This window comes from Spirosoma horti (genome assembly GCF_054776595.1).
In genome coordinates this window covers 1-57671 of sequence record NZ_BAAHBQ010000010.1, presented here as the reverse complement: position 1 = coordinate 57671, position 57671 = coordinate 1, and the positions used below count along the sequence as shown (strand labels likewise).

At 46.9% G+C, this 57671-nt stretch carries 52 protein-coding genes and 2 pseudogenes (1 of these 54 running past the window's edge); 23 read left to right on the top strand and 31 right to left on the bottom strand.

The annotated features are described in order from the left end of the window. Nucleotides 1–192, bottom strand: partial view of a DUF305 domain-containing protein gene (locus ACYVAM_RS27200; protein WP_100991980.1) — the 5' portion only. 438 nt of this gene lie to the left of the window's left edge; the window shows 192 of its 630 coding nt (coding positions 1–192); the start codon lies at nucleotides 190–192; the stop codon falls past the left edge of the window. Between the two features lie 163 nt (nucleotides 193–355). Here ACYVAM_RS27200 and ACYVAM_RS27195 point away from each other — a divergent pair. After that, a pseudogene (locus ACYVAM_RS27195) lies at nucleotides 356–1606 on the top strand (hypothetical protein). A gap of 249 nt (nucleotides 1607–1855) precedes the next feature. Next, nucleotides 1856–2341: a DUF305 domain-containing protein gene (locus ACYVAM_RS27190; RefSeq protein ID WP_240625505.1), complete on the top strand. Its 486-nt coding sequence runs from the start codon at nucleotides 1856–1858 to the stop codon at nucleotides 2339–2341. A 399-nt stretch (nucleotides 2342–2740) separates the two neighbouring features. Here ACYVAM_RS27190 and ACYVAM_RS27185 read toward each other — a convergent pair whose 3' ends face one another. The 14 genes from ACYVAM_RS27185 to ACYVAM_RS27120 form a co-directional block, all read right to left on the bottom strand. Further along, nucleotides 2741–3262, bottom strand: a complete 522-nt coding sequence (locus ACYVAM_RS27185) for a hypothetical protein (protein WP_240625504.1) — start codon at nucleotides 3260–3262, stop codon at nucleotides 2741–2743. Between the two features lie 29 nt (nucleotides 3263–3291). Next, a complete protein-coding gene (locus ACYVAM_RS27180; protein WP_100991979.1) occupies nucleotides 3292–4527 on the bottom strand; it encodes a sulfite oxidase in 1236 nt (411 codons plus the stop codon). A 45-nt stretch (nucleotides 4528–4572) separates the two neighbouring features. Further along, a complete protein-coding gene (locus ACYVAM_RS27175; protein ID WP_100991978.1) occupies nucleotides 4573–5556 on the bottom strand; it encodes a YeiH family protein in 984 nt (327 codons plus the stop codon). A 75-nt stretch (nucleotides 5557–5631) separates the two neighbouring features. Then, complete coding sequence (locus ACYVAM_RS27170) at nucleotides 5632–6528, bottom strand: LysR family transcriptional regulator (RefSeq protein WP_100991977.1); 897 nt, start codon at nucleotides 6526–6528, stop codon at nucleotides 5632–5634. Nucleotides 6529–6621: 93 nt separating this feature from the next. Next, on the bottom strand, nucleotides 6622–8076 hold the full coding sequence (locus ACYVAM_RS27165; protein ID WP_018619829.1) for a YncE family protein: 1455 nt from the start codon (nucleotides 8074–8076) through the stop codon (nucleotides 6622–6624). Between the two features lie 119 nt (nucleotides 8077–8195). After that, nucleotides 8196–9344 (bottom strand): hypothetical protein, encoded by a 1149-nt coding sequence (locus tag ACYVAM_RS27160; protein WP_018619830.1) that lies wholly within the window; start codon nucleotides 9342–9344, stop codon nucleotides 8196–8198. A 155-nt stretch (nucleotides 9345–9499) separates the two neighbouring features. Continuing rightward, a complete protein-coding gene (locus ACYVAM_RS27155) occupies nucleotides 9500–10018 on the bottom strand; it encodes a hypothetical protein (protein ID WP_018619831.1) in 519 nt (172 codons plus the stop codon). A 75-nt stretch (nucleotides 10019–10093) separates the two neighbouring features. Then, nucleotides 10094–11032 carry a molybdate ABC transporter substrate-binding protein gene (locus ACYVAM_RS27150; protein WP_018619832.1) on the bottom strand — a complete coding sequence of 313 codons (939 nt, stop codon included), beginning with the start codon at nucleotides 11030–11032 and terminating at the stop codon, nucleotides 10094–10096. 45 nt (nucleotides 11033–11077) lie between these two features. Beyond that, nucleotides 11078–11542, bottom strand: a complete 465-nt coding sequence (locus tag ACYVAM_RS27145; protein WP_026260770.1) for a DsrE family protein — start codon at nucleotides 11540–11542, stop codon at nucleotides 11078–11080. Between the two features lie 26 nt (nucleotides 11543–11568). Further along, a complete protein-coding gene (locus ACYVAM_RS27140) occupies nucleotides 11569–12699 on the bottom strand; it encodes a c-type cytochrome (protein WP_100991975.1) in 1131 nt (376 codons plus the stop codon). A gap of 20 nt (nucleotides 12700–12719) precedes the next feature. Then, on the bottom strand, nucleotides 12720–13082 hold the full coding sequence (locus ACYVAM_RS27135) for a sulfite exporter TauE/SafE family protein (RefSeq protein ID WP_018619835.1): 363 nt from the start codon (nucleotides 13080–13082) through the stop codon (nucleotides 12720–12722). Between the two features lie 56 nt (nucleotides 13083–13138). Further along, the gene (locus ACYVAM_RS27130; protein ID WP_018619836.1) at nucleotides 13139–13711 is read right to left on the bottom strand and encodes a DUF308 domain-containing protein; all 573 of its coding nucleotides are present in this window, start codon (nucleotides 13709–13711) and stop codon (nucleotides 13139–13141) included. A 74-nt stretch (nucleotides 13712–13785) separates the two neighbouring features. Next, a complete protein-coding gene (locus ACYVAM_RS27125; RefSeq protein ID WP_018619837.1) occupies nucleotides 13786–15657 on the bottom strand; it encodes a cytochrome c oxidase subunit I in 1872 nt (623 codons plus the stop codon). Nucleotides 15658–15738: 81 nt separating this feature from the next. Further along, nucleotides 15739–16614 carry a helix-turn-helix transcriptional regulator gene (locus tag ACYVAM_RS27120; protein WP_100991974.1) on the bottom strand — a complete coding sequence of 292 codons (876 nt, stop codon included), beginning with the start codon at nucleotides 16612–16614 and terminating at the stop codon, nucleotides 15739–15741. Nucleotides 16615–16826: 212 nt separating this feature from the next. On the opposite strand from ACYVAM_RS27120, the gene ACYVAM_RS27115 reads away from it, so the two are divergent. Next, nucleotides 16827–17579 (top strand): substrate-binding domain-containing protein, encoded by a 753-nt coding sequence (locus tag ACYVAM_RS27115; protein ID WP_018619839.1) that lies wholly within the window; start codon nucleotides 16827–16829, stop codon nucleotides 17577–17579. Nucleotides 17580–17605: 26 nt separating this feature from the next. Here the strand turns inward: ACYVAM_RS27115 and ACYVAM_RS27110 are convergent, their stop codons facing one another. Next, nucleotides 17606–18238: a class I SAM-dependent methyltransferase gene (locus tag ACYVAM_RS27110; protein ID WP_100991973.1), complete on the bottom strand. Its 633-nt coding sequence runs from the start codon at nucleotides 18236–18238 to the stop codon at nucleotides 17606–17608. A gap of 379 nt (nucleotides 18239–18617) precedes the next feature. Between ACYVAM_RS27110 and ACYVAM_RS27105 the strand changes: the two genes are divergently transcribed. Further along, entirely contained in the window at nucleotides 18618–19412 is a 795-nt protein-coding gene (locus ACYVAM_RS27105) for a helix-turn-helix domain-containing protein (protein WP_461073010.1), read from the top strand. A gap of 336 nt (nucleotides 19413–19748) precedes the next feature. On the opposite strand, the gene ACYVAM_RS27100 is transcribed toward ACYVAM_RS27105, so the two are convergent. Both ACYVAM_RS27100 and ACYVAM_RS27095 read right to left on the bottom strand, forming a co-directional pair. Further along, nucleotides 19749–21401, bottom strand: coding sequence for a UvrD-helicase domain-containing protein (locus ACYVAM_RS27100; protein ID WP_461073008.1), 1653 nt, complete (start codon nucleotides 21399–21401; stop codon nucleotides 19749–19751). Between the two features lie 17 nt (nucleotides 21402–21418). Next, the gene (locus ACYVAM_RS27095; RefSeq protein ID WP_461073006.1) at nucleotides 21419–23404 is read right to left on the bottom strand and encodes an ATP-dependent nuclease; all 1986 of its coding nucleotides are present in this window, start codon (nucleotides 23402–23404) and stop codon (nucleotides 21419–21421) included. An 830-nt stretch (nucleotides 23405–24234) separates the two neighbouring features. Here ACYVAM_RS27095 and ACYVAM_RS27090 point away from each other — a divergent pair. From ACYVAM_RS27090 to ACYVAM_RS27060, 7 genes are all read left to right on the top strand, one after another. Beyond that, nucleotides 24235–27306 carry an Eco57I restriction-modification methylase domain-containing protein gene (locus tag ACYVAM_RS27090; protein ID WP_461073004.1) on the top strand — a complete coding sequence of 1024 codons (3072 nt, stop codon included), beginning with the start codon at nucleotides 24235–24237 and terminating at the stop codon, nucleotides 27304–27306. A gap of 2 nt (nucleotides 27307–27308) precedes the next feature. Further along, nucleotides 27309–28958 (top strand): Eco57I restriction-modification methylase domain-containing protein, encoded by a 1650-nt coding sequence (locus tag ACYVAM_RS27085; protein WP_461073002.1) that lies wholly within the window; start codon nucleotides 27309–27311, stop codon nucleotides 28956–28958. A gap of 298 nt (nucleotides 28959–29256) precedes the next feature. Next, nucleotides 29257–30783 (top strand): ATP-binding protein, encoded by a 1527-nt coding sequence (locus tag ACYVAM_RS27080; protein WP_461073000.1) that lies wholly within the window; start codon nucleotides 29257–29259, stop codon nucleotides 30781–30783. 36 nt (nucleotides 30784–30819) lie between these two features. Continuing rightward, nucleotides 30820–31572 carry a sensor histidine kinase gene (locus ACYVAM_RS27075; RefSeq protein ID WP_461072998.1) on the top strand — a complete coding sequence of 251 codons (753 nt, stop codon included), beginning with the start codon at nucleotides 30820–30822 and terminating at the stop codon, nucleotides 31570–31572. Further along, nucleotides 31562–32641: a hypothetical protein gene (locus ACYVAM_RS27070; RefSeq protein ID WP_461072996.1), complete on the top strand. Its 1080-nt coding sequence runs from the start codon at nucleotides 31562–31564 to the stop codon at nucleotides 32639–32641. The genes ACYVAM_RS27075 and ACYVAM_RS27070 overlap by 11 nt, the downstream gene beginning before the upstream one ends. Further along, nucleotides 32634–33341, top strand: a complete 708-nt coding sequence (locus ACYVAM_RS27065) for a hypothetical protein (RefSeq protein ID WP_461072994.1) — start codon at nucleotides 32634–32636, stop codon at nucleotides 33339–33341. Before ACYVAM_RS27070 ends, ACYVAM_RS27065 begins: the two co-directional genes overlap by 8 nt. A gap of 591 nt (nucleotides 33342–33932) precedes the next feature. Then, nucleotides 33933–35051, top strand: coding sequence for a hypothetical protein (locus ACYVAM_RS27060; protein WP_461072992.1), 1119 nt, complete (start codon nucleotides 33933–33935; stop codon nucleotides 35049–35051). Nucleotides 35052–35489: 438 nt separating this feature from the next. Here ACYVAM_RS27060 and ACYVAM_RS27055 read toward each other — a convergent pair whose 3' ends face one another. From ACYVAM_RS27055 to ACYVAM_RS27045, 3 genes are all read right to left on the bottom strand, one after another. Continuing rightward, nucleotides 35490–36188, bottom strand: a complete 699-nt coding sequence (locus ACYVAM_RS27055; protein WP_461072990.1) for a hypothetical protein — start codon at nucleotides 36186–36188, stop codon at nucleotides 35490–35492. Nucleotides 36189–36368: 180 nt separating this feature from the next. Beyond that, the gene (locus tag ACYVAM_RS27050; RefSeq protein WP_461072988.1) at nucleotides 36369–37610 is read right to left on the bottom strand and encodes a deoxyguanosinetriphosphate triphosphohydrolase family protein; all 1242 of its coding nucleotides are present in this window, start codon (nucleotides 37608–37610) and stop codon (nucleotides 36369–36371) included. Nucleotides 37611–38528: 918 nt separating this feature from the next. Next, nucleotides 38529–38735, bottom strand: coding sequence for a hypothetical protein (locus tag ACYVAM_RS27045; RefSeq protein WP_461072986.1), 207 nt, complete (start codon nucleotides 38733–38735; stop codon nucleotides 38529–38531). 54 nt (nucleotides 38736–38789) lie between these two features. On the opposite strand from ACYVAM_RS27045, the gene ACYVAM_RS27040 reads away from it, so the two are divergent. The 4 genes from ACYVAM_RS27040 (at nucleotide 38790) to ACYVAM_RS27025 (ending at nucleotide 41552) form a co-directional block, all read left to right on the top strand. Beyond that, nucleotides 38790–39278, top strand: coding sequence for a hypothetical protein (locus ACYVAM_RS27040; protein ID WP_461072984.1), 489 nt, complete (start codon nucleotides 38790–38792; stop codon nucleotides 39276–39278). Nucleotides 39279–39533: 255 nt separating this feature from the next. Further along, the gene (locus ACYVAM_RS27035) at nucleotides 39534–40196 is read left to right on the top strand and encodes a recombinase family protein (RefSeq protein WP_461072982.1); all 663 of its coding nucleotides are present in this window, start codon (nucleotides 39534–39536) and stop codon (nucleotides 40194–40196) included. Nucleotides 40197–40328: 132 nt separating this feature from the next. Next, complete coding sequence (locus tag ACYVAM_RS27030; protein WP_461072980.1) at nucleotides 40329–40790, top strand: hypothetical protein; 462 nt, start codon at nucleotides 40329–40331, stop codon at nucleotides 40788–40790. Nucleotides 40791–40964: 174 nt separating this feature from the next. Then, on the top strand, nucleotides 40965–41552 hold the full coding sequence (locus tag ACYVAM_RS27025) for a hypothetical protein (protein WP_461072978.1): 588 nt from the start codon (nucleotides 40965–40967) through the stop codon (nucleotides 41550–41552). A 235-nt stretch (nucleotides 41553–41787) separates the two neighbouring features. Here ACYVAM_RS27025 and ACYVAM_RS27020 read toward each other — a convergent pair whose 3' ends face one another. From ACYVAM_RS27020 to ACYVAM_RS27005, 4 genes are all read right to left on the bottom strand, one after another. Then, on the bottom strand, nucleotides 41788–42246 hold the full coding sequence (locus ACYVAM_RS27020) for a response regulator (protein WP_461072976.1): 459 nt from the start codon (nucleotides 42244–42246) through the stop codon (nucleotides 41788–41790). A gap of 439 nt (nucleotides 42247–42685) precedes the next feature. Further along, nucleotides 42686–42931 carry a hypothetical protein gene (locus ACYVAM_RS27015; protein WP_461072974.1) on the bottom strand — a complete coding sequence of 82 codons (246 nt, stop codon included), beginning with the start codon at nucleotides 42929–42931 and terminating at the stop codon, nucleotides 42686–42688. 677 nt (nucleotides 42932–43608) lie between these two features. Next, nucleotides 43609–43770: a hypothetical protein gene (locus tag ACYVAM_RS27010; protein ID WP_461072972.1), complete on the bottom strand. Its 162-nt coding sequence runs from the start codon at nucleotides 43768–43770 to the stop codon at nucleotides 43609–43611. 297 nt (nucleotides 43771–44067) lie between these two features. Continuing rightward, on the bottom strand, nucleotides 44068–44427 hold the full coding sequence (locus ACYVAM_RS27005; protein WP_461072970.1) for a winged helix-turn-helix transcriptional regulator: 360 nt from the start codon (nucleotides 44425–44427) through the stop codon (nucleotides 44068–44070). Between the two features lie 128 nt (nucleotides 44428–44555). Here ACYVAM_RS27005 and ACYVAM_RS27000 point away from each other — a divergent pair, with 128 nt between their 5' ends. The 3 genes from ACYVAM_RS27000 to ACYVAM_RS26990 are packed head-to-tail and all read left to right on the top strand — an operon-like array spanning nucleotide 44556 to nucleotide 46036. Beyond that, nucleotides 44556–45344: an SDR family oxidoreductase gene (locus ACYVAM_RS27000; protein ID WP_461072968.1), complete on the top strand. Its 789-nt coding sequence runs from the start codon at nucleotides 44556–44558 to the stop codon at nucleotides 45342–45344. Between the two features lie 59 nt (nucleotides 45345–45403). Continuing rightward, a complete protein-coding gene (locus tag ACYVAM_RS26995) occupies nucleotides 45404–45730 on the top strand; it encodes a nuclear transport factor 2 family protein (protein ID WP_461072966.1) in 327 nt (108 codons plus the stop codon). Beyond that, nucleotides 45731–46036: a hypothetical protein gene (locus ACYVAM_RS26990; protein WP_461072964.1), complete on the top strand. Its 306-nt coding sequence runs from the start codon at nucleotides 45731–45733 to the stop codon at nucleotides 46034–46036. It begins immediately after the preceding gene. Here the strand turns inward: ACYVAM_RS26990 and ACYVAM_RS26985 are convergent. Next, nucleotides 46012–46443, bottom strand: a complete 432-nt coding sequence (locus ACYVAM_RS26985; protein ID WP_461072962.1) for a winged helix-turn-helix transcriptional regulator — start codon at nucleotides 46441–46443, stop codon at nucleotides 46012–46014. The two genes, ACYVAM_RS26990 and ACYVAM_RS26985, sit on opposite strands and share 25 nt — an antisense overlap. Nucleotides 46444–46635: 192 nt before the next feature. On the opposite strand from ACYVAM_RS26985, the gene ACYVAM_RS26980 reads away from it, so the two are divergent. From ACYVAM_RS26980 to ACYVAM_RS26960, 5 genes and pseudogenes are all read left to right on the top strand, one after another. Continuing rightward, a complete protein-coding gene (locus tag ACYVAM_RS26980; protein ID WP_461072960.1) occupies nucleotides 46636–47604 on the top strand; it encodes a zinc-dependent alcohol dehydrogenase family protein in 969 nt (322 codons plus the stop codon). Nucleotides 47605–47879: 275 nt separating this feature from the next. Beyond that, nucleotides 47880–48068, top strand: a pseudogene (locus ACYVAM_RS26975) (epoxide hydrolase N-terminal domain-containing protein); the annotation flags it as partial. Nucleotides 48069–48379: 311 nt separating this feature from the next. Beyond that, nucleotides 48380–49198 carry an SDR family NAD(P)-dependent oxidoreductase gene (locus tag ACYVAM_RS26970; protein WP_461072958.1) on the top strand — a complete coding sequence of 273 codons (819 nt, stop codon included), beginning with the start codon at nucleotides 48380–48382 and terminating at the stop codon, nucleotides 49196–49198. Between the two features lie 76 nt (nucleotides 49199–49274). Then, on the top strand, nucleotides 49275–50165 hold the full coding sequence (locus ACYVAM_RS26965; RefSeq protein ID WP_461072956.1) for a helix-turn-helix domain-containing protein: 891 nt from the start codon (nucleotides 49275–49277) through the stop codon (nucleotides 50163–50165). Between the two features lie 1183 nt (nucleotides 50166–51348). Further along, entirely contained in the window at nucleotides 51349–52422 is a 1074-nt protein-coding gene (locus ACYVAM_RS26960; protein WP_461072954.1) for an AI-2E family transporter, read from the top strand. A 247-nt stretch (nucleotides 52423–52669) separates the two neighbouring features. Here the strand turns inward: ACYVAM_RS26960 and ACYVAM_RS26955 are convergent, their stop codons facing one another. From ACYVAM_RS26955 to ACYVAM_RS26935, 5 genes are all read right to left on the bottom strand, one after another. Next, nucleotides 52670–53245 carry a hypothetical protein gene (locus tag ACYVAM_RS26955; RefSeq protein WP_461072952.1) on the bottom strand — a complete coding sequence of 192 codons (576 nt, stop codon included), beginning with the start codon at nucleotides 53243–53245 and terminating at the stop codon, nucleotides 52670–52672. A 22-nt stretch (nucleotides 53246–53267) separates the two neighbouring features. Continuing rightward, complete coding sequence (locus ACYVAM_RS26950) at nucleotides 53268–54128, bottom strand: hypothetical protein (RefSeq protein WP_461072950.1); 861 nt, start codon at nucleotides 54126–54128, stop codon at nucleotides 53268–53270. A gap of 61 nt (nucleotides 54129–54189) precedes the next feature. Then, on the bottom strand, nucleotides 54190–55023 hold the full coding sequence (gene lgt, locus ACYVAM_RS26945; RefSeq protein ID WP_461072948.1) for a prolipoprotein diacylglyceryl transferase: 834 nt from the start codon (nucleotides 55021–55023) through the stop codon (nucleotides 54190–54192). 153 nt (nucleotides 55024–55176) lie between these two features. Next, nucleotides 55177–56307 (bottom strand): efflux RND transporter periplasmic adaptor subunit, encoded by a 1131-nt coding sequence (locus tag ACYVAM_RS26940; protein ID WP_461072946.1) that lies wholly within the window; start codon nucleotides 56305–56307, stop codon nucleotides 55177–55179. Nucleotides 56308–56401: 94 nt separating this feature from the next. Then, a partial coding sequence (locus ACYVAM_RS26935; RefSeq protein ID WP_461072944.1) for an efflux RND transporter permease subunit occupies nucleotides 56402–57671 on the bottom strand: 1270 nt, incomplete at its 5' end.

Here is a 57671-nt window from a genome sequence, read left to right as displayed (position 1 = left end):
AGCAAAATCATGGTCCGGGTCACCCGTCATCTTCATGGCGTTCATCTGCGTCATATTCGCATGCATGATTTGTTGATACACATTCGCGTCATGCGTTTGTGGGGTAATGCCGTCATTATTTTTGTTGCAGGCGGTACTGACTATTGCCAGCAAAGCGATCAGGGCCAAACGGCCTAAAAGATTATTTTTCATATAATTGAGTAAAACGTAACAACTTAATCAACTAACTATTTGAGGACAGGCTCGGTTTTTACAAGATTCCCCGGTGGAGTTACAGAATTTTAGATTCCTCGGTTGGGATTAAGGCTCCTTTTAAGCAACTTAGCTTTTTAGTTGACTGCCAACTCATTAATCTATGCCCACAGATACCTTAACCCACTTAATCGAAGATTACAAACAAAATTCTGATCTGACGTACTAAAGCTGGTTTCTGCACAACGAAGACCGTTTAAAAGCGTTTCGATCAATTCGACGTGGCGTCCTTCAGGTCATCAGTGACATCAAGGATGGCTCTTTTCCCAACGATTTTAAAGGTAGTTCGTTAGAGTTCGTACTAAACTGCATTACTGAACAAAAGCAGGTGTTTGAGGGGGCTTCTCATCCTTTTTATTGGAAGCCGAAGCTACGTATCCCGGACATTTATGAGAATCAGGACCACAAGCGGTATTTTGGACAGTTCCTGGAATGCTGCCTGAAGGCGACTAAACCGGAAACGATTACGAATGAGATTACCCGGCTTAATGCCTATAAAATTAAGGGCTTGGGACCAGCCGTTGCCAGTATTCTTTATTTCCTGCATCCGACTTGGGTACCGCCTTTCAATACCGCGATTATCAACGGCTATAACCGGCTCTTCAACGAACGGCGTAAGCTCGGTTCCTGGCCCGAATATTTGGCCATTCGGGAAAAGATGCTATCGGTGAATACCGAATATCGGCACGTTTTATCAAACGATTTGGGCGCTTTGTCAGGATTATTGTTTGAGATTGGAGCGGGAAACGTATTAGTACCGGGCTTATCCGATCAGCCCCTTATTGAACGCGATAAACTGGAAAAGCAATTATCAAAACGGCATAAAGCAGTTGTTGATGAACAACGGGAAGAACAAACGCATAGTGAAATGCAGTACCATCTGTTGACGATTGGACGCGCATTGGGTTACGATGTTGTAACCGCCCGGAATGACATTTCCCGGCAATACAATGGCCATTTGTTTTCATTTCTGAGTCTACCAAACCTGCCCGCCTTACCCGTCTCGCCGGAAACGGCTCAAACCATTAGTCTGATTGATATCGTATGGTTAGAGAAAGCAACAGGGCGTATTATCTGCGCTTTCGAGGTTGAAAAAAGTACATCGATCTACTCCGGCATTCTACGGCTGACCGACCTGACCTGCTCGTTACCTGATCATGCCACGACGTTGTACCTAGTGGTTCCCGACAGTCGCCGGAGAGAGGTCGAGATGCAGTTAACCCGTCCTTCCATTCGACAGACAAATACCCCAATCCGCTACATTCTGATGTCGGAATTACGCACCCATTGCGATGCACTATGCCGATTTGGTGATAGTCATCAAGTACTTGAGAAGATTGCGCGGGCCGTGTGACCTAGAAGAGGTCTTAACTTATTCTAGGATGAGATAAACTGATAACTGCCATGGCCGGTTCAGTCGCTGGTCCCTGCACGGTCCACCGTTGCGAGGGAACCGCGCTCAGCGGTGCGGGATTGCTTATTTTCAGAATCGGATAGCCGTCAGCTTTCTCCAAGCCGAACTACTGCGGCCAAATGCCTTTTAAAAACAGTTTTAACCTGGCTGACGTTTCTTCATCAATGGTCTTTAACCGTTGAAAACGCTATGGAATCCCAGAATATGAATCATGACAATATGAAAAAGGGGCATTACAGAAAATTCTTTCTGATGCTCGCAGTATCGTTTGTGGTTATGCATTTGACGATGTATTTGAATACGGAAAAGGTTGATCACCTCTATTTAAGTACAAATCGTCTTTACATGACCACCCTGATGATTACGGTAATGGCCGTGGTCATGTTACTGTTTATGCGCTCGATGTACCAGGATCAGCGTACTAATATGTTCATTATTGGCGGGAGTGTTGCCTTGTTTGTTGCGGCCTTGTTTTGTGTCCGCCATCAGGTATTTATTGACGATAAACGGTTTATGCAGTCCATGATCCCTCACCATTCAATTGCTATTCTGGTTAGTAAAAATGCCGATCTAAAGGACCCGGAAGTGAAAAAGTTAGCTCAGGATATTATCAAGGCTCAGGAGCGAGAGATTGCCCAAATGAAGCATATTCTTACCCGAATAGACAGCGAATGAAGTTTAAACAGCCATTAAATTTATATTTTTTTGCACCGTTATCAAGTAGCAATCAAGTACTTCCTATTTCTAAATCTACGGAAGACTTTTTTAGGCAAAACAGTTGATTGTCTTGTCCAAAAATGAAACCGACGTTTTTGTGGATGCGTTTAGCGGTAGTTCACATTGCTGCAACCCATTCATTTATACCAAAATTACGAGTTCATTAAATAACATCAACTACCCTTTTATTGGTCGAAAATGGCCGGTTGAGTAGGAGGGGAGTCTGTACGGATACAAATAGGTAAGTTGCGTAGAGAAAACGCGACGTAACTTGTACCAGAGGCCTGACAAAGGATAAATGAGTTATTTTTTGCCTGAGGAAAATGGAGTTTTACTATAAGCCGATAATCACTTCATTTACTGCCCGGTGTCCTTATGCCATTTTGGCGCTTCGAGCGGCAACCGACGACCATCAAACGGCGTTTTGATGGGGCCATAGTATTTGGCCAGATAAGCCAGAATAGGCTTTTCCGTATCCCCCAAATCCCACAGCTTCTGAGTACGCTGCATCCAGCGAATACGCTCAATCCATTTTTCCTGGTCGAAATGGCTTTGCAGAATCAGCTTACTTGAATGGCAGACCGTGCATTGCCCCTTCACAAGGGGCATGGTTTCGTCCAGAGTCAGCCCCGACTCGGTATCGACATGAACCCCATCCGCGTTGATCGTCGTAGTCGCCCCTGGTATTGTTGCGACGGGCGTACCTTTTATCACTTTTTTCGTCGTCGCCGAACGGTGCGCTGCCGGTGAGGTTGCTGCCTTCACGGGCGCCTTTTTGGCGGGAACCGGCTGCTGGGCGACCCAGGCGCATAACAGCCAGACACACAGGCTGCTCACCAACCATCTGTACTTGGTCAATCTCTGTTTCTCGTTCATCATTTTTTTGTTCCTGTTCGTTCTGTTCTTTCCTAAACAACCTTCACGGCAATCCGGTGACAGGCATTGTTGATGTAGCCTTCGGGGTTCCATTGGGGCATCACCATCGGCTGCGCCACGCCCACCTCGTCGGTGGCCCGCGCCCAGACCTCGTAATACCCCTGAATGGGCATTTGTACCTCGGCGGTCCAGTGTTGCCAGGCCAGCCGGTTTTTTGGGGCTTTCAAGTCCGCTTTCTGCCAGGTCTGACCAAAATCGATTGAGACGTGTAGGTCCTTCACCGTGCGGTCGCCCGCCCAGGCATGACCGCGTAACGATAGTGTTTGGCCTATTGGCAGTTCCAGCCCCGTTTTAGGCGAGGTAATGACTGACTTCACCGGCATCGACTCGATGATTTTGAAGTCGCCCTCCGGCGGATCGACACCCGGCACCACCGGATGAATAGGGATGCGGTAACTTTTACCCGTCATTTTGGCCCCGTCGTGGACTTTATCGCGAATGGCAATCGTGTGCAGCCACTTCCCCGACACCGACGCGGGCCAGCCGCCAATGACCAGCCTTAGCGGGTAGCCATGGACCAGCGGAATAGCCTCCCCGTTCATGGCCCAGGCAATGATCGTTTCGTCTTCGAGGGCTTTGGCGATGGGAACACCCCGCGAGATGACCGGCTGTTTCGGGTCGCGGCTTAGGTGCAGGTCTTTACCGTAGTAGCCGATATACACGGCGTTGTCTTTCAAACCGACATCGGCCAGCAAATCTTTGAGCCGGATACCGGTCCATTCGGCGCAGCTTACCCCGCCTTCAGCCCACTGATTACCCGCCGTTTTGGGGAAGAAACCCGCCCGGCCATTGCCGCCACACTCGACCACCAGTTGGTAGGTGTAGGGCTTGAATTTGGTTTTAAGGTCATTAAGGGTGTATGTTTTTGGGGCATTTACCGATTCGCCGTTGATGGTCAGTATCCAGTTGGCTACGTCGATGTTTTCAGGAATCAGGCCGTTGTTGCGGATAAACATCTTGTCGGCGGGTGTCACGGCATCGTCGAGCAGGTAAGCCGGGGTTTCCACGTTCCAGGGCTTGTCGTTCAGCACGACTAAGTTCTTGTTTTTAGTCGCCAATGGGTCAATGTCAAACGCTACCGGCAGGTACTGTTTAGGGAGCCGGTCGGCAAAGACGATGTTGGTGCCCAGCAGGGCGGTCAGGGTCGTGAGCGAACCGGCTTTCAGGAAACCCCGCCTGTCGAAGAAATTGGCTGCGTCGTTTTTCATGGGATCAAAAATGTCAGTAAAGGTGATTTTGTTTAGTTAATTGAACTATACGTGCAGGATAGCATAGAGCGATACTGTAGAGATCAGTATCCATAAAACGACGCCCTGCACCATGGGTTTCCAGCCCACCGCGCGGATAACCTTACCCGATAGCCCGGCCCCAATCAGAAACAGCGTCAGCGTCAGGCCAATGTGTGCCAGTTTGACCAGTATCCCGGCAAGTGGCTCAATAGCGGGTAGATACGTGTGAGCGATCATGGCCAGGATAAACAGGCCAATGAAATAGGGAATGCTGATTTTACCGTTTCCCGTCCGAAACAGAGCCGCCGTGCCGAGAGCAACCGGAATGATCCAGAGGGCACGGGCCAGTTTCACAGTGGTGGCCAATTGCAGGGCCTCGGGGCCAAACTTAGCGGCCGCGCCCACCACCGAGCTGGTATCGTGAATGGCCAGCGCGCACCACAACCCAAACTGCGATGGAGTCAGGTGCAGCCATTGGCCAATGAGCGGAAAGACGATCAGCGCGACGGAGTTCAGGATAAAAATGGTACCGAGGGAGACGGACAGTTGCTTTTCTTCGGCCTTCATCACGGGCGAAAGGGCGGCAATGGCGCTCCCTCCGCAGATGGCCGTACCAGCTGCAATGAGGTGGGCCGTTACCCGGTCGATCTTCAGCCATTTACCCAACAGAATACCCACCGTCAGCGTCCCGGCGATGGACACGACCGTAAACAGTACGCCTTCTTTCCCCGCCTGCACTGCACTATGTACGTTCATGCCGAAGCCCAGCCCGACCACCGATGCCTGTAACAGCCAGTGCGTGGCCTTATGATTAAGGTGTAGGAATGGATGGCCGACAAACTGCGCCATCAGCAATCCCAGCAACAAGGCCAGTGGGGACGACATAATCGGAGTCAGGCAAAGCACCAGCGCGGTCCCAAAAATGAGTTCGCGGGTGGTGAAGGTATGCGAACGCAGGGTGTCAATATGCTTGAGGAAAGGAGTGCGGGGCGTTGTTGTCGGATTCATAACCGGTTACTTTATTGATGGATCAAAGGTACCCGGCCGCTGGGTGCGGGGCCAATCATCCCTGCTCATAGGTGATTACTTTCGGTTATAGTGATGCCTCGTAAAGCGCATAAACGTATCGGCCAGCCCCTCGCTTACCCCTTGCAACTGAATGGCGTAAAAATCGCGCTGTATCGCTAAACCGGCCACATCCAGCACTCGCAACGCACCCGATTTGAGTTCATCCTGCACCGCAAAAATGGACACAAAGGCCATGCTCTTTGAACTGCCCAGATACGATTTGATTCCTTCGGTGCTGCCCAGCTGCATACCGACGGTGAGGTCGGTCAGGCGCAGCCCCGCCTTTCGCAGGGCGTGTTCGACTACTTCGAGTGAGCCAGAACCGCGTTCGCGCAGCACCAGCGGAATGGTTTTCAACTCATCCAGCGTCAGCTCATCCCGCCCGGCCAACGGGTGGTCGTCCCGGCAAACCAGTACCAGTTCGTCTTTGACAAAGGGCGTATAGCGAACATCGCTGTGGTGGGTGCGGCCTTCCACTAAGCCCAGATCGATGTCGTTGCCCAGCAGGGCCTGTTCGATCTGTTCGGTGTTGCCGCTGAGCAGGGATAGCTTCACCTCGGGCGTGTGCTCCTGAAAGCGGGCCAGTACCGCCGGAATGACGTACTGGGCAATGGTCGAACTGGCCCCCAGCCGCAGCTGTCCGCCTACCCGGCCCTTGAGTGTATTCATGTCGAATTCGGCCTGCTGGTAAATCGCAATGATTCCTTCAGCGTGGCGAAACAGCACCTGACCGGCCCTAGTAAGACTAACCTGGTTACCCCGCCGGTCGAAAAGGGCCGTGCCAAACTGGCTTTCGAGTTCCTGAATGTGTTTGGTAATGGCGGGCTGGGTCACGAATAGGTCGGCGGCTGCTTTGGTGAAACTGAGCCGTTTGGCCACCGTGTAAAAGACATTCAGGCGAAAATCGAGCATAGAACGATAGGAGTGAACGGCTAAAAATGGATTAGCCAAACCGGGAAGAAGGTGTTTTAAAGTGTCGGGGTTAACTCACCTTTTCAATAACCATCAGGGCGTACTCAGAACCACGGCACCGGCCGGATTTTTATCGCCCTGCAGCACCACCAAGAACCGCCCCGCCAGTCGCAGTTTAATCTGGTAGTACGCATTGATTTCCACCGCGCCTTTGTCATCCGTTTTAAACGCTACCACCGCTTCGGGGTTGACCGCCATGCTTTTCTGGTCGGACAGGTAGAGCGTGTATGCTGTGTCGGGCGTCAGCTTTTTGAGGGCCAGAACCAGCTCGTCGATCCCCCCGATGGTGCGCACGGTAGCCCCGCCCCCGACGCCCGGAACGGGTGGCGTCCCGTTGGGCGTCAGCCGCACGTTTACCGGTGTGGTTGGTACGAAAGCCTCCAGATTGGCTAGCCCGGTCGATCCGTCGGGTATCGCCCGGACGGCATACACCAGTGCCTGCGGGGCCTGCCCGCCCGGTATCTGCCGAATTTTGGTGTTGGTCTTCGTATCAATGACATCAACCGCGTCGCCGTTCTCCAGCCCTACGTACAGTTTACTGCCGTCGCCCGAGGGCCATATCCCGTGGGGATTCGGGCCGACCGGAATCGTGGCCACCAACTGACGGCTGCGGCTGTAGACTTTCACCACGTTTTCCCCGCCCACCGTCACGTAGGCAAACGCCCCGGCGGCACTGCCGCTGTAGCGCGAGCCGCCCTCCGCCCCCGCGAAGTTGACGTGGTTGGTGCCCGGTCCGGTGTCGATGACGCCTTCGGTTTCGTAGGTCTGGGCATTCACCACGCTTACTTTGCCCTCATCCTTGTGGGTGAACCAAACCTGCTGCCCGTCGAAGGTGGCCGCGATATTGGGCGAAAAGGGCGTTACGGTTGGAATACGTTTGATAACCTGGTAAGTTTTGGTGTCGACTACGTCCAGTTCGGCGGTGAACGAGTGGTTGACGAAAGCCACCTTACCGTCGGGCCGGAACACGACCATGCCCGGCCCTTTGGCCGTCTCGATGCGTCGAACCTCCTGCAACTTCTCCACGTCGATAACGGACACGTAGTCCTCCCCCCGCACCGTTAGCCAGAACTGCTTACCGTCGGGCGTGAAAAAACCCTCGTGCGGGTTGCGGCCCACGTACACTTTCCCCTTGATTTTGTTGGTCGTCAAATCCACAAAACTGACCGAGTTCGTCAGCGTAGAAACGACGCCTAAGGTGCGGTTATCCGGAGAGATGCCCAGGCCGTGCACGTTGGCCTCCCGGTCGTAGAGTGGGCTAAAGTCGTTGGGGCGGGCGATGCCAAAGCGAATGACCCCCAGGAGTTTGTCAGTCGAGGGATCAAACACCGATACTGTGTTGGAACTCTGGTCGGCGGTGTAGACCCGGTCCTGGCCCGTCACGCCCACCGGACCCGCATCCGGCGTGGTGACCGGTGTCAGCATGTGATCCTGGCAGGCGGTCAATACGCTCAGGCCAACCGCCATTAGTAGTACTGGAATTTTCATGATCTGTTTTCGTTGAGTGTGATTGCTGTATATGGCTGATTCAGCGCGGTTAATCCATCACAACACCGAACGCCTTGGGTTGGTAACCCATGTGGTGCTGTGATGGATCAATCAGTTCATTATGAATTAGGGGTCAGGGCCTGCCCGTTCACCACCGGGCTGATCTGCACCACGCGGGTAGCACTCCCCGTCTTCCCCGCATTGTCGGTCACGCGGGCCGTAATGGTCACCGATGTTTTGCCCACGGGCATCAGCAGCGAGCCGCCCACCACCCAGCCGAAGGTCGTCCGCACGTAGCCCGTGGGGTCGAGTTCGCTGCCCGCAATGTTGAACACAGGGGCTAAGTTACCCCCGGCCACGATGATGTTGCCGTTGGGTTGCAGCAGGGGCACGTCGAAGGTCACGTTCAGTCCCGTTACGTAGCGGTTGGGCCCTTTGGATGACTGGGTAGGGTCGACGATCGTACCCCGGGTGGCGTCGTCGCGGCCCTCCCCATTTTCATTGACCCCAATACCCGCTCGGCTGATGTCGAGTGCGGACACCTGAATGAAAAACAGCGAGGCATTGGTGGGTGGCGTGGGCGAGGTTTTGGGGCCAGTGGACACACTAGACGGATCGCGGGGAGCCAGCAGGGTGACAACCGGACCCGCCGGGTCAACCGGACCCGTGGTGTTGAGGGTCGCCGAGGGCGGGGGCGTCAGGGCCTGCCCGCTGGTGGCTATTCCATTGCCTTCGGCAACGGAGAGGGTGATTTTGTCGGTGCCCGTTTTGCCCGCTTTGTCCCGGACCGAGACGGTAATGGTAAACTGACCGACGCCCACCGGAATGGATTCGAGCACGTGCCAGCCGGTCCAGATGGTGACCCCCGGGCCGGGCGTGTCGTCGGTGCCGGCGATGTTGAAGAGGGCCGCCAGGTTGGTATTTTTTGGGATGATACCACCGTCGGGTTTAACCAGGTCGGTGTCGAAGAGAACCGTCAGGCCCGGCATGTTGGGGTTGACATTACCCAGCAGGGCGGTGTTGCGAATGTTGAGGCTTTCGTTGGTAATGACGTTGACCGAATCGCGGGTGACCACTTCCACATTAATCTCAAAGCCGCTGCCGTTGAAGCTGCCGGCTCCGGGTCGGCCGTCCCCGCGCGTGACGCGGGCATTAGCCACGGGTGAAACAATGCGCACGGTAGGGGCAAAATTTTCCGGTTCGCGGTGGTCGGCGCAGGCGGTGGCCAGCAGGGCCAGTATTCCAATCAGCAGTAGTCTATTGAACATCCTATTGGTTTTACTTAACGGGTTAATTGTGAGCTAACTTAGCTACTACGGAATAGTTTGGAAAAAGGTTGCGTGGGATAGATCGTCTGCCCGATTCGTCTATCCTCGGGAAGCGGATTTAAAAGGGGCAGGTGCCGTCTCGTTGCGGTATCGGGCTAACTACCAACCGGCGAAATGAGCTCCTTCGGGCGCTGTTGTTTTTCGTAGAGGATACCCAGGACGGCCCCGAAAAGCCAGTTAGCCACCGCAAAGTAGGCTATACCGGATGGGGGGAGTACGCGCCAGCCGATTACTCCCTGGCCGAGTGCGGGTAAGACCAGCAGGCCGTTGATGAGCCAGGGGAGCAACGAAAACAAACTGCCCTTTACCAGCCCGCTACCGGGCAGCCGGGCGTGTAGGACCGCGACGAAGAGCCACACCATACCAAAACCGGTCGCGTAGTGAAACGCCAGCCAGAACGGAAGCGTAGCCGGGCCGGGTAATCCGGCCTTCGCCCAGGCGTAAGTGATGCCCAGCCCATTGGCTATCGGTCCGGCGTAGCGACTACCGAGCCGGAGCAAACCGCCACTTTCCGCCACAATACCCAGGGGTTGCGCCAGTTTCAGGGCCAGTGTATTGACCGTAATCGCTACAGTTCCGGCCAGTAGTCCCGCTCTTAGTGGTGTTGGGGTCATGTTTGGATGATAAGTCGACTTGGTGAACGGATGATGGGTGGCAGGCAGGTAAATTAGGCCGGGTTGAAGGCCCGGTCAGGGGGCAATGGGCGGTTGAAAGCCATATTTTTTGTAGATGGCCTGCGCGGTTGGCCCGGTCAGGAAGGTCATAAAGTCGGTGGCAGCCTGGGGATGCGGGGCCGTTTTGACTGCGCCCCCCTGGTATTCGGCCACCACGTTTTCAATATCGGGAATGGCAATCAGCTCGACGGGGTTCTTCAGCTTCTGCTGATAAAACGCTTCGGTAAACCAGACTGGCCCCGCGTCCGACTCGTCGTAGAGCACCCGCATGGGTGTTTGGCGATGGTGAATCTGGGTCAGAAATGTGCTGTGGTCGGCTACTTTCGTTTGCATGATGGCCGATTTGAGCGCGTCGCCCCCGGCCTTTATGTAGGCCTCCTCGATGCGTCCGCCGATGCCTTCCCAGGCGGGGTTAGGCATGCTTATCCTCACGTCGGCCCGACTCAGGTCTTTCAGTCCGGTGATCTTTTTGGGATTGCCTTTTCGCACCATAATCGCCAATTTATTCCGGGCGTAGGTCTGAATGCTCACCAGCCGGTCGCGGTTTTCCTGCACCCGCTTTTTGCCGCCCAGGTACACATCGGGCTGGTGGTCGATCCGCATATTGCCGATGACGATCGAGCCGGTGGCCATCTGTTTGGCCAGAATACCCGGCGGCAGCGTCTCCACAAAGATCCGGGTGTAGGTGGGATAGTCTTTTTTGAAAGCGGCCAGCAGATCGTCCAGTACCATAAACTGATTGCCGCCCATAAACACCACCAACTGCGGGTTGACGATGTCGCCGTAGAGGTCGGGCACATTATCGACGCCCGGTACGGTGAAGGATACCCCACCGGTGGGGGGCGTATTCCAGGGTGGGTCGAAACGGTTCGGAGTAGGGGCTGGCTGCGCCTGACTGTCGGTAAGGAGGCTGGCCATGAGCACTATCGTAGCGAGAATTGGGTTGATTTTCATGAGCGAATATGGATGAAATTCCGGTGGAAAGTCTTGTTGATTGGATTATGGGTGAATGATCGTCCAGCCTTCCTGCCCCCGGATAATCAACTCGCCATTGCCGCTCGGCACGTAGGACAGGAACGGAAACAGTTCGTCTTTGCTGATTTTACGCTCGCGCATGGTATTCTCGCACATGGACAGGGTTACGCCCCGGTCCTGGAGTTTTTTGACCATCTCCTCATAACCGCTGTCTTTTCTGAACGCGGCTACGCCGGGGCCGTGAACGACCAGTTCGAGGTCGAGTTTACCCTTGAGCCGGGGATCGTCGAGGGCGTTCTGGATGTTGCGGAGGGTGCCTTTAATTTTATCGGGTTCTTCGCTGTCGAGCTGGTAGGCCGCTTTATAATGGGCTTTGGTGGCTTCAGCTCCATGGAAAACTGACGGGTCTTTGGTCTGCGCCAGGGCGGGTACGGTTGCGCCCAGCAGGGCGGTGACAAACAGCATAGTGATTGTTTTGAGCGTTTTCATACGAACTGGGTTGAGATTGAATTTAGTCATTTTGCTTGCGGGTCAGCCGCTTTCTTTGCGTCGGCAATGGGTTGATATGGCCCGAATTTGTGCTGTTTTTCGCTGAATGCGTCTGCATAGGGCGCAAAGGGGAAATCGACGGGTTTGGCTTCGATCTTCGGCCAGTCTCTGTGTTGATCTTTGTGGGGCCGGGGCATCGAGTTGACAAAGGCCGCCAGGTCCCAGGCTTCAGCATCGGTCAGCATCGGGCTTTCGTAACTGGCTCCAAACGGCATGTTGTTTTTAACGTATCCCGCAAAACTGGATAGCCGGAACAGGCCCGCTCCGTCGTTGTAACTGTGCGGCCCCCACAGGGGTGGGTAGGTGTACTGCGCGTCACCCGCCACCTTAATGCCTTCCCCTTTCGCCCCGTGGCAACTCTGGCATTTGGCCGCATACAGCAACTTACCTTTGGTCGGATCGGCTGCGCGGTCCAGAAAATCCAGTTTCGCCAGGCCCGCCCCTTTTGGCTTATCGCCTTTGGGAACACCCGTGCCGAGCCATTTCATGTAGGCTACCATCGCTTTCATTTCACGGCTGCTGCTGTCGGGTCCTTTGCCGCTCAAGCTCCGCTCGAAACAGTCCGTGATGCGTTTCACCACCGTCTCGATACCCCCCGACCGTTCCCGAAATTTGGGATAGGTCGAAAAAACGGCCGCGTAGTTGTTGCCCATGATTTTGGTGCCCGCATCCAAGTGGCAGTTCTGGCAGTTCATGCCGTTAGACAGGTGTAACACCGATCCGTTCGGGCCGAGGTATTTGGCGGTGTGGGCCACTAATTCCCGCCCGTAGCGGATCTCTTTGCCAGCCGCCCCGGCGGGCAACTGGGCATCGCCGGGCGGGTGCCAGTAGTTGGGTTTGGGCTGCCCGTCGGGTTGCGATGAAACAACCGGAGTTACGGAGGCCGTCTGCACCGCCGGGCCAGTGGTCCAGGCAACCGATTGGGCCGGCGCGGTCGTGTCGCCGAGTCCGACCATAACGACAACGATCAGCAGGCCGACGATAGCCACAGCGATCAGGCCAATCAGCGCGTTGAGCCAAGTAATCAGTTGCCAAACCGGCGCATCGGCCGATGAGTCAGTTTGGCGGGGTGCGGGCAGATCAGGTTGCGTTTCCATTTTTATCGTTGTGCGTTTACTTATTTCGTGAACCACAGTTTTATGGCAATACCAACCAGCAGGACCGCAAAACCTTTGGTCATTAGCTTGACGGGTATCATGGTGGCGAGTTTGGCTCCGAAAAAGCCGCCGATCAGAAATCCGGCGGCAATCCAGACGGCGGCCCAAATGTCGATAGCCCCCTCTTTGTAGTAGGCAAACGCGGCCAGCAGCCCCACCGGGGGAATCAAGGTGGCCAGGGCCGTTCCCTGCGCCGTTGTCTGCGAGAAGCCGAAGAGCAGCACCAGGGCCGGTACGATGATGATACCCCCGCCGATGCCAATCAGCCCGCTCAGGGCACCGGCCAGCAGACCAAGCAGGAGTAATAGCAGGACATGAGTCATGGTAATTCAGGGGATAAATGACGAATAAGCACCAAACAGATTTACGGATGGTCCGGTTAGCGGAGACTGGCTTTTTGTAACCGATCGGTCAGCAGACCCTGTAAGCCACCCAGCACCAGCAGAAACAGTCCTACGAAACCCAGGGACGTTTGCAGCCCGTCGGGACGCATCACTAAGGAGAAGGCAAAGCCACCGGCTACCAGCACGCAGATGGCATGAATGATCTCGACGCCGTAATCTTCTTTCTCGTCGGAACGGGTGCCCAGGAAGTAGAAAATGGCTTCGATGGCTTGCAAAAAAGCGTAAACGATGCCCCACAGCCCCAGAATATTGACTATCATCGCCAGTGGCTGACCAGCTTCGACCAGCAGGGCAACCCCGAAGATACTGTCCCGAATACCGGAAATGATAAACCAGCTATCGACCTGTTCGTGGCGTTTCCGGCGGAAGCCCAGAATCATCGTGCAAACCCCGGCGGCCAGCAGCAGGCCACCTAGCAGCAGGGCGTGGAGTAACGATGCCGTTGTTGGATGAATCAGCAGGACCAGGCCCATTCCGGCATAAAAGCCACCATGAAGGCCCATCAGCCACCAGGGCTGGGTTGCGGTTTTAATCGTGTTCGTTTTCATGAGTATAAGGGGTTTAGCCCGTTTTGTTGTTTCAAAGGTCAGGCCTTTTCAGAACCTCCGCCAATCACCAATAGTTATGGTCGATCCCCGATGGACGAGGGAGTACCCACCAACACCCCCTCGCTCGTTTCGATCCGTACCTGTTCCTGCTCGTGGGGCAGATTCGATTCGGGCGTGGCCGCCAGGGGTACCGTCTGCGGAATAAAATCATCGATAGCACCGGGTTTACTGTAGTCGTAGGGCCAGCGGTAGACCAGCGGCAGCTCACCCGGCCAGTTGCCGTGGAGCGGTACAATGGGCGTGGTCCATTCCAGGGTGTTCGATTTCCAGGGATTTTGCGGAGCGTACTTCCCCCGGAACATACTCCAGAAAAAGTTGAACAGGAAAATAAACTGCGCCCCAAACGTCACGAAAGCCGCGACGCTGATAAACTGATTCAGGTCGGTAAACGAATGGGTAAAATCGTAGGTGCTGAACGAATAATACCGGCGCGGAAACCCGGCGATACCGAGGTAGTGCATGGGGAAGAAAACTAGGTAGACACCCACGAATGTCAGCCAGAAATGCACGGCTCCCCAGGTGGCGTTCATCAGCCGGCCAAACATCTTGGGGTACCAGTGATAAATGCCGGCCATTGTACCAAAGAACGAGGCCGACCCCATAATGAGGTGAAAGTGGGCCACCACAAAATACGTGTCATGCAGTTGAATATCGAGTACGCTGTTGCCCAGAACGATGCCCGTGACGCCCCCGGTAAACAGAAACGAGACCACCCCGATGGCAAACAGCATGGCCGGACTGAAGATGATGTTACCCCGCCACAGCGTGGTGATGTAATTGAAGCCCTTGATGGCCGAGGGGACGGCAATAATCAGCGTCAGCAGCATGAAAATCGACCCCAGAAACGGGTTCATACCCGACACGAACATGTGGTGTGCCCAAACGACGAATGATAAAAAGACGATGGCAGCCATCGAGATGATCATAGCCAGGTAGCCAAAAATGGGCTTGCGCGACATGGTGGCAATCACTTCGGAGGTGATGCCCAGCGCGGGCAGAAAAATAATGTATACTTCTGGATGGCCCAGAAACCAGAACAGGTGCTGATAAAGAATAGCGGCTCCACCCGTTTCGGGCAATGCCTGACCGCCGATGTATATCTCGCTCAGGAAAAAACTGGTCCCCAGCGAATGATCGAAAAACAACAGCAAAAACGCCGAGAGCAGCACCGGAAAGGCAATGGTAGCAATGATGGCCGTGAAGAGAAAGGCCCAGACCGTTAGCGGGAGCCGTAGCATCGACATGCCCCGTGTGCGGTAGTTGATCACCGTAGCGATGTAGTTGATACCCCCCAGCAGAGTAGAAATCACAAACAGGGCAAACGCCAGCAAATAGAACGTCATGCCCAGGCCTGACCCGCCAGCCGCCTGGGGTAAGGCACTCAGGGGCGGATACACGACCCAGCCCCCTTCGGGCGGGCCGGTGGCGATAAAAAAGACCGAGAGCATCACCGCACTGGCCGCGAAGAAAAACCAGTACGACAGCATGTTGATAAAGCCCGATGCCATGTCCCGCGCCCCTATCTGGAGCGGAATGAGCAGGTTGCTGAAGGTACCGCTCAACCCCGCCGTCAGCACAAAAAACATCATGATCGCCCCGTGCATGGTGACCAGCCCAAGGTAACTGTCGGGCGTGAGCTGGCCCGTTTCGCTCACATAGTGGCCCAGCAACGGGCGCAGCCAGCCCAGTCTGGCAGCCGGGAAGCCCAGTTGCAGCCGAATCAGCATCGACGCCCCCCCACCAATCACCGCCCAGGCCATGCCCGTCAGCAGGTATTGTTTGGAGATGACTTTGTGGTCGGTACTAAAAATGTAGCGGGTCCAGAACGACTGTGGCTCGTCGTGGAGGTCGATGTCAGTGGCAGGGATTGGCGCTTCGGTAATCATAACAGTGTTGATGAGTAGGGCCAAAGCTACCGGCTTCGGGCGGTCTGATAAAGAGACAAAAGAACAGTTACACAGGACAATTCAATGATTATCAGGCGGTAACTCGCGGCGCTGCTGGGGCGTTTGCCCATTGTTTTTACGATAAAAGCGCGAGAAGTAAGCCGTATCGGTAAAACCCAGCGTGTAGCTGATGGCCTTGATCGTCAAGTCGGTATGCAGCAACAATCGGTCGGCTTCGGCCAGCAGACGGTCTCGGATGAGCTGGCTGGCTGTTTTGTCCAGTTGCTGCCGACAGCAACTGTTGAGGTAATTGGGCGTGACGCGCAACTGATCGGCGTAAGCCTGGCAGCTTCGCTGGTTGGCAAACTGTGCATCGAGTAACTCCTCGAACCGACGCACCAGCCCGCTGCTGTTGTGGGCAGGTACATAAGCCACCTCTTCGTAAAGCTGAAAGGCGTTTTCGAGCATCAGGTGCAGCAGCGAGGCAAACACCTCGGCCTGCCGGGGCCGGGGGTGCGTAAACTCCCGGTACGCCCAGTCGAACAGGGTAGGCAGCATGGGGGCGTCGGGCCGGAGCGACAGCAGCGCCGTGGGCCGGTCGGGCCGGAAAAACGGGTAGTCGAACAACCGTTTGGGAAAACGGGCCTGAAAATAGGCCCCATCGAAAAAGAGCAGCACCCCCTGGGCATCATTGCTCAGGCTCCAGCCGTGTACCTGCCCCGGTGCCAGAAAATACAATTGCGGGGGCGTAACGGTGTATGTTTGGGCATCGATAGTATGCGTACCCGACCCGGCCCAGACGTACATCACCAGGTAGAACGCATGGGCGTGGGGCTGGTCGATACCCCGCATCTGCCGGATTAGATCGGCGATTTGAATCATGTAAAACCCACGCTGATCCGTGGCATCACTGGGGTAATCGGCAATAGTATAGGTGGTTAATGGCTTGCGTTTCATGGTCGTGTCAGTCGCCTGGCTGGATAAGTATGTCCAGACGACCGGCTCAAAAGTAGGGAGCCATCGACCGGTGCGCCAATCATAACTGGTGCGGGGGCATTCCGAAAAATGATAGCCAGGTGGGAGCGGATTGCGTCACCTTTGTGGCCTGCTCGGCGTGTGTCGGAAAGCCCGATCAGGTTCCATTCACTTCCGGTTTTATCAACACACGTATGACCAACTTCCGGCACTGGCCGATTCTCGCTATGTTATTTACGCCCGGATTACTCGCGGCTCAGACCCCAACCGACACCCTGCATGTGTATGGTCCCGGTGGTCCGTTTGGCCCCCTGAATGAATGTGCTGCCCTATTTGGGCAGCAGACGGGCCACCCCGTTAAGGTGGTTGCTGGTCCTGATGTGGTCTGGCTGGCCGACGCGCAGCAACGTGCCGACCTGTTTTTTGGCGGTTCGGAATATATGCTCACCCAGTTTACGGCCGCGCACCCCGATCTGGTCGATGCCGCGAGTCGCACGGAACTGTACCGCCGGGCGGCCGCCATCCTGGTGCGGCCCGGCAATCCGAAGCAGATCAAAACCCTGCGCGACCTGACCAAACCGGGCATTACCATCCTCGACGTGAACGGGGCCGGGCAACTAGGGTTATGGGAAGACCTGGCCGGTCGGCAAAACCTGATTGGCGGCATTCAGGCCAACATCGGGCAGTCGTTCGCCAATTCGGCGCTGGGCATTGCCGCCTGGAAACAGGACAGCCGCTACGATGCCTGGATCACGTATGCGTCGTGGCATAACCGGCTGACGACCGAAACGGCGGTGGTGTCGTTGCCCCCATCGGAAGTCGTTTTTCGGGGTACGCCGATTGCCTTGAGCAAAACGACCCGGCAGGCCGATACAGCCCGGCAGTTCGTCCAGTTTCTGCAATCTGACAAAGGCCACGCGGTCTTCAAAAAATGGGGCTGGGACTGATGGCTAAGTGCTTCTGTCAGTAACGTCTACGCCGACCGCTGGCCGAAGGAACAGAACGTAAACGGCTGAAGCGTACCGAACGGCGTTGGGTGCTCGACCCGCTGGCAATATCGCTTGTTGAAAAACTGCCCCAGCGTAGCGGTTAACTGGGTTTCGGAATACTGCTGAACAGGTAAGCCGCTGCATCGTCCCGGCCCGTCTTCGGCAAACGTACCCACCACCAGCCGCCCCGTTGCGGCCAGGTTATCCCGAATCAGCGTCAGGTAGTCAGTTATTTCAGACTGGCTGGTCAGGAAGTGAAACGCGGCCCGGTCGTGCCAGAAATCAAAGGGCGTGTCCGGTCGAAACCGGGTCGCATCGGCCACCACCCAGGTGACCCGGTTGGCCTGTGCACCAAGCCGCCGCCGGGCTCGGTCGAGCGCAGCCGCCGAAATATCCAGCACCGTAACTTGCTCGAAACCCCGCTCCAGCAGACAGTCGACCAATCGGCTATCGCCCCCGCCCACGTCGATGATTCGGGCGGATTGGGGTAGCTTGGCTTCATCTATGAAACGCAGCGATTCGGCAGGCACCGGCTCGTACCAGCTAACCTGATCGGTTTCTTTGGTTTGATACACAGTATTCCAGTGCTCCTGACGGTGATGGGGGTTAGGCTCCATGGGAATTGATAGTAAGTGATTTTGGTCGTAAAGTAATCACATTACGGATGACCTGTCTGTGACAATACACACAGACCGACCTTTTTCTGAACTGTGGCACGGTAGGAGGGAAGGGGCTGGAAACGGTCCTTTTTGCGTTCAATAAAACCGTTCACTTTAATAGTTCAGCGTTTTTGTTACTTAGGTTGTTTTTCTGAACGGTTTTTTGAATAATATAAGCATAATATTCTTGAACGGTATCGTTCATCACATTCAACTCATTTAGATAAACATTAAGCAATTCACATGTCGAAATTTCGACAAAAACTATGTAGATTATTTCGACAAATACTAGATATATAGGCGCTAAATGAGTAAATTTGATTAAACTAATGAACGCATGTATCTATCTGAAAATCTATCGTTTCTGCGTGCTCATTACAAATTAACACAGGGGGATGTAGCCCAGAATATCGGTATTGGACGTACAACACTAACTGGTTATGAAAAAGGCGATTATTCGCCAACTGTTGATGTAGCTACAGCTTTAGCCAAGCTCTATAAAGTGTCTGTAGAGGCTTTATTATTTCGGCCAATCTTTTCCATGACACCAAAGCAGTTAGACAGATTCCTTAATAATCCTGATCCTAACCTAAGTGGTCAGCATCTTCAAGTCAGGGAGATCGTCACTACTGTCGGTACTGATAGTAAAGAAAATATAGAGTTAGTGCCCTTAAAAGCAGCAATGGGGTATTGCAATGGTGGCTACCAAGATGAAGAATTTATTGGTTCATTGAAAACGTTTCGACTACCTCTGCCTAATATCTCCCAAAATCGCAAGTATCGATTATTTCCTACGACGGGTGAATCGATGCTACCTATTCCATCAGGGGCTTTAGTATTAGGGGAATATGTCGACGATTTCTACTCGATCAAAGACGGGACTGGTTGTATCATAGTCAGCCATGATGGAATTGTCGTCAAAAAAGTTAAGAATGAACTGGCAACGAAAGATCAACTTATCCTTTACTCCTTAAATCCTGCCTTTGCCCCATTCACACTAAATTCGGTTAGTATTTTAGAAATCTGGAAATTTAAGCTGTATATGAACTTTGATTTCCCTGATGGAGAGCCAAGCCTAAGTACTTTGTTAGGAGAGATTCGTAACATTCAAAAACTGGTTGCAAACAGTTAACTTCTTTACTTAGATTCAAATATGTTAAGCTATGTGTTGCGATTTGTGAATGTGATGCTTTGTCTTTCATAATATACTACTGAATGAAAGATGTTTATTTAGTACTGTACTGATTAGTTTTTCTAAATGTTTAGGTAGTGGCTTAACTGTGTTGATTAGTTAGCGTAACCATTGAATACATACGCCACAAAATATTGATTGCAGCCTACTTACGCTCTAACGCTACCTACACTTTTGTCTGGGATTAACACCTATCAACACTATTCAGCCAATACCAATGTTTACATTATTCAGTATGACTGAAGTGCACTCGTTGATAAGTAGGTTGAATTTTTTCTAAGCTAGCTTGGGAAGTTTATTAATAGGTATGACATTGGATGGTCCAAACCAGCCATTTAAGTTGGCTAGTGTTGATGAATCCAGAGAGGCTAAATTAAGTAGTGTCAAGCGATCTTTAGCTCTTGAACAGCATACATAAAGTAAATTCAATGTTCGCTGGTAACGCGCGCTTCCTTTATCCTTTCCCGCAAAAACGTCAGAAAATTTATACATATTCCAAGCTCCATCATCAATGATTACCAAGACGTTAGTGAATTCAGCGCCTTTCACTCCATGTTTTGTAGCAAAGGGCGTGAGTTCTTCAACAAATTGATTAAATACTACCACCTCTTCATAAGGTGTAGCCATCAAATTATGAAAAAAGTTTTTTCTGCGCTGAATCCTATCATCAGACGGCTCTCCTTTGATTTCCTCCTCAAACTCACTCATAGTTCCCGGTTTACCCAAGAGCTTACTATCAAATATATACTGTAAGACTTCGCCAATTGTTCCTTCTGTACGTAACCGGTTTAGCTCATCCATTTTAGCTTTTAGATGAACTTTATCTGCGTGACGGGAAAGCGGCCACCCGCGCATACTCAGTAATTGAATAAACTCTGCGTATCGTTTTGTGGCATACTGTTCAACCAGAGCCTCAACAGTGTTACAAAGAAATTTAATGTACCGCTCTTCCTTTTCGAACAAACGATCTCGAAACGCCGAATACTGATCATAAACATACAATAGGTTATTGTACCCTTGCTGGGCAGCAATGCCTTTGTGAGTTAGCATTAATATTTTTGTCTCCTTGAAATTCCATCCTTTTTGGCTTTCCAACCAGTTCTGAGTAGCTAAGTAATTTGTTGCTAGCCTTAAGTCATCTGGTTGGCAATAGATAAAAGTAGCTTCACCGGGAAGATTTCTACCAGCAGGCTGTTGAAGTAAAGCTGGGCGGATTTTGCCAAGTAGTTGAATAACAGCCTGTGAACAACGATAGTTATCAGTTTTGGTAATGGTTACTAATGCTTCGTCTTGAATTTCACCCACGCCTTTATTGTAAATTTTCTGCATAGCGTCACCAAAAAAGCCGATAATAAATCGATCTTCATTACCTACCAGAAGGTGTTTTAGAAGCAAAGTAACTGTTTGAGGTTCGGTATCTTGATATTCGTCGACAAATAAATACGGAAACTTATCAGCTACAATCCGGGCGATTTTTGGGTATTTAACAAATAATGAAGTAGCTAGGGATAGGACCTGATCATGACTGATTTCACCCTCCTCCAACCGACGTCCATATTGACTATATTCAATATTTTTTTTGCTAAGCTTATCAGCTAAACCTTCTATTTTTTTTTTGGCCGTCTCATTACCTTCTATAATTAACTTTTTTAGCTCCGATTGATAGTTTTTACAGACAAGCCAAAGAAATTCATGAATAGTCAAAACAACTACAAGAGGATGGTTGTCAATTCGACTTGTAATTTCATGCTTAGCCACATTCGTATAGGTAATACAGACTACTTGCTGGCCAGTCCTCTCCAACTGGCTGCCTTTCTCTTGGGTGATATATTTAAGCGTCTCAACTAAAGTCCATGTTTTTCCCGATCCTGCTCCTGCCTCCAAAAGAAAGCTCTTCCATTGCTCAATGCAATCGATAATTTGCGCCAAACTAGGCGGTATATAGTCTAATCGTTGGCTAACCACGTTAATCCTTCTTTTATATAGGTCGGAACTTCCCAATTTGTAAGCATCATTATGTCAAAGGCAAATGCGGTTTTACTGTCAATTTCCTGAGCGATTTCATAGGCTTGTTGACGAATATTTGCTTCAGTTAGTTGGCCTAAAAGTTTAGGTAGTACTTGACCACCCATGGAACCAGAAAGTACATGAGCATTTCTGACCAAAAAGGCGTCCTCAAAGCTCCTTGCGCACTCATTTGTTGCTTCTTCCACTACTTGATAAGCCACTCTTATTTTTCCACTCGTTTTATCCGATTCAGTGCAAGTCTGTAGATCAGCCAGTAATTCTTTTTGAGGAAGCCACGATCTTAGGACTGCATTCGACGTTTTGTGTCCTAGACTAACTTTGCAGGCCTTACGATTAGCTGCGCATATGGAATCGAGGTCCGTAATAATCAAGGTTTTTACATTAAGAAAACACAGCAAATCTTTGAACAAATGTGCGTAGGCTCCCCCAACTTCGATGATTGAAACATACTTTGTCAATAGGCTAGGCTGCACCTTGTTAATCATTAAGGGTAGCAGTAGCCGTTCTACTGTACCTTCAATCATAATAATTTTGTCCGCGAAAAACATGTCACATCGATTCAGGGCCATGTACTGCTTCAAAAAGCGCATTCCATCCGGGTCTTTCTGATCTTCATGGATACGGAACTCGGATAGATTTTTGATAATCAGTTGATGAGCAGTATTGTCGAAGTAGCGAATATTATCAAAACCACTCTCAGCAATGATGTGCGAAGAGTGAGTGGTAATGACCACCTGTACATGCCAGTTGGATTTCGCTCGGATGAATTCTTTGATATTTTTAATAAAGATGTACTGCATCTGAGGATGCAAGTGGGCTTCAGGTTCTTCAACAAACAAAATCTGAAAGGCAGGCCTAGGTTTCCGCTTATCATATTCTTCGTAAAAGCTGATAAATTGCAATATAATATAAATTAAATTACTGTATCCCAGTCCATTATATGATTCGGGCAGTAGATTTTCAGCACTACCCCCATGCTGATAAAAAAGATGTGTATTCCCCTTTAAAATTTTGTCAGCCTCGAAGATTGACAGAATGGCTAATTTCTGTAGATTGATACCTTGTTCCACCCCAAACTGCGCTAGATCGGTAAACAATGACTTAAATAGCGATTCGTACTTCCCATTCAAGTCAACCGATACTGTTTGTAGTGATTCTTCAATTCGCTTTATATCCGCTTCTTTAACATCCTTGTTTAGTTTATAAAAGCTTTCAAATCCTTTAGAAAGTTTTTTATAATTATCGGAATATTGGTCATCAAGTTGACGTTGGGCGTAAATAAAACCACTCAAAAAAACTGCATTTAAATCGGAAAACTTCTCTATTTCAATAGAGTAATCCTGATTTTGGCTGTCAATCGCCCAAACTCTTGTTGAATAGAATTCACCGTAATTTTTTTTGATAAAGCCAACAATAGAGTGATTAAAATTTGTTTTGTGTCTGTCAAATGTCGAAAAAAGTTTCTCCGGCTCTCCAACACTATACTGGAAACTGACAAGTGCATCGCGCCGATCAGGGTCTAAATCCATAATGAAGGTTGACAAGGCCGTTAAGTCATCCTCTTCTTGGTACTCAATGTGTAGATCGAGCCTTATGGCTGGAAGAGCCGCTTTATATTCAGCCTCCTTTCGGATCTGCTCTTCTTCTGCCTCCTGATCTTGTTTCGATAAAAGGTAAATTTGGTAGAGATCGTAGGCTTCCTGGTATTTTGGATGACTACCGATGGAGAAATCTTCAAACTTAAAATGAGATCCTTTATTTTCTAAGAATTTGCAGAATACTTCAGTAAGTGAAGTTTTTCCTGAGTTATTACGACCAACTACCAACGTTGTTTGATCATGTAGACGAATCGTGACATCTTGTAACAAACGGAAGTTTTTTACCTGAACTTTGGCAATTTTCATTGAAAAGGTGGATAAAAGTAAAATTTTGCTAATCGATATAAGGCGATAAGTGGTTAGTCTTAATTAATAGATAAAATGGGCTTAATTCAGCTCAACAGAGTAGCATATGATTAAAAAAGGAAACATGGTTTCTGTATTTGTTTGCTAACAATGCTATATATCCAAGTCCGGTCGACCGTCTAGTTTAACATATATGAAAGAATCAATCATAGTACTCATACTTACAAAAGCGATGAATTATAATTATTCCCCGGCATGAGGTGGTAAACCTTTGTAGCGACTAATATATACAGATTCGACTTGTGCCGAAAAGGACTCGATTCGCAGAGGCGATTTAGGATCTGGTATGGTTGGATTAATCTTCCCTGTTAAAAGCACTTGAGGAATTAGGTGGTGAACGGGTTAGTTTGCCTCCGTTATCTTGCCAAGCCTGCCCGAAAGGTAATAAAGCAGCTGATGATACCTGTAAGGCTGGCATGGATTGTAGTGAACTCATGGAATTAACTCTATATCAATCGTTTGCTACTCTTAAGCTGTAAAATCCGTGATAAACGAGTCAGTAAACTACTTGATTGACAGATTTTGCATCAGCCACTTCAAGTCTAATTTTAGAACTCCGGTCCATTTTCGGCCCGTTAATGTACTATCCTTTTTAATCATCTGCTTTATTAAGTAAATAATTACGCTATATCCTCAAGAATGGAAATCAGGTTATCAAATGATTAGATATACTAGAAATGTCCAATGATTTAATCGGATTTATTAAAATGGCAGTCAAATCACAGTATTCAGTAACTTTAATGCCAAGTACTTGACTCTTTCCATACGATATGCCATTAAGCAAGGAGGATACCTTCTCCCAAGTTGAAGCGTTAACGCAAGCCTTTTCCCATCAATACACATATTATCGAACCGCAGCTTATAGTGAGGCTCAGCTAAGAATTGACTACTTAAACCCGCTCTTAAAGGCTTTCGGTTGGGACGTCGATAATACAGAAGGCAAATCGGCCTTTCTGCGAGATGTTTTACAGGAAGAATCTATTGCCGTAGAAGAGAACGACACCGACGGCAGTTCAGTGATTACCAAAAAAAATCCTGACTACACCTTACGCGTTGCCGGTGCACAAAAGTTATTTGTTGAAGCCAAGAAAGTATCCGTTGACGTTGAAGGCAACCCTAAACCTGCTTTTCAAACCCGTCGCTACGGCTGGAGTGCGGGATTGCTAGTTTCTATTCTGACTAATTTTGATAAGCTCATTTTGTATGACTGCCGATTCAAGCCAATGGCTGCTGATCCAGCTTCAAACGCTCGTATAAGAATTTTTTCTTATCAAGACCTTGTTGATAAGTTTGATGAAATTTATGAGTTGCTGTCGTTTGAGTCGGTAGCTTCAGGTCAACTCGAAGCTACCTATTCTGTAACGCCTAAACTGGCTCAACCCTTTGATTCCTACTTTTTAGGACAGATCGAACATTGGCGTAGTTTACTGGCCAACGACATCCTGGCCCGCCATGACTTGGATGAGATTACGATTAACTACTTAGTGCAACGACTGCTGAACCGGATCGTGTTTCTACGAATCTGCGAAGATCGAACAATAGAGAAATACGCTACCCTTCAACAGATTACTAGTTATGACGAATTAAAAGCCGTGTTTCTGCGGGCAGATAAGCGCTATAATGCTGGCTTATTTGATTTCATTGACGATGAGCTTTCCCTAAAGGTTTCGATCAATACGGCCACCCTGGTAGACATTTTCAACGAGCTTTATTATCCACAAAGTCCTTACGATTTCTCCGTTGTTGATCCGGCTATTCTTAGTCAGATCTATGAACACTATTTGGGCAACCGGATTTCGGTAAGCGATACGGGGTCTGTTGCCATTGTTGCTGAAGCTGAAATTGCAGCATCTGATGGCGTAGTGCCGACACCTAAAGCAATAGTCGAGAAGATTGTTCAGGAAACGCTCAATCCCTTATTAGTTGGTAAAACCATCGCTGATATAATCCAGCTACGAATTGCGGATATCTGTTGCGGCTCCGGGATATTTTTGCTGGCCATTTATGATCAACTGCTGATCTATGTAACTAGTCGGTTAGGAGTAGAAAGTTTGCCAGACGAATGGATTATAAAAACAACAACTAACGACGAGCGCATCAGTATCTGGGGTAAACAACAAATACTGCTGAATTGCCTTTATGGCTTAGATATTAACCCCTACGCAGTTGAAGTGGCTAAATTTAGTCTGTATCTGAAACTGCTTGAAGGTGAGACGGCGGCTACAACGAACGATTTTGTTAGTCACTATAAAAATGGCGTTTTGCCTTCCCTTTCCGATACGATCAAATGTGGTAATGCTTTAGTTGACAACTCAATAGTCAAGATCATTCCGTCTATTTTGCATGATGACCAGTTACTTTATCGCATAAAGCCCTTCGACTGGTTCACGGAGTTCCCTTTTCTTTCTGAAACTGGTGGATTCGATGCCATTGTTGGAAACCCGCCTTACATCCGAATTCAAAATATGGCTCGCTATGCAGCCGAAGAATTGGTCTTCTATCAATCAAAAACGTCTGGCTATGAGGGTACGGGGCACGAAAGCTTTGATAAATATTATTTGTTCATCCAGCGAGCATTACGTCTTCTTAATCCCGAGGGGTGGCTAGGTTATATCGTGCCGAATAAATTCTTTACCCTAACCGGTGGACAGGTACTTAGAGAGTTTATCATAACCAATAGTTATGTCCATAAACTAATTCATTTTGGCGTAACGCAGATTTTCCCAGGCCGATCTACGTATACGGCTATTCTGTTGCTCAGTCGTCAAAAAGCGAAAGAATTCACGCTAGTCAAAATGGCTAACCTAGCCCTTGAATTGTGGAAAGAGCCCTTAACCGCTACCTATCCACGTGAACAGCTTGGCGCTGATCCTTGGATATTCATTTCTCCACAAACCGAAGCTATTTTTTCAAAGATTCGATCCGGCCAGATTAGGCCACTAAGGCAAATTGTCGATATTCCGGTAGGCTTGCAGACAAGTGCTGATCCCATTTACATCATTGAGCCCTATTATGAGGATAGTGACTACTATTACTTTAAAAAATTGAAGACCGAGTGGAAGGTTGAGAAGGGCTTATGTCGACCCTGTCTTTATAAATCCTCGCTTCATCTATTTCAAACGGTTACACCCAATACCCAACTGCTATTTCCTTATACCATCAGCGCAGCTGGTGCTGAACTAATGAACGAGGCTATGATTCAAGCAACCTATCCATACGGTTGGGCTTACTTGGTGCATCACCGTCAACAGTTAGAAAAAAGAAGTATTAATGGTTCAAAAGAACCTAAGTGGTATCAGTATGGGCGGTCGCAGAGTCTCACCAAATTTCATCACGCGCCTAAGCTCATTTGGTCGGTCCTATCCTTACAGGCAGCTTATGCCTACGATGATCAGAATTCCCTTTTTACAGGTGGAGGGAACGGGCCATACTACGCCATTCTGCAGACATCTGATTACTCGCTTTACTATATTTTGGCTATCTTGAGCCATCCGATATGGGAGGCAATGATCAAAGCGGGTAGCAGTCCATTCCGGGGAGGATACTATTCGCATGGTCGTCAGTTCGTTGAGGGTTTACCGATCCATACAATTGACTTTGCTAACCCTAACGAGCGAGCGGTTCATGATGCCATAGTTACGGAAGCAAGGCAAATGATCGATACGCAAAGAACGTTTGATACATTAAAAAATCCGCTTCAACGCGAGATACTGAAACGTAAACTGGCGTTTATTCGGACAAGACTGATTCAGTTAGTCGACAATTTATACGGTATAGGGAATGCCGATAAACAAGTGGTAGCGAATGATGAATTACTGCATCGACGCGAAACAGATACTTAATTATGGGAGTAGCAATTGATGCTAAAGTAGACAGTGACAAGTTGAGAGGGGGTTATTACACCCCTAAACCGATTGCCGATTTTATTTGTCGGTGGGGTATTACCTCCCAAACAGATACCGTATTGGAACCCAGCTGCGGTGATGGTAACTTTCTAGAAGCTTCTATTGAACGATATGAAGCATTAGGGGTCGCTCGAAAAGATCTGCCCGGTCTAATTCAAGGGGTTGAATTGTCAGAAGTTGAAGCCGACAAAGCCCAGGAGCGGATCGGCCAGTATGGATTGAACGGAACAACGGTCATTAATTCCGATTTTTTTAGCTTCGTGCGTGACCATCGGGACAACCGTTATGATGTCGTTGTAGGCAATCCACCGTTTATTCGCTACCAAACGTTTCCCGAAGAGCATCGTAATCGAGCTATTACACTGATGGCCGAGGTGGGTTTAATTCCCAATAAACTAACTAATATTTGGGTTCCCTTTTTGGTCGTTTCAGCGAGTTTGCTGAAGGAAACAGGACGGCTGGGTATGGTTATTCCCGCTGAGTTATTCCAGGTGAAATATGCCGCTGATACGCGCGTGTTCCTGTCTAATTTCTTCGAGCGGATTACGATTGTGACGTTTCGTAAGTTAGTCTTCGACACAATCCAGCAGGAAGTTGTTTTGCTGCTTTGTGAGAAGAAAGTAACTGACCGGGGGGGTATTCGGGTTGTTGAGCTTGATGGATTGGCCGATTTGCAAGCCGTTGATCTAGAACGGTTACTCGATAAACCAGTAAAGCAAATTGAACATAATTCCGAAAAATGGACCAAGTACTTTCTTGATGAAGAGGAAATAGCACTGCTGAGACGGATCAAATCGGATGACCGGATTCAGACGTGCGGAACGTATATGGAAGTTGATGTAGGGGTTGTAACAGGCCGAAACGAGTTCTTCATGATGAACGAAGAGCAAGTAAATGCCTGGAAGGTCGAACCTTACTTACGCCCAGTCGTCAGCAAATCTCCTCATTTGAAAGGTATCACGTTCAAGCCAGATGATTTTGAGGATAATAAAAAGAGTGGCTACCCTGTTCACTTGTTCCTGCCCCCCAATCAACCCTTTGAAGAACTACCCCAGCCATGTCGGGAATACATCGTTTATGGGGAAGATAAACGATATAACACTGGTTATAAATGTCAGATACGTAAACGTTGGTACGTAACTCCATCACTCAAGATACCTGACGGATTTGCCCTGCGTCAAGTTAATGAGTTCCCAAAGCTGGCCATCAACGAAGCGGACGCCCTTTCAACTGATACTATACATCGGGTTAAATTCAAACTAGGCGTTAATAAAGGCCGGGCTGTACTTTCTTACCTTAATTCTCTAACCTTCGCTTTTTCGGAGATTTTAGGGCGTAGTTATGGTGGGGGGGTGTTGACGTTTGAACCAACAGAGGTGGAAGAATTGCCACTACCTCTTTTGACCAGTGACGTACTGAACCTTGATAAGATTGATCAACTGATGCGCCAAAAGCGGATTCATGAGGTGCTTGATATTGTTGATAAGGCCCTACTAATAGATCAACTTGGTTTCTCAATTCCAGAAGTTGACAAACTACGATCTATCTGGAAAAAGTTATCCAGTAGACGAATGGGCCGGAAACGATAATTAAAAAATATTGATCAATTTAAGGTTAGAAAAAGGTCTGTTTAAATGTAGCGTAGTAACGAAACGTAGAACTTACTCCAGATAAATTAGTGACTTGATACGAAAAAGACATTAATTATTGATTTGCTGTATTTAGCTTTTTCAGTATGAAATTTCCAAAATATAAATTTCACTTAAAGCCTACCAAATGGATAATCAATAAAAATATATATGCCACTTAATTAAATTGAAATATTCCCCCTCATGATAGCTGCATTGTTATCTACTTAAAATGCCATTTAGTTCACCTGAGTCAAATATGAATGAGGAAAGTATTCGAGAAGAGTTAGCCACTGTTCTAATCGAAGATGGAACTAACTATAGCAAAATATTACAGCTTTCAACAATGCTTTCACGCTTCGATACTGATAATATCAGATTTAGTGTGGATGCTGGGGTAATTGACAGATTAGGTACAGAACTAGTCGCGAGGCAGGAAACAGCAGTTTCAGAGCTAGTGAAAAACTCATATGATGCTGACGCTAAGAAAGTTACTCTAACATTTGAAAATTCAGATACAACTGGGGGAAAGCTTACAATTATTGATGACGGAGTTGGAATGACTAGAGATCAGTTGATCAATGGTTTTATGAGAATATCATCAACTGATAAAGTTCACAATCCACTTTCGGAGCGTTACAATCGTAACAGATCTGGACAAAAGGGGATAGGTAGATTTGCTGTACAACGCTTAGGAGAAAGGTTGACTATTATCACACAGACACTTTCATCATTAACTGCTTTACGTCTTACAATCAACTGGGAGCAATATAAAGGCGATACTGACCTAGCTATTATTAGTAACAAAATAGAAGTTGTTAAAAAAAATCAGCAGGAGGGTACAACGTTAATTATAGAAGCACTAAGAGACCGTTGGTCTCAAGCATCTATAAAGCGTGTATATCGCTATGTTTCAGCAATAATTCAACCATTTCCCCTTTCAAAAGAGAATGACAAAATAGCAAGCGTCACTTTAGGGCCTATCGATCCAGGATTTAAAACTTCATTTATAAAAATTGAGAACAGCCGTAAAATAACAATCGCAGACGAGACAAGTATGATTTACGATCATGCACTCAGCGTTATTGAAGGTAGAATTGACGACTCAGGTATTGGAATTTACAGTATTGCTAGTAAAAAACTAAATATTAATGAAATAGGTCAAATAGGTAGCGACCCAGAAGATAATACGCAGCCATTTAATTTACTAAGGAACGTCCACTTTCGCGCCTATTACTATGTTTACAATGCTGATTTAATTCCTAAAATGCAGGAGTCTTCGATAAAAAGTTTAGCTCAAAGAAATGGAGGTATTAGATTATATAGGAATGGTTTCAGAGTATTACCCTATGGTGAGGCCGGTAACGATTGGCTAAAGTTAGATGCTTCTATAAGACGAAGGTCAATATTACCAGTACATGGTAATAACAATTTTTTTGGACTCGTTGAATTAACGGATAAAGATAATATGTTCAATGAAACTTCTAGCAGAGAGGGGTTAATTGAAAACGAGGCTTTTGTGCAATTACAAAACTTTTTATACCGCACAATAATTACTGGTGTAATACGTACAGCAGAGGTACGCAATGTAAAAATTGCATCTGGTCAGCGTAAAGAGGGTAATTTATATGAAAAAATTGAAATTAGTATTAAAGATATAGCACACACAATTGAAGCATTAGATAAAGAGTTTGAGGAGGAGGAGACGAATATTGAAATCAGGAAAAAACGCAAAAATAGAATAAACAAACTTAAACAAGATATTCAAAAAGTTGCCTCTTTATAAAAAGAAGAACAGAAAGAATTTATAAAAGAGAAATCTATGCTACGTGTGTTGAGTAGTGTAGGATTAACTATTGGTCAATTCATCCATGAAGTAAGAGATTACATTTTAAATATGGAATCAGATATAAAATTTCTGGTAGAGAAACTTCAAGCAGATTATGTTTCTTTAGAAAGGCTATCAATATTAAACAGGAATATTGCTACATTTCAAACTTATACTTCCTACTTTGATAATGTTATCTCACAAAATGTTATTCGAGAACTGGTACCAATAGAATTGCAAAATACTGCTGAACGTTTTTGGGAATCAATTAGAAATGATGCACAAAAGAGCGGTATAATTTTTAATAAACCGGAGAGATCAGCAGTTTATTTGTTCACGCTTCCAATGCATCCATCAGAATGGTCGTCCATCCTTTTTAATTTTTACACAAATTCGAAAAAAGCTATTAGAAGAACCAAAATGCCTGGGTCAATAAAAATGGAATGTGGTTTCGATTTAAATCAAGTATATCTTGATTTTTCTGATACGGGCGATGGTATTCCTGAAGAAGACGAAGAAAGGATATTTGAAGAGTTCTTCACAACCACATCGACGGCTAACTTAGAAAATATCGTTTCAAGCAATGAAATAACTGGAACTGGGCTTGGTTTAAAAATAGTGAAAGATATTGTTACAAGTTATCGTGGTAATGTGGAAGTCGTCGCACCGAGACAGGGTTTCAATACTACCATTCGTGTAACAGTGCCAAAAGCATCAAATAAAGAATTAGATAAGTATGGCTTTTAAGATATTATATATTGAAGATCAAGCGACCGAAAGCCGGCAAAAAGATCTTGAAAACTTAGGTTTTGAGGTGATACCTTATGATCCGTCGCCTAATATGAAGGAAGTTTTATCACAAATTACACCGGACATAAGAGCCTTAATTTTGGATTATCGTTTGACAGAGGGTGAAAATCAAGCTCCATTTGATGCACCAACGATTGCCCAAACACTACGAACTAAGCATTCCCATGAATCAATTAGTAAGATCGAAATCCCAATAGTACTTATGTCAAATGAAAGTATTATCACGGACTATTACAACGACTTCACTAGCCAGGATTTGTTTGATTTTGTCTTAACAAAAACTGATTTTACTGACAATCAACAAAGATTTAAAGCAAAATTGATATCGTTCATAAATAGCTATAAAACAATTAAAGACTCTGGTTACAATATACGTATAATTCTAGGAATTGAGGCCAAAGATGAAAAACTAATCCACGCCAATATAGAACTTAAAGCCAAGCAATTTGACCACCGTGTTTTCGAATTTAGTCGATTAGTATTTGAGCAAATAATTCGTTCGATTGGTCCATTAATAGGTAAAGATATCTTATGTGCAAGATTAGGTGTTAGTAAAGATTCACCTGATTGGCTCAAGCTTGAATCGAGCTTGGAGAGTACAAAGTATACAGGTATATTATCAGATGTTTATCCAAGATGGTGGATGACAAAGTTAAGTGATTGGTGGTCTAATACCTTACAGCTTTCTGTACCTATTAGACGTTTAGATGCTGAGGAAAGAGTAGAACTATTGAAGACTAAGCTTAACTTAGATCTAATACCAATCACTAAGACAAAGTTCTCAAAAAGTTCAAATTTTTGGACAATTTGTAAATATACAAATGTAGCAATAGATCCGTTTGACGGCATCGAACTTTATAAAAAGGACTTTCTTCCATGGCAGGAAAAAGAATATTTATCAATAGATGCTACATTATTAAATATCGACAGGTTCAAAGATTATATTAGTGAGATTGACAGAAAAGCAATTAGGGAACTAGCACAAAAAATAAATGCAAATGGATAGTTGGGATCTAAGAATATTCAGAAATGATTTATCAATTTTTATTAGCAAAATTAATGCCCATGGAGTAACTGGTGATTTTTCCGAATTAAACAATATGCTAGAAGAGTTAAACAATAAGTCACTTGTAGAATATAGAATTCAAAACTTAACATTTTATATAAATGGCAGAATTGTAGGTACATTTCCAGATGACCTCAATTATTGTCAAATTTTTTTAGATAATATGTTGATGGTAAAAGATACATTAGCTGAAAATCTTGATCCATTACACGCTTATAGCTTGGACCTAAATGTTAGTGTATATAAAAGTTTAAGCTCAACAAAAAAAGCTTATACCAGCAGTTGGCATTTAGATAGGCACATTAACACAAGTAATGTTAGATATACGCATCCAACGTATCATTTTCAATTTGGTGGAAAAAAGTTGGAACTTATAGATCCAGAAATGTCGGTGTTATCATGCCCTAGAATTCCGCACCCTCCAATGGACGTTTTTCTTGCTACACACTTTATTTTATCGAATTTTTTCAACAATAAACAGTTTACTTTTGTAAATGATCTTTTGAACGATTTTGAATATCAGCAAATTATAAAAAGAGCACAAGAGAGATTATGGACACCTTACTTTAAAGGATATAATTTGAGCAATACACACTCTGATTTTACTATGCAAAAAATATTTCCTTTATACTTGAACTAGTGCGATTGAACAAAGTCCTCATCACCGCTTTGGATTGTCTGAATGACTCCGACATGATTATTAACATTAAGGCCGCCTTAGCCGAGGATGAACTTCGCAAGATTTCCGAGCACCACTACACCAAAAGAAAGCCCGTGGCTTTGCTTTACCTTAGGGAAACCAGAGAATTTTTGTAACGAGGGCCGTCGGAAAGGAATGGCCCTTGGCAAAGAATCGGCCCGCCTTCATCCCGCTAACCAGCAAGCTGCCGAATTGATCCGGCCCTACCAGCGTGATAGGCTACCGATGAGAGCGATTGTGGAACGACTCAATAAAACCGGTTTTCTAACTCGAACTGGGAAGCTATTTCAAGCTGAATCGGTACGTCGTTAATGAGTCAATCGATTGTAATGGAATGATAATGGTATAGGTTATTTAGCTAGTTATTGCTAATAAAATTAACTTCAAAGTCTGTAAAACGGTGAACGTATTTCACTATATATACTATTTATCTAATCTAAGGGTAACTCGCTTAAAGAGTCATTCGTAAAATGCGGTGACTCCTTTTCATTCCTTTCGCTAATTTCACAGCTGACTTCTCATCACCCATCTATGGCTTATTACATCGACCTGTTTTCTCCAGATACGTATGAGGCCTTTATGAATTCTGAACGTAATGTTTCGGGATTTCGGCAGCGGCAAGAGAGTGTAGCGGCTAAACTGCGCCCTGGTGATAAACTCATCTGTTACGTAACTAAGCTATCCCGCTGGGTAGGTGTGTTAGAGGTGGTTAGCAAATATTTCATCAGCGATACGCCCATATTCGTCCCAGCCAATGATCCTTTTGTGGTCCGGTTTCAAGTTGATTCACTGGCCTATCTACCCTTGGAGCAAAGCATTCCTATTGAGACTAATGTCTGCTGGAAGTCACTGTCTTTTACAAAACATCTTCCTAAAAAGAGTTTAGCCTGGACCGGCATGGTAAGGGGTAGCCTGCGCAAGATTGATGATACTGACGGGAGTTATTTGGAGAAAATCCTGCTTGAGCAGCTTATCTCTCCTGAGATCTACCCCCTAAGCGATGTAGATAGACGGAAGCTGAAAGCACTCACGGTTAAAACCCAAGACAGTAAGCAGGTAGCTGTGTCTATTCCTGATAACGAAGAAAGTGTAAGTGCTACTACCAGTCAGCAGCAATCCTCACAACGAGATTCTATAAAGATTCAGGCGCTACTATCTGAGATTGGCGAACGGATGAATTTGAAGATCTGGCTCCCTCGTAGCGATCGGCAGCGCGTACTAGACCTTTGGCAACCAAAAGAGAAGACCTTACTGGATGTATTACCCCTTAACTACGATGATGCGACCCTAAAGACAATCGAAAACATAGATGTCTTGTGGATCCGTGGCCGCTCGATCGTACGGGCGTTTGAGGTTGAGCATACTACGTCAATTTATTCAGGAATCTTGCGCATGGCCGATCTGATGGCCTTACAGCCAAATCTGAGTATTAGTGCCCATATTGTGGCCCCCACTGAGCGTAAAGAGAAAGTGTTACAGGAAATTTCAAGACCCGTATTTGCCTTCCTTGACCGAGGTCCACTAGCCGAGTCCTGCACTTTTCTATCATACGAGTCCATTCATGAACTTTCGCAGGAGAAACGGTTAGAGTATATGAAGGACTCTGTCCTAGAAGAGTATGAAGAGTATGCTGAAGAAGCAGGTATATAAAATGGCAGAATGGGAATTCTCATTCCAACAGTATCCAGTTGGAACGAGAATTCCTACGAAGTGAAAATGTAAAAAGTTTGCACCGATGTCAAATTCTAGTAGCCTGTAGATAAGTACTCGCAACCTTTATAGCCTCGTTTGGTTGGGCTGCCGACTGTCCTTCGGGACGTGCATCCTGCTGCCCACAATATGCCTTCAACATTATACACCCTAAGGCATAGGATAAATGCATTCTAATCTATGGGTTTCTTTATCAAAGTTATATTTCTGAAGAGTTTGTACAAAGAACCATCCATCGGTTAAACTCTCGTAAATTATTGATTGACAAGAAGGACAATAAGCGTTCTCTATTTTCTTCTCTTCAGAAAAGAAGAGCTCGTTCTCAATAATAACCGATTCTGTTTCGCAAGACTGGCAAATAAGATGTTTAACCATTTTTTAAGAATTAGGTAAAAATAGGCGTTTTAAATCATCGGATCCTACTTGATTTAAATAATTAGAACGGCAAAAACAGTTGGTACATTGCCTAACAATAAGCATATTATTTAATCGTGGCTTATCCTCAACTGTTTTTTTAATAGCATCTTTGGCTTCTTTGAATAAATGAATGTCGCCATCATTTATTTTAACTCTTGGGTCATCAACTATAATCTTATTAAGATAGTCAAACAATATAGAGGCTTTGTTATTTCTTATTGTTACCATTTTACGCTGTCGTTGAATAGTATCCCATTTCTGTGATAGTTCTTCAATATCAACAAAATACTTTTCCTCATCAGAGAGTGTTTTACTCCAATTTATAGGATTGTCTTTCGTTATCCAAATCTCGTAATCAATATTTAGTACTAAATCTACAGTAAACTCAAAAAGTACAGGTCCATATAAATTTTGTCTTGGAAAATAGCCATGTAAATCTGTAGTATCTATAAAAACGTCATTCCATACACTAAAAGCTTTATCGAGTTCATCGGAAGACTGATCAGATTGATACAATCCTAACTCCTCGACAGCACCTCGAGACAATAACCCTCCTTGCTCAAAATATGTTATCGAGGAAGAAACGGTATTTGCATGATATAAAAAGTAAATTCCTTTTTTCTGTAGAAATTTATGTAATGCTTCATTTTCTAATCTCATTTCAACGAATGTTTGTGATCGTTAAATACGTCAAATTGCATGGTTAGTGCACTCGCATACTATAATGTCCTCAAGTACTGGACATAAATTTGTAATATTTGCCGAATTAGAAGAATTAACTTGTGACACACTACGTAGTAGATACACTTTTCGACACCCACATCTTGTTGTTTGCTACGTTTATTTAAAGTATATACCTCTTCCATCTAATTTGCCAAAATACTTTTCGTATTGTTGAATTGCATAAATATCCATCATTCCTCCAATGTAATCTTGAACTTTCCTATTCCACAAGTGGGGAAAACGGTAGTTGGCTGGCATTAGCACCATACCTCTATTGTAACTTTTATCAGTATATAATTCGTATAACTTTGTCAATACGTGTTTACCTAATTGCTCATATTCAATTATTTCAGGTTGTCTTTTTATACACTCAAACGTCATTTTTTTAAGTCCTGCGACTAAAGGGCCTAAATTATTATAACCTAGTTTACCTTCGACTAAATCTACATCTCGAACAAAAGCGTTTGCAAGAATAGATGTTAATTCTTTTCTAAATAATATCGCATATTCTTCTGATGTTTTATACGCGTGGGCCTTGTCAGCAAATTGGCGTGCCTGTACAATTAATTTTTTAAATTCTATCAAAATCACTTTATACTCACTACGAATAGAAAACTCATACAAGAGTTCGTCAATAGTAAAATAATTAAGTCTCAAGGTATCTTCTAAGTCATGAATTGCATAAGCAATTTCATCACATAAATCCATTATTTCACAATCTATTGTTTTATGAGAGATTCTATATTCTTTAAGCCATTTATTTACTAAGCTATAATCTTCAGCGTATAGAAATTTCTTGTTAGATTTTTTAATCTTCAAACTGTTAGTTTGATTAATTATCTCAAATTCTGGTTTGAGATATTTAACAACGCCTAACATTGTCCTTATTGTAAGGTTTAAGCCATTAAAGTCATGATGCCTTTCTTCTAAACTGTTTAGAATTCTGAAAGTTTGAGCATTACCTTCATATGGATTTTCTTCACAGACTTTACTTAAAAAAATTTCTCCTGCATGTCCAAAAGGAGGATTACCGATATCATGAGCTAAGGAACAGGTTTGTACTGTAATAATATCTTTGAGTTTGAGCCTTTTAGCAATTGTCTTAGCAAATTGTGCAACTTCGTGGCTGTGAGTTAATCGGTTTCTGTAAAATACTTGACTCTTAGGGACAAGCAGTTGCATCTTCCCCTGAAGCCTCCGACAAGAGGATGAATATAAAACTCTTGAATAATCTATATCAGCGTCATCGCGGAAATATTCAATGCTTCCTGGATACTTATTATCAACTCGAACATTTTTAACTAAATCAAGCTGCTGTTCTTTTTCTTCACAATATTTTTCTAATTCTAATGAAATCATCTTGGTATTTTAATTTAGCAGTTGTGGAAACCTACTTTTAAACATGCCCAATCGGGACGGTTCTCGTGTCGACCTAAGCCGACCAATGAAGCGAAATCGGCCTGATCGAGTTGCTGATTCTGTCGTCGGAGCGTCCGACATGGAAGCTCAAACTTTCCGAACGAGCTATGCTCTTTGTCACATAGAGGCAGAAATAGAAGCTTCCGCAATTATTGTACACCAACTCATTTAATACTAAATTACTGTTAATCAAACTATTGATGTCTAACGCACTGGTTTTACTGTACTAGTACATTTATAAGTTTAATGGCTTACCCCATGGTGCAACAATAGCCAAACGGGACAGGCCACACAAACGGATGCCCAACAAAACAGCCTTCTTAAGGCAGAATTTATTATTCGGTATTGAGTGTATATACGGGTTAACGTTGATAAACAGTAAAAACCAGTTAAATAATGTGGAAGTCACATTCTCAGGAAATGCTTCCAAAATGCGAAGTCTATTTCCGATAGCTGTGTTGAATGACCACAACAGTCGGTACGTTGTCGGATCGCCGAAGCTGAGCGAGACCATGAATTATCGGGGTTAAGGCGCCATTGCGATTCAGCAGTCAGAGCACCAAATCGGGAATGACCATCCTTGACTTACTCTTCTACAGTACAATCTCATTTTCCAGAATATGTCAACCTAAAATCGTCCATTAAAAGCCTAACTAACTATATTTAATGAACTACGTAAACTTTTGAAAATCATGCTTTTGCCATCATTTTGACAACTTACAAAATTCGTTCACGAAAACCCTTGGCCAAATGAACGCGTTTACAAATAGGTTCTTTTATTGGAAAAGGGATGTAACAGTAGAGACTGCACTTTACACGCTATACTATGCTAAGCCGCGTGTCAGGTAATCTGTCTGATCAATCAACTTTCTTAATCTCAGTCGCACTGAGGGTGATGGTAAATTCGCGCCGTTGGCTGTTCCAGCAGTGTACCCGCTGACCATATTGACTGATCACCGGGACAGGCCAGTCAATGTCAGCATTAGCCGCTACTAATTCCTGAGCCGCCTTCGGGTTAATAAGCGTGACTAAGTCGTTCACTTTGAATTCGTTGTTTGTCTTCATTGACTACTTAATTTCCTACCTTTGTTTCCTGGTAAACGTCTTAAAATCAACTGAATGAAAGCCATTAACATCCATTTTTTTTCACCTACTGAAAACCAACAGCCTACGGCCAAGTCCGATAAAGTCGCTAAACCAGCTAAGGTAATTTTAACCGGTTACATTTCTTCTGCCGGCAAACTCGTTTTGCCGGCCAAGACGGTGGCTCATTTAGGGGTCGACCTAAGCAAAACAGGCTTTAAAGTAGGGATGGACGAGGGAAAGCGCAAAGCCAAATCGCTGTATTTGGTGCCAGGCAGTACCGATGCGGAAACCTTTACGTTCGAGAAAGCAGCTAAAAGTTATACGTTGGCCCTGCCCTTTATCTTGACCAAGAGTGGGATTGATTTCGCCAAAACGAAATACGACTTTACCATTCGCCTTTTCGAATATGAGGGCACGACCGCCTTTGAACTAAAAGTAGCTCCTGAAGCATCGGCTACCAAAGTACCTTACACGGGTAAGCCAAGAGGCCGCAAGCCCAAGCCGGACTCGGTTTCTGAATAAAATTGATAAGCCCTGCTGAACAGGGCTTTTTTGTGTTTTGTATTTTCGATAGGCAAGTCAGTTTTTCAACTGGCCTTGATTGGAAAAGTCCATCTTCATTTCGGTTTCACTCCACATTTTTCTTTCTCTGCCAACCTGACAGCTTTTAGGGGGTAAATTCTATCCCCTTTTCCATTACTTTTGTTTTGTCACAAGTCAAGAACGTGCGTTCTTGACTTGTGACAAACTTCCTTTATATATACTTATAGCGTCTTTATGGTGAAATACGTAGCTTACTACCGGGTATCTACCCAAAAGCAGGGGAGGAGTGGGTTGGGACTTGATGCACAAAAGGCAGGCATCCACGCCTTTTGTGGTGATGCGTTAATCGGCGACTTTATTGAAATTGAATCGGGTGGCAAGACGAGCCGCAAGGAGCTGGCCAAAGCCATTGAACTCTGTCAGAAAGAAAACGCCAAGCTGATTGCTTACCGGCTGGACCGGGTGCTTAGGAATCTGGAAATTCTGGTTGCTCTGCGGTTGAATAAAGTTATGTTCACGGCCCTGGATTGTCTCAATGACTCCGATATGATTATTAACATCAAAGCCGCCTTAGCTGAGGATGAACTGCGCAAGATCTCCGAACGGACAAGGGCCGCTTTACACCAAAAGAAAGCCCGGGGTTTTACCTTAGGCAAACCCGAGAATTTTTGTGACGAAGGCCGTCGGAAAGGAACGGCCGTTGGCAAACAAGCCGCCCGGATTCACCCGGCTAACCAGCAAGCCGCCGAATTGATTCGACTCTATCAACGCGATAAGCTTCCCATGAGAGCGATTGCGGAACGACTCAATAAAACAGGCTTCCGGACTCGAACTGGCAAGTTGTTTCATGCCGAATCGGTACGCCGGTTAATGCGTGAATCGACCGTGCTGGAATGATATAAAGAACCCTATCAACAGTAGTATCAACTAGCATGGCCAACGCTAAAAGCTAATTTTATTCCCTTTATTTGTTTATAAGACCCCTTGCCCATTGTGGACGATTTACTGCCCTTGCCTCATCAGTCCTTGATGCGGAGTTTCTTACAGCAGAGCCATTTTCAGCACGTTTCCATTATTGGTTTATTGGCAATGGCTTTCCAGACTCGCCTGCTAATGAGCGAACCTGATAAACCCCTTTGTGACGATATATCTCTACTGGGGTGGCCACCCCAGTATATTACCCATCTGATGGATGAATTAGATGTAACTTCGGCTGAACTTACTCAATATGCTCGACTGGGTAATGATTTTTGGAGTTCTCAACTCAAACTAATGCCCACCTTTCAACGCACGATCGTTATGGGGCTGGCTACTATCATTCTTACCCCGTCGGGGAGCAACATGAATCCCAACCGATATACCCCCTGGCTGCGATACTGGGCAAATGAACTCAATATAGATTATCTTACCATGTCCCATTGGATGGAAATATACGGGATAAAACAGATCAATTATTTACTGGCTCGGGGGTTTATTCCCAGTGAATTTTAACAGATCTTGCGCGATTGACGGATTTCAGTAAGAACCAAACAGTCGCTGCTACACATCCTATTTAAGGCAATGGATGTTCCTTGATCGTTGTAGTCGTGTCTGGCTATAGTGTATTGCTAATCTTGCCAGCTAGTCTTTAAGCTTAGATTTCCATTACTCTTTCACCTTCTAGCAATGACACCGAAGCAAATTCAACGGCTGGAGAAAAAGATTGCTGATATTAAACGAGCTTTAGCCGCCGAAAAACGAACGTTTGGTGGCTACGATGATTCGCGAGGATTGCGCTATTTACCCACTCGGTATTATCTTCAGTTAGGCGATTACAAAGGGGGAGTAACGTATACTCGTTGGTTCGCCAAAACATTTCCCGATGACATTGGCTTTCCCGATTTTCTGTTTGAATGGACAGTACTGCTTTTCAAAGCTGGCAAATTCGACCAAGCCAGGATCAAGGCTTGGCAAACCTTCTGTTCTAATACGTATATCCTGGATACATTTCTAGGCAATCCAGCCCAGCCCATAGCTAAATACGAGTGGTCCAATCTGGCTCAGGAAAGCTTTACCGATCAGTTTCCCTATTCGCAGCAGCAAGCCGAACTACAGGATTTTAGTCAGTGGTTAGTCGAGCTTTTGTCAACGGATTTATTCAAAACCCGTAAAGACCGCTACATAGCCATTCAGCAACGATTAGCCACTGAGGACGACCAGGAAACGCGGCGCTATTTATTGAGCGAAGCCCATCAGCTAGAGGAGTGGTTTTAAAGCAAAGCCGTTTGATTCATAAACTCAGCTACGTCCCAATTTTTGAGACGTTGATACGTGAGACGGCAATTTGAGATTACTAATAATGTCCGGGTGTATGTCCCGAGAGGAAGCTATGCTGTTTTGGAAAAACGGGCGTTTTTTAATATCTCTAAACTACTATTCGTAGCAGACGATCAAAATGCTACGGAATCCACTGGTCAACACCTCTGAAATCGCCACCTGGGCAAACACCTTACAACGGATTAGGTAGGTGTACGACTTCCCCCCAGTGCCGCCGCAAGGCCGTAAAACAAGCCAGCCATTGCTGAACCGTAGTCGGTCGGGTGATATAAGCCGCAATACCAAAGCCATAAGCGTAGGCAATATCCTGGGCTTTTTCGGAATGACTTAAGATGATAACGGGTATATCCTGGTAGGCGGGCTGGGCTTTAATCTGCTTTATTAAGGCCCAGCCATCTTCCTGGGCTGGTAAGTTTGGTTCAACGATAATCAACTGGGGTCTGCTAAGCCTCTTATTTCCAGTGGAGTCTAGGTATGCTAACACGTCAGGGGCATGTTGCTTCCAGATGGGCGCTACATGGGGAAAACACTGGGCTAGTACCGACCGAATAATAAGCCATTGGTCTGGGTTATTCTCGATAATCAAGATGGGTGTCCGAGGTAGTTTTCGGTGTCTGGTCTGTGTCGCCATGTGTAAGAAGTAGAGTAACTGGCTGGATAAAAAGAGTACATCAATATTACAGAATTGCCAGACAATAGACAAGCAACTTATTGATTATGAATAAGTTGCTATTGTTATCACAATGGTATCCTTCCTGGAATGATTTAAACTTTTTCTAATAAAATTTAAACCTATAAATACCCATTGCATCCATTATTGACTATTATAAAGTATGTGCTGTATACTAATCGGCTAAACAGGCAATAAATTAGATATGGAAAGGTCATTTAGGTACGTCGACATAAACCCCTAATGAATGATATTCTGGATGTGCACAAGGATAATAAATAGAGTCAACTAACTGCATTTCAATCAAATAGGCCATTAGGTAATTATCGTATGTACCAGTGCCTCCTTGTTACTCATGGGCCTTATGATGGCCGTCTTGCCTAGGATGAATGTCCTCTGGCTAGGCTAAAAGTTGCTGCCATTGGTACTCTAGTTGACGAAGGGGTCTGGAGAAGAACGTGCCGTCAAAGGCAGCAACCGGTAAAGAGGTGCGTTGATGATTGTCGATCAGCTCCACCTTGATTAGTTGGCCTCCTTCCAAAACCACTAAGCTGGCTACATCACAGGCAACGGCCAGATCGGTGAACCAGCCCGAGAAAAGGCGGTGTTGATTATCCGAGTCCCATATCGTCAGGATCAAGAGCATGCGGCTATTGGAATAAGTGTCGGATTTGGATCACATAAGTCATTTCCTATGCCTACCTAACCAGAAATCCGTTGATTGGCTTCGTCCATTGCCACCGTTCGTCCGTTTGTGAGCTAACGGGTTAAGTAACTTAGTACAACCTTGTCTCCTCATCCGATGGAGTAGCCTAACACGCCTACCCTTCATCGCCCAAGTCCCTGTTTTTTAGTAGGCAAGCTAACAAGGAAATCAACCGCCATTTTGCTAGTATAAAATGGCTACCATACGCTCGCAGGTTTCTTGATCCGCTCACCGGTTAGAGCCTGGTATGGAAATTTCGGAGGGGTTGACCAGCGGACCCGCTCCGGCGTACCGGCCGCCGCGGCTGATTTCGAAAAAGGCTGACAGGTTGTTTCACCTTGAAATGACCGCGTCCCGGCGGGGAACCGCACGGTGGCCAATTTAAGCAATTGATAATCTTGTAGTTAGGTTTATGTTGTTTTGAAAAGCCAGATGGCCACCGTGGCGCGGTCAATTTGCTACGAAATCGGCCGCAGCGGCCGGTCCGCCGGTGCGGGACCATTGGTCAAGAGCACTGAAATCTTCACAGTAGGGCTTAACTACACGTTTAAACTTATGGACTTACTACTGAGTAAAACTACATCTCACAATGGATGTATTGAAGAAAGTATTTATTCTCAAGTAATTGCCTTTCCACCTAGTCCTAAGAAAACGCTGGTTAACAGAGCGGGCCAGTCGGTTTGAAGAAGGTTCTCGGGCTGAACGATGCGGGCCAGTTCTAAGTCAGCCAGTAGCGTGGCTTTTACGGCTGTTCCTGGTAGGGACGTTGCTCGGGGCATTTTGCAGCGCGGCCATTGCCATCACCGTGTTGTGGCCGGCATTGCCAAGGACGACCCGACACCGATCGATAACCGATCGGTGATCGTCCAGCTAACCATGCAGAATAAGATTGTCAGGCCGCTCGAACGCCTCCTCCTTTCCTAGGTTACCAACCCCGACAACGATCCAGTTGGGGACCTGCCGGGCCAGGTGTGCCACAAAGTCGAGAGCAAAGCTGATGCCGCCGGTTCCAACTGACCGCCTCCCAGTAATTGGGAGTACCTCTCGCTCTCAGCCTTGTATTCATGGGGTAACCGCTAAGACTGCATGTTCTTTATAATAAGCGCCCGCAGGCGCTCCTCATGCTGGTCACCCCACTGGCCAACCGCGCCAATGAGGGGAATCAGGGATTGGCCCAAGTCGGTGAGGTAGTATTCAACTTTAGGCGGAAGTACCGGGTAAATTATCTTAGCCACCAGCTCGTGATTTTCCAGTTCCTTCAACTGAACATTCAGCACCCGGCGGGAGGCACCCGGAATTTTCCGTTGCAGCTCGCTGGGCCGTTGAAAGCCTTGGTGGATAAACCACAAAAGACGCATCTTCCATTTTCCATACAGTACTTCTCCGATCAGGTCGAGCCCGCAGGTCAGGTCAGGTAGTGTCTTTCGTTCGTACATACTGCAAATATAATCCGATGCCTGTAGCTGTTTGATAGGGACAAATTTATCCCTATTTGAATCGTAAGTCCGTACTTGTCACCCCGTACCGTACTGCCGAATTTTGTCCTGAACAAACGAGCTAAAGTATGGACTTCAATTTTGAAAACGAACTGGTCGGTAAGGTCGCGCTGGTAACGGGAGGCACTAAAGGCACGGGCAGGGCAATCGCCGGTCGCCTGTTGAAAGCAGGAGCAACCGTGATCATTACCGCCCGAAACAAGCCGGAAGAGCCAATCGATCCTATTCATTTCATCGCGGCCGATTTGAGCAAACCGGAAGGAACTCAGCAGCTAGTCGACCAAATACTCCGCCAGTTTGGCCATCTGGATATTCTAGTCAATAATATGGGTGGTTCCGAAACGCCTGGAGGTGGATTTGCTGTGCTGTCCGACAACGATTGGGAATCAACGATTCAACTGAATCTTTTGGCCCCCGTGCGGCTGGATCGTGGTTTTTTACCCAGCATGGTCGAACGCGGTGAAGGCGTGATTATTCACATCGCCTCTATTCAGGCAACACTACCTCTCTACGACTCAACACTCCCCTACGCGGCAGCAAAAGCGGGTCTGCTCAATTATAGTAAAAGCCTGTCGAAAGGGGTTGCCCCCCAAGGAGTACGGGTACTAACAGTTTCGCCAGGTTGGATTATGACCGATGCATCCAGCCGCATGATGGAGCGGATTGCCGAAAGTTCAGGCAGCACGGTTGAACAGGCGGCAAGCAGCGTGATGGACGCATTGGGTGGCATTCCATTCGGCAGGCCCGCCTGGCCTCAGGAAGTGGCTGAACTGGTCGGCTTCCTGGTTTCGCCAAGGGCTTCCTACCTCACCGGTACCGAATTTGTTATCGACGGAGGGACAATTCCCACTATGTAGAAAAAAGATTACTCCACGTTCATAGAAAAAACCACCGTTAATCAACCCTACAACGGACAATGATCAATCTCCCCGCCCATATAGAAGGCTTTGTGCAGGCACAAAACAAGCAGGACAGCACGGCATTTACGCACTATTTTACGGCCAAAGCCACCGTTTCCGACGAGGGGTATACGTATTCGGGCAGGGCCGAAATCGAGAACTGGATTCAACAAGCGACTGAAACGTATCAAATGCAACTCAAACCGATTGATTTTAAGCAAACGGGGGCATCGTTTAAACTGACGGTGGAAGTAACCGGACCATTTCCCGGAAGCCCGGCGGTGATGGGCTACCACCTTGAACTGGACGATTCATTGATCAGCTCATTACGCATCACCGGGTAAATGGCCAACGCATCAAATTCGCAGGAATATACCTTTATGGACATTCCTGCGAATCGATCAACGATCAACCATGAACTAGTCGACATGATTGTAAAACGCCGACTTTCCTGCCCCATTTCCACTTGGCTACTCCGGCTCTTCTCAACGGCTGCGGGAGCCCAGAAGCAGGGCTCCATGGATACAAGGGCTTTGTTTCAACGCCTTCAAATCGCACCCGAGCGTGTCTTCAAGATGTTCCGAGAAGCCAAAATACAGCCTGTCGACCGAGTGTTGACCGTCTATCAATCGGATGGAAATGCCTCCTGACGAGCAGCCAGCATTTTCTCCTGTAACTCGCTAATCGTTTTATTTTTGTCGGATTCGATCTTTTTCATCCAGTAAGCCGATCCCCCCTGAGGATTATATCGGCATCCGAATGCCATTAATTCGACCATCAGCGGGATCAGGTCAAGCCCTTTATCTGTCAGATAGTACAGAAACTTAGACGCATTGCTATCGGAGACCTTTTTGATCAAGTATTTCTCATTCATCAATAAGTTCACCCGGTCCGATAAGACCGACGGTGCTATTTGTTCTGCAGAAGCTCTCCACTCCAGCCAAGAGTTTTTGCCGTCAAAAATCATATCCCTCAATAATAATAACGTCCATTTATCGCCAAAAACGTCCAGTGTATACCCCACAGGGCAAGTTGATCGGCTGCCAATTGCTTTCATACTAGCACAAATAAATAAGTAGTATTGAATTAATACCACTTATTTATCTATGTTTGTGGTATCAATTCAATACTACAAACATAGACAAATGTTTCCAGTGAAATTATCCGGAAACCTGAACAGGCCTGATACAGCCCTTTTTTTATCAGGTGCCGTCAATGACTTTATCAGGGAACTCAAAAACAAAAAATCATGAACGCAATTCAACTAACAGCGACCGGCAATCCGGTTGAAAATCTGAAACTCGTCGACCTGCCAAAACCCACGGCACCCGGTATAGGCGAGGTGATCATTAGAATGGAATACAGTCCGGTCAACTTCAGCGACCTGATGGTGGCCAAAGGCATTTACTTTATACAGCCGGAATTGCCTGCTGTGATTGGGGGCGAAGGGGTAGGTATAATCGTAGAAACAGGCTCTGGTGTACATCATGTAAATGTTGGCGATCGGGTCGTTTTGCCTTTTGGCACGTATGCCTGGGCCGAATTTGTCAAAGCGCCTGCCGAAAAATTATTTGCCTTGTCGCCGGCTTCAGATCCCAGACAAGCGGCAATGGCGTCGATCAATTCACCTACCGCTATTCTATTGCTGAATGAATATGTCCGTTTAGATCAGGGTGATTGGATCGTTCTGAATGCAGGGAACTCCAGTGTGGCCAATACCATCATTACCGTAGCCAAATCGAGAGGTATTAAAACCGCTGCCATTGTCAGAAGGGCCCAAGCCGTAGAAACGGCTAAACAAGCCGGTGCCGACGTGGTGGTCGTTGAAAGTCCGACGGCCGTACAGGAAGTTAAAGAGGCTACCGGTGGGGCGACTATCAAACTGGGTCTCGACGCAGTAGGCGGACAATCGTCGGCTATCCTTGCTCAACTCCTCGGTCAGGGAGGTCACCTGGTAGCGTATGCCGTTTTAAGTGGACAACCGATGGTGGTTAGCCAGGTTGATCTCATCGTCAAACGGTTAAACGTTCATGGATTCTGGATGTATCTGTCGGAATACCTGCCTAAACTGGATGCGGCTGTCCGTGAAGCTGATTCATTCATCGCATCGGGCTCGATCAATGTGCCTATCGCTGCTACCTATTCTTTAAACGCGATCAGTGAAGCGGTTGAACACGCCATCCGGGGCGAAAAGGTGTTACTCGACTTTACCGTCTGATTAGGCTCGAAACGGAATAGCGCTATACATTCTGACTGTTATAGGGCAGCCAAATTTATAGCGATTTTGAAAGAAAATTTATCCGTTAACCAACCATGTATCCATGAAAAGGAAATTAGTTAACATTAATTAACATCGATCAACGTGTCCTGGATACGATCGATGCCAAACTGGCAAACGCAAACAGTTCCTTATCCTAGGCCGGGTTTGGCTGGCAAAGGGGAACTGACGCCACCTAGCTGAAAGACCTGGTCGAGTAGTAGTGGACCGACTATGACTGGCGTAAACAGGAAAACGAATTGAACAGGTTTGATCAGGATACGGCAACGATTCATGACCATAAAGTCCATTTCATCTGTCAAAAAGGGAAAGGAACGAATTCAAAGCCCTTATTACTGACCCATGGCTGGCCGGACAGTTTTTATCGCTTTGACAGCTTCACTTGCCTGACAAAGCGCTTATGAAACGGATCGTGAGAAGCCTAATTGGAATCGGGGTACAGAATCAGTTGGGCATTCGGTAAATTCTGTTGCAACGGTACGAATTAACCGTCGGGAAGATAGTGTCATTACAACTATTAACCACTAAGACCGGATGCGTTAGTGCGGTTAGGTAGTCCCTGCAAACGCTGCTATCTGCGCTGGAATAAGCATGTCGCTTTCAGCTAGTCGAAAACTCAGTCTAGAAATGTGTCAATGATTCCGGGTTTCGTATAAATCCTTCTCCAGGGGCACCAATACCTTTGTCTCAGATTAATGCATAACGAATTAGCATCATGGAAAAAATAATTTTGATCACTGGAGCCTCCCGAGGATTTGGTAAAATCTGGGCCAAAGCCCTTTTAGAACGGGGTGATAAAGTGGCGGCAACCGCCCGAAAACTAGATGACTTAGCGGATATTGTCGCCCAATATGGCGATGCAGTTCTTCCAATTCAGCTCGATGTGAATGACCGGGCGGCCTGTTTTGAGGCCGTCAATAAAGCGAAGGCGCATTTCGGACGTATTGACGTACTGATTAACAATGCTGGCTTTGGCTTATTTGGCGCCATTGAAGAAACCACCGAGCAACAGGCTCGTGCTCAAATGGAAACCAATTTTTTTGGACTCCTTTGGGTAACACAGGCTGTCGTCCCAATCATGAGAGCGCAACAAAGTGGGCATATTATTCAGGTATCAAGCACCCTGGGCTTAATTACCTGGCCAGTTTTTGGGCTCTATAATGCATCTAAATATGCCGTCAATGGGTTGAGCGAAACCCTGGCCACTGAAGTTAAAGGCTTTGGGATAAACGTAAGTTTAATTGAACCGAATGGGTTTTCAACGGATTGGTCGGGCTCATCAGCTTTTCAAACAGAGCCAAATGAAGTGTATGCACCCCTTAAAAAAGCATTTTTCGAAGGGGTAACACCTGATACCTGGGGCAAACCAGAGGCTACCGTTGCTGCGGTTCTGCAACTGATTGACAGCCACAATCCGCCATTGCATTTCTTACTGGGGAAAATCGCTTATCCTGTCGTTAAACAGGTTTACGCCGATCGACTTGCGGAGTTTGAAACATGGAAAGACGTTTCTACCGATGCCCACGGTCATTGATACGGCAACTCAACTTCAGTTTACCTGTTACACTCTACTCCCTCAAAATGAGTAGAGTGTACGTTCATTTTTAGCCATGAAACATTTTAAAACACTACCTGACCTGCATCGCGAAAATGGATTTCCTCCACCGGAAAACCCACGGTTCAGTATCTATCAATGTGATAAAGCCTGTATACTTGGTGATCGGGAATTTACGAGCAATTTTTATATGGTCGCCTTTAAGAAGATAAAGGCTGGCGTTGTTCGCTATGGTCGAACAAAATTTGACCATGAATCGGGTTCAATGATGTTTTTCAAACCGAATCAGATCATTGAGATGAAAAATTTGGAGTTTGATGAAGATGGCTTCCTATTATTCATCAATGAAGATTTTTTGAACGGGCACTCCTTACACCAGGAAATAAAGAAGTACCATTTTTTTGATTACGAGACCAATGAGTCCCTGCATTTATCGCCAAGTGAAGAAAAAATAACCTGGGAGCTCTATCGTAAAATTGAAAACGAATATAACCATAATCAGGATGAGTACAGCCGCGAAATCATTCTTGCCAACATTGATACGCTGTTAAAATACGCCCAACGGTTCTATAAACGACAGTTTATTAACCGCTCAGAAATTTCAGGCAAAACCGTCACTAAATTTCATACAGAAATAGACGCCTACGTAGCGAGTGGCCTTTTAGGCATCAAAGGTCTGCCTTCTGTTCAGTATTTAGCCAACCGACTCCATCTCTCTGCTGGCTATTTAACCGATCTGTTGAAACAGGAAAGTGGAAAAACCGCTCTGGAACATATTCACCTGTACTTAATATCGGAAGCTAAAAACCGGCTCAAAGGGGAAGATCAGTCGGTTTCCGAAATTGCCTATGGGTTAGGCTTTGACAACTTACCCTATTTCTCCCGCTTATTTAAGAAAGAGGTGGGCATCAGCCCGAATAGGTTCAAAAAGCAACTGCTTAATTAAGAGACGTCTTCGTATGGGCTCATGCGTTTTTTTTTATGGAACTCCCAGGAGGCTACGTCAAGACAGGTAACAACTCTTCGATTGATTTTTGGACGAGGCTTTCTACATATAGTCAGATGCTAGCTTCAGATTTGTTCAAGTAGCGCATGAAAAGGCTTAATTAACTGTCTTCAGACAGTTAATTAAGCCTTTTCATGCGCTACTTGACTACTAGTCGAGTATTCGCTGGGATGTGGTAGTTTGGTTTTTGCCCCTTGCCTTTCCCGCCATCTGGATAGGTGCCAAACTACTGACCTATATTAACCCCCTTTTATTTAGAGGTATTAATAGGATTGTTTTTGATGGCTATTCTTCCGCTGATTTTTCGCTCTTTTAAAGATCACACCACTTCGCTTCTCAGCGAGTTAAAGCCACATCCAGATTCAACGGACAAGGCTTTTTTGTGAGATGATTAGTACGGTACAACTTACTTCTCTTAAAATACCCAATTAATTCTTCGGACACAAACGGTCGCGTTCCAGCACGGTCCGCCGTTGCGGTACCGTCTGCGGTAAGTGTCCGCGGCTAGGCCGGGCCACCGAAACAGTCGGAAATTTGTCGACAGAGTCTAGCCACCTCTTTGTTTGGTTATACCCAACAGTCGCACAAAAACGCTCCGAATAAAATCAGGCCAAGACATTCGCTGAATAATTGCTCCCGCTAACGAACAAGCTCATTGCCTCCGAATTCTTACGCCGAGTGGTAGAGAACTTACCCTTTTAAGCCCCTATAGTACTGACTAATCATAGAATAACTACGCCAAACGGTTGAAGACCTTACAGGGCAACCCCGCACAAATTCGTTAACGCCGAGGGGCAGACGATCCGACCTATTTACTGGAGATTCACCCTGTCGCTAAACTGCACACTTGATTCTAAGCAAATTCTAACACAGAATTAAGTTTTTACTAAGTACTGCCGAGTTTAAGTTATGTCATTCAATCGAATAAGCATCGATTGAACGGCACTGGGCATTAGTCATTTGGCTAAACGGGAAGCTCTTTAAGCGCAACTAATCGATCCACGTTGGTCATTAACGGCGCTCTATCAGGCCGTAACGACGAATGTAATTTGCTTCGTTGGTAATGCGACCTTCAGCAGGCTGGCCCCTGATGCAGGATGAATTCATTGTTTAAACTATGCCCATGAAGCTACCATCTGAGAATAATACATCCGCACCTGATCAACCCCTGTTCGTTCGACGAGTGGGCATTATCCTGGGTCTTACCTTGACGGCTCTCTTACTGCTGGGTCTGCTGGGAGCCGCTTTTGATGTGCTCCTGCTGATCCTGGCCGCCACGCTGGTTGCCCTCCCTATGCGGGCTGGAGCGCGGTGGTTGAGTGGGCGAACTAACTGGCCCCAGGGTGTCTCACTGGCCATCGTGGCCCTGCTGACGGTGGGCGTACTGGTCGGGGTAGGCTGGTTTATTACCTCCGCCATCAGGGGGCAACTCGACCAGCTACAGGAGCAGGCTCCCAAAGCCATTCAAAATGCGAAGGAGCAACTTCAGCAGACCAGCCTGGGCAAACGGCTATTAGAGGAAGACATCAAACCCGAAAAACTAATACAGGGTGGATCGTCGAGATGGCTTAGTCGTATTTCGGGGGCGGTATCGGCCACGCTGGGTGTCCTGGCAAACCTTTACGTGGTCCTGTTTCTGGCCGCTTTTTTGGCGGCTCAACCAGGTCTCTACCAGCAGGGCCTGATTCTACTCATTCCCAAGCCGGGTCGTCAACGGGCTAAACAGGTACTGGATCAACTGGGCACAACGTTACTGGGCTGGCTGGGTGGTAAGCTGTTTTCCATGACGGTTGTAGGCATTCTGACATTTGTAGGTCTGTGGCTGCTGGGCATTCCGCTGGCGGGGGCACTGGCTCTTTTCGCTGGCCTAATTTCGTTTATTCCCAACTTTGGCCCCATTCTGGCTTTGATCCCAGCCGTCTTGTTTGCCCTGTTGGAGGGTCCCCAGCAAGCGCTTTACGTCGGGTTGCTGTACGTAAGTATCCAGTTTGTGGAAAGCAACGTGCTGACGCCCTTGGTTCAACAGCGGGTTATCGCTCTGCCGCCAGCACTAGTGTTACTTTCTCAATTAATCATTGGCCTTTTTTCGGGGCTCATGGGCGTAGCGCTGGCTACCCCTCTGATGGCCATTATCATGGTTCTGGTCAAGATGCTTTACGTTCAGGATGTACTGAAAGACGATTCGGTAAAGGTGTAGCGCCTACCCTAAATCGCGGCCCGCATGTTCCTATTTATTTATCCTTATGTGAATTACGACCGTCGTTTTATCGATGATTTGTTTGCTGTTCAGTCCGTTGCTTTTTAGTCAATCGTCCAACTGGTGGTTTCGTTTTTTGCCTAGACCAGCTTGAGCGTTTAAGCTCGGATGCCTCTGGACTGACGCTATGCTATCGTCCCGCTATTGGTAGTTGTCAGCTGCGCTGTGTAAGGATGTGAACCTATTTTCAGTATCCCTTTTTCATAGAAAGACAAAAGAGATACGAGTTAACCAGGCCAAAGGAACCATGCGAATCGGTATCGGTTAACTGCCCGTTGGTTAGTTGATTCAGCAACTCCACCATACACTCATTCTGGCTGAAGACTTGCCGACAAATTCGCTTGTTTATAGCATATATAGGGCTAGTAGGTGTCAGACTGAAATAGTGATAGTCCCCGGCAGTAGTTCCCCAGGCTTGTAAACGGTATACTATCAAGGCCCCTTGCTGCCTTACCTCGTACCGATCAGCTTCCCAAAGCCGATACGTTTCACCCTTTTTAGTCCGGTACCCCCAAACAGAATCAGCCGGTAATTTCCAGTATTGCCCATATATACCAACAATGGATATCAGTTGGGAACCAGGCTTGGTTCGAACCCCTTTTACCCAGTTATTCCCCACGGCACTTGTCAGCCTAGTAGATGAACCAAGCACTTGCATAGCCGGTTGATTACAGCCAATGAGTGAAAAGACCCCAAAAAGACAACACCAGCTAACTGGGCTTTTCGGTCTGAAAATACAGTTACCAATTAGTAAATAGTGCATGATTAATCAAGCATTATGCCGCTCAACGAAGCGAACGTTGGCGGCTTTCAGTAAAATAGGCTGCCGCTAGGTACAGGTCGCGTTCCGTTCGCATGTGGCAATCAATCAATGAACTAACATTAATAAATTGATCCATAAAGTTTGCCTGCATAAGCTGGCCTGTTTTCAAATCGCTTGTCAACCTGCTGAGGGACGGTCTGTTTTGCAAAATGCGGGTATTCAGCGCAAGGGCTCTTCTAAGCAGCACATAACGACTATACCATAGCTTATAAACTGGAAACATAGCGCCCTTCCTAATGAGCACTTTAGTACTGGGCAGCGCTGGGTAAGCTGTACTGGGCAAATTAACTACCTGCTGGCCGTTTAGCGCGGCTAGTTCCTGCTGCAACTGGTTTACAATAGCCTTTTTTTGGCCGCACTTTTCTTGTAATTCAAGTAATAAGCCCTGAACGGCTTGTTCGTTTTGATTCGATGGGGCCTTTAGTTTACGCCACGAAATAGCCTCTGTCAGTTCACCGAGAAGTTCCTGTCGGTGGGTGAGTTCATCAAGCCGTTTTCGTTGGTAAATCAATTGAAGATAAGTTAGGATGGCTTGTCGATAAATTGTCTGATGTAGTTGCTGGTAGCTGCTTTCTAACCGAACAAGTGCCTGTCGAGTTAATTTACCGGGTGGTGCCTGAGTTGACCTACGCTTAGTTGTTACTGGCACCATTTCTTTTTGCGCAGTTCGACAGGAGTCAACCCATAAACGACCCGTACGTAAATAAACGTTATTGCTGTCTAAACCAGCCAGGAACGAATCCAGCTTCGACTGGCTTTGAGCAGGCAATGAGCCGCTGAGCGTAAGTATCGTTGCAAAACCCAGTAACTTAAACAGCCACATAGCTAGGAATCAGTTTTGTAAATACCCTGAAGACTTACCCCTATACGGACTTTCTTCAACCCTACGTAGGGGTATGAAGGATAGGTTTAGGCCGACTTAGTAGCAAATAAATGCCCACCAAAACAGCTGGAATGCTTAGTAGCTGCCCAACATTGAGCAGCATCTGGTTTTCGAATGGCACTTGATTTTCTTTTAAAAATTCATACAAAAAACGTAGGCTAAAGACCCAGACCATAAACACGCCCAGCAGTAAACCGGGCGGTGTTTGCTGCTTATCGCGATACCAAAGCCACAACAAAATACCAGACAACAGCAGACAGCTTAGAGCTTCATACAACTGGGCTGGATGGCGCGGCACGGCCGAATACTCGGTGTTGTTAACGAAGATAAATCCCCAGGGTAGCCTCGTCGGACGGCCAATAATTTCGAAATTCATCAAATTGCCCAGTCGAATAAAGAAGCCGCTTAGGGCCACAACAATGGCTATGCGGTCAGCTACCCACAAAAAGGATTGTCCCTGCCGGGAACGGACGTAAAAAAACAAACTTAGGATAATACCAATAGCCGCCCCGTGGCTGGCTAACCCCCGGTAGGGTGGTAAGAGCACGTCCAGTGGATGTTGCCAAAGCATCGCTGGTTCATAAAATAGAAAATGCCCCAGACGGGCACCAGCCAGCGTTCCAATAACGATATATAACAGCAGCGAATCCACATCCCGCACGGGCCTGCCCTCCTGGCGAAAGATGTAGGTAATAACCTGGATGCCAAAAATAAAACTCAGGGCAAAACAAAGTCCATACCAGGTAATAGCAAAGGGTCCAACTCGCAACAGTTCAGCTGTAGCCGTCCAGGTAATGGCCGTCAGCTGGGAGCCAATGAGTGAGCAAGTAAGCATTGATTAAGTTTAATCATGTAGTTGTAAACCCAAGCTATGTCAACGGATAGTCATTGGTGTAGATCATGACGCAGGTCAGCTAAACGATCGGCAATTCTTACGTTTGACTCGGCTCTTTTCGTAGAAAAAACTCCTGTCGGGGGAGTGGTTCAATTAATGTCGCGCGACAATAGGTTCGGTCACTGTTTTAATCTCGGTATTATCACGAATATCATCCGATCCTTTCAGCAGGACCACATCAGTGGGTTTAAGGTCACCAATCACTTCAATCTGATCGTTTGCCTCATTACCCGTTTGTACCGTTACCCAATGCGTTTTCCCCTTTACCACCGTTATGACGTAGCTGCCTTCCATGGAGACGACCACCGCCGATTTGGGAACGTATACACTTTTACTTTGCCGCTGCACGGGAAAGCCCACGGTAGCGTACATGCCCGGCATGAGTTGCAGACGGGGGTTGTTCACCTCGATCTCGATCAGTTCCGCCCGCACACTCCGTTCGACATTGTAGGAAATTCGGTTAATCTTACCCGTAAACACCTTACCCGGAAACGCATTGACCGAATAGGTTACCGGGGTATTCTGCCGAATTTGGCCCGCGTACACCTCCGGCACCGTTACCTGTAAACGTAGACGGCCAATTTCTTTAAGTTTTAGCATGGGTTGCGCATCTTTCTGGGTTGGGCCCACTAGTGCCCCCGGACTCAGGATACGTTCGGTCACCACTCCATCAAAAGGAGCCGTTAGCCGAAGGTATTGTTTCATCTGGCGGGCTGCGGCTACCCGTTGTCGTTGACTCGTCAGATTCGCACTATCCCCCATCACTTCCGCCTGCGCCTGATCTATCTCCTGGGGTGCCACGGCCCCAGGCGTTTTGGCCGCCTGCACTAACCGGCGGAAATTACTTTTGCTGATGTTGAGACGCCCCTGGGCAGCCGTTAGATCCGATAAGGTCCGGCTCAAGTCTGACTCCAATTCGGGCGCTTCCATCGTGGCCAGCACTTGACCCCGGTGCACTTTAGCGCCCACATCAACGGGCATGCTTTTCACAAAGCCGTTCACTTTAGCGTACAGCGCCACATCGTAAAAGGGAATAAATTCGCCCGGTAAGGCCAATTGCTTGGCGACTGATTCTACCGATACGGGTACGGTTTGATAAGCCGCCTGGCTAACAGTCTCGGCCGGTTCGCCAGTGGATTTTTTGCTAGTTTCGTCCGACGAGCAAGCGGGTAGCAACCCGGCCATTCCCACGAACAGTATACTATAATAGAGTCGATTTTTCATAGTAATTCATTAATTGGTGCCCGGCCTGACTTTCTGAATTAAGGATATCGGGGACCGGTGTGATAACCCATTCGAAAGCCAGGCCGTGGGCAGATTAGTTAGGATGCGTGGTTAGGAGTTGTTTTTTTAGCGGGTCAACGCCGTCATAAAATTCACTTTCTTCATCGTTGGGGTTCAGTGACGATGATTTGACAGAGGCTTTGCGCTGGACGCTGGCAAAAATGACCGGTAGAATCAACAGGGCCGCAAAGGCCGAGAAAAACAGGCCTCCGATCACGGCCCGGCCCAACGGGGCCGATTGATCGCCTGCTTCTCCCATCCCCGAGGCCATCGGAATCATGCCAGCAATCATGGCTAGCGAGGTCATCATAATGGGCCTTAGACGCATACTCCCGGCCGTGAGGGCTGCCTTCGTGGAGTCATTATAAACGAGTCGTAGCTGCTCGGCATTGGTGATCAACAGAATGGCATTGGCTACTGATACACCCACGGACATGATGATACCCATATAGGATTGCAGGTTAAGCGTACTGCCCGTTAGACTTAATAATCCAAGCGATCCGGCTAGCACCGCCGGAATCGTCGAAAGCACCACGAAGGCCACCCCAAACGATTGGAAGTTGGCCATCAAGACCAGGAAAATAACGACAATGGCAAGCCCTAATCCCGTTTGCAGACTACCCAGCGTATCGCGCAAGAGCTGAGCCATTCCCTGTAAATCAACTACGGTACCCTTCGGCGGAGCGCCTAAACCGTCAATCACGTGTTGTACATCGCGGGTGGCCGTACCCAGGTCTTTATTGAAAATATTAGCGGATACCGTGACCAGTCGCCGGGGACCACTGCGGTCGTACTCCCCCGGTACAGTCGTCCGTCGGATTGTCGCTACGTCACCCAGCGTCGGACGAAGCTGTCCTTTCACCAGGGGAATGTTCTCCATGTCTTCGAGCGAGCCCATCTCGTATTCGGGCAATTGCACCTGTACCTGGTAGGCATAGCCCGTTTTTCGATCCAGCCACAGATTCTTGGCCGTAAACCGGCTTGAGGAGGTAGCCGCCACCAGGCTTTTAGAAATATCATCGGCCGTTAGGCCAAACTGGGCCGCTTTGATGCGGTCGATCTGAATATCCAGGGTCGGATAGTTCAGGGGTTGCTTGATGCGAATATCCCGCAGATAGGGAATGCTTTTTAGCCCATCCTGTAACCGTTTGGCATAGCCTTGTCCGTCTTCCAGGCTTTTGCCCCCCACCTGCACTTCAATCGGGGTGGATGCGCCCTGACTCATAATTTTATCGGTCAACTCAATGGGTTCGTAAGAGATGCCCACACCCGGCAGCTGTTTTCGTACGGCGTCCCGCAGCTTA

What these genes read in the sequence shown, in the direction of transcription:
- ACYVAM_RS26995 (WP_461072966.1), top strand. Translation starts at nt 45,404, where the DNA reads ATGATCAATCTCCCCGCCCATATAGAAGGCTTTGTGCAGGCACAAAAC.
- ACYVAM_RS27065 (WP_461072994.1), top strand. Translation starts at nt 32,634, where the DNA reads ATGGATAGTTGGGATCTAAGAATATTCAGAAATGATTTATCAATTTTT.
- ACYVAM_RS27140 (WP_100991975.1), bottom strand. Translation starts at nt 12,699, where the DNA reads ATGGAAACGCAACCTGATCTGCCCGCACCCCGCCAAACTGACTCATCG.
- ACYVAM_RS27110 (WP_100991973.1), bottom strand. Translation starts at nt 18,238, where the DNA reads ATGGAGCCTAACCCCCATCACCGTCAGGAGCACTGGAATACTGTGTAT.
- ACYVAM_RS27005 (WP_461072970.1), bottom strand. Translation starts at nt 44,427, where the DNA reads ATGTACGAACGAAAGACACTACCTGACCTGACCTGCGGGCTCGACCTG.
- ACYVAM_RS27030 (WP_461072980.1), top strand. Translation starts at nt 40,329, where the DNA reads ATGCGGAGTTTCTTACAGCAGAGCCATTTTCAGCACGTTTCCATTATT.
- ACYVAM_RS27170 (WP_100991977.1), bottom strand. Translation starts at nt 6,528, where the DNA reads ATGCTCGATTTTCGCCTGAATGTCTTTTACACGGTGGCCAAACGGCTC.
- ACYVAM_RS26970 (WP_461072958.1), top strand. Translation starts at nt 48,380, where the DNA reads ATGGAAAAAATAATTTTGATCACTGGAGCCTCCCGAGGATTTGGTAAA.
- ACYVAM_RS27125 (WP_018619837.1), bottom strand. Translation starts at nt 15,657, where the DNA reads ATGATTACCGAAGCGCCAATCCCTGCCACTGACATCGACCTCCACGAC.
- ACYVAM_RS27150 (WP_018619832.1), bottom strand. Translation starts at nt 11,032, where the DNA reads ATGAAAATCAACCCAATTCTCGCTACGATAGTGCTCATGGCCAGCCTC.
- ACYVAM_RS27105 (WP_461073010.1), top strand. Translation starts at nt 18,618, where the DNA reads ATGTATCTATCTGAAAATCTATCGTTTCTGCGTGCTCATTACAAATTA.
- ACYVAM_RS27130 (WP_018619836.1), bottom strand. Translation starts at nt 13,711, where the DNA reads ATGAAAACGAACACGATTAAAACCGCAACCCAGCCCTGGTGGCTGATG.
- ACYVAM_RS26985 (WP_461072962.1), bottom strand. Translation starts at nt 46,443, where the DNA reads ATGAAAGCAATTGGCAGCCGATCAACTTGCCCTGTGGGGTATACACTG.
- ACYVAM_RS27000 (WP_461072968.1), top strand. Translation starts at nt 44,556, where the DNA reads ATGGACTTCAATTTTGAAAACGAACTGGTCGGTAAGGTCGCGCTGGTA.
- ACYVAM_RS27115 (WP_018619839.1), top strand. Translation starts at nt 16,827, where the DNA reads ATGACCAACTTCCGGCACTGGCCGATTCTCGCTATGTTATTTACGCCC.
- ACYVAM_RS26940 (WP_461072946.1), bottom strand. Translation starts at nt 56,307, where the DNA reads ATGAAAAATCGACTCTATTATAGTATACTGTTCGTGGGAATGGCCGGG.
- ACYVAM_RS27095 (WP_461073006.1), bottom strand. Translation starts at nt 23,404, where the DNA reads ATGAAAATTGCCAAAGTTCAGGTAAAAAACTTCCGTTTGTTACAAGAT.
- ACYVAM_RS27055 (WP_461072990.1), bottom strand. Translation starts at nt 36,188, where the DNA reads ATGAGATTAGAAAATGAAGCATTACATAAATTTCTACAGAAAAAAGGA.
- ACYVAM_RS27085 (WP_461073002.1), top strand. Translation starts at nt 27,309, where the DNA reads ATGGGAGTAGCAATTGATGCTAAAGTAGACAGTGACAAGTTGAGAGGG.
- ACYVAM_RS27155 (WP_018619831.1), bottom strand. Translation starts at nt 10,018, where the DNA reads ATGACCCCAACACCACTAAGAGCGGGACTACTGGCCGGAACTGTAGCG.
- ACYVAM_RS27190 (WP_240625505.1), top strand. Translation starts at nt 1,856, where the DNA reads ATGGAATCCCAGAATATGAATCATGACAATATGAAAAAGGGGCATTAC.
- ACYVAM_RS27070 (WP_461072996.1), top strand. Translation starts at nt 31,562, where the DNA reads ATGGCTTTTAAGATATTATATATTGAAGATCAAGCGACCGAAAGCCGG.
- ACYVAM_RS27045 (WP_461072986.1), bottom strand. Translation starts at nt 38,735, where the DNA reads ATGAAGACAAACAACGAATTCAAAGTGAACGACTTAGTCACGCTTATT.
- ACYVAM_RS27180 (WP_100991979.1), bottom strand. Translation starts at nt 4,527, where the DNA reads ATGAAAAACGACGCAGCCAATTTCTTCGACAGGCGGGGTTTCCTGAAA.
- ACYVAM_RS27035 (WP_461072982.1), top strand. Translation starts at nt 39,534, where the DNA reads ATGGTGAAATACGTAGCTTACTACCGGGTATCTACCCAAAAGCAGGGG.
- ACYVAM_RS27040 (WP_461072984.1), top strand. Translation starts at nt 38,790, where the DNA reads ATGAAAGCCATTAACATCCATTTTTTTTCACCTACTGAAAACCAACAG.
- ACYVAM_RS27145 (WP_026260770.1), bottom strand. Translation starts at nt 11,542, where the DNA reads ATGAAAACGCTCAAAACAATCACTATGCTGTTTGTCACCGCCCTGCTG.
- ACYVAM_RS27120 (WP_100991974.1), bottom strand. Translation starts at nt 16,614, where the DNA reads ATGAAACGCAAGCCATTAACCACCTATACTATTGCCGATTACCCCAGT.
- ACYVAM_RS27160 (WP_018619830.1), bottom strand. Translation starts at nt 9,344, where the DNA reads ATGTTCAATAGACTACTGCTGATTGGAATACTGGCCCTGCTGGCCACC.
- ACYVAM_RS27135 (WP_018619835.1), bottom strand. Translation starts at nt 13,082, where the DNA reads ATGACTCATGTCCTGCTATTACTCCTGCTTGGTCTGCTGGCCGGTGCC.
- ACYVAM_RS27185 (WP_240625504.1), bottom strand. Translation starts at nt 3,262, where the DNA reads ATGATGAACGAGAAACAGAGATTGACCAAGTACAGATGGTTGGTGAGC.
- ACYVAM_RS27025 (WP_461072978.1), top strand. Translation starts at nt 40,965, where the DNA reads ATGACACCGAAGCAAATTCAACGGCTGGAGAAAAAGATTGCTGATATT.
- ACYVAM_RS27090 (WP_461073004.1), top strand. Translation starts at nt 24,235, where the DNA reads ATGCCATTAAGCAAGGAGGATACCTTCTCCCAAGTTGAAGCGTTAACG.
- ACYVAM_RS27060 (WP_461072992.1), top strand. Translation starts at nt 33,933, where the DNA reads ATGGCTTATTACATCGACCTGTTTTCTCCAGATACGTATGAGGCCTTT.
- ACYVAM_RS27010 (WP_461072972.1), bottom strand. Translation starts at nt 43,770, where the DNA reads ATGCCCCGAGCAACGTCCCTACCAGGAACAGCCGTAAAAGCCACGCTA.
- ACYVAM_RS27165 (WP_018619829.1), bottom strand. Translation starts at nt 8,076, where the DNA reads ATGAAAATTCCAGTACTACTAATGGCGGTTGGCCTGAGCGTATTGACC.
- ACYVAM_RS27050 (WP_461072988.1), bottom strand. Translation starts at nt 37,610, where the DNA reads ATGATTTCATTAGAATTAGAAAAATATTGTGAAGAAAAAGAACAGCAG.
- lgt (WP_461072948.1), bottom strand. Translation starts at nt 55,023, where the DNA reads ATGCTTACTTGCTCACTCATTGGCTCCCAGCTGACGGCCATTACCTGG.
- ACYVAM_RS26990 (WP_461072964.1), top strand. Translation starts at nt 45,731, where the DNA reads ATGGCCAACGCATCAAATTCGCAGGAATATACCTTTATGGACATTCCT.
- ACYVAM_RS26980 (WP_461072960.1), top strand. Translation starts at nt 46,636, where the DNA reads ATGAACGCAATTCAACTAACAGCGACCGGCAATCCGGTTGAAAATCTG.
- ACYVAM_RS26965 (WP_461072956.1), top strand. Translation starts at nt 49,275, where the DNA reads ATGAAACATTTTAAAACACTACCTGACCTGCATCGCGAAAATGGATTT.
- ACYVAM_RS27175 (WP_100991978.1), bottom strand. Translation starts at nt 5,556, where the DNA reads ATGAATCCGACAACAACGCCCCGCACTCCTTTCCTCAAGCATATTGAC.
- ACYVAM_RS27075 (WP_461072998.1), top strand. Translation starts at nt 30,820, where the DNA reads ATGCTACGTGTGTTGAGTAGTGTAGGATTAACTATTGGTCAATTCATC.
- ACYVAM_RS26960 (WP_461072954.1), top strand. Translation starts at nt 51,349, where the DNA reads ATGAAGCTACCATCTGAGAATAATACATCCGCACCTGATCAACCCCTG.
- ACYVAM_RS27020 (WP_461072976.1), bottom strand. Translation starts at nt 42,246, where the DNA reads ATGGCGACACAGACCAGACACCGAAAACTACCTCGGACACCCATCTTG.
- ACYVAM_RS26950 (WP_461072950.1), bottom strand. Translation starts at nt 54,128, where the DNA reads ATGTGGCTGTTTAAGTTACTGGGTTTTGCAACGATACTTACGCTCAGC.
- ACYVAM_RS26955 (WP_461072952.1), bottom strand. Translation starts at nt 53,245, where the DNA reads ATGCACTATTTACTAATTGGTAACTGTATTTTCAGACCGAAAAGCCCA.
- ACYVAM_RS27080 (WP_461073000.1), top strand. Translation starts at nt 29,257, where the DNA reads ATGAATGAGGAAAGTATTCGAGAAGAGTTAGCCACTGTTCTAATCGAA.
- ACYVAM_RS27015 (WP_461072974.1), bottom strand. Translation starts at nt 42,931, where the DNA reads ATGCTCTTGATCCTGACGATATGGGACTCGGATAATCAACACCGCCTT.